Origin of the sequence: Neobacillus sp. (assembly GCF_031988165.1) — a bacterium.
Taxonomy (GTDB): Bacteria; Bacillota; Bacilli; order Bacillales; family Cytobacillaceae; genus Neobacillus; species Neobacillus rhizosphaerae.
In genome coordinates this window covers 1-57,671 of sequence record NZ_DALZYO010000007.1, presented here as the reverse complement: position 1 = coordinate 57,671, position 57,671 = coordinate 1, and the positions used below count along the sequence as shown (strand labels likewise).

Here is a 57,671-nt window from a genome sequence, read left to right as displayed (position 1 = left end):
CAGAAGGGGACATTTCAGCACAGCCGCCAAAATTCTGGTTTACCCCTACATTCGAGCATTTCCAAAATGTTCTTTATGCAGCGGGGTATGATTTTCCAAAATTTTTTCTAAATAGTATTACTCTTGCATTATCGACTAGTTTGTTGGTGATTGCGATTTCGTTACCATCCGCCTATGCCATTGTCCGGCTCGGCTTTGGAAAGAAACAGTTAATGCCGTTTGCTACCGGTTTGCGGTTGTTTCCACCGATTATTTTTGCCATTCCGTATTACATGATGTTCCAATATTTAGGGCTTCTTGATACGGTTGCAGGCCTTGTGCTTATAAATATATTTTTAAATATCCCGCTTGGTCTTCTTCTCATGATTGGTTTTTTACGTGATTTACCCAAAGATATTGAGGAGTCCGCAGTGATTGACGGCTGTAATGTGTTTCAGGTTTTATTTAAAATTATACTACCGTTGATGGGACCGGGGATTGCTTCAGTTGGCATTTTAACGTTTATTTTTTCATGGAACGATTATTTATTTGCTGTCATCGTTGCTTTGAAAAATGCTACGCCTGTTACGCTTGGGGCAACAATGTTTATTACAAGCTGGGGGATTAAATGGGGAGACATTTCTGCCGCAACTCTATTATCCATCCTGCCGCCGCTATTATTTACATTCTTTGCGCAGCGCTACTTAGTCAAAGGCTTATCGGCCGGGTCAGTTAAAGGGTGAGAAAGGATGAAAATTATGACAAATCAACAGACAACCACCAATTTGTTTTCACATATACGGAGTGTGTACCCTTCTTTAACGAAAACGGAAAAAAAAGTTGCCGATATTGTGCTCGATGAACCTGCTGTCGTGATGTATGCGAGCATAACGGATTTAGCGGAAAAAGCTGCGATTGGAGAATCGAGTGTTCTTCGCTTTTGCAGAAGTGTAGGGTACAAAGGGTTCCAAGATTTTAAAATTGCTCTTGCACAGTCCGTCACAACCGAACTTGAAAATACTTCTCCGTCTATGGACAGCAGAATTGAAGAACTAACGGAAAAAAATAAGCGGCTGCTTCAGGATACTGCAGGTTTATTATCTGAAACTGAAATCGACCGTTCCGCAAAGCTGTTGCTGAATTCAAAGCGAATTCTATTCTTTGGTGTGGGTTCTTCCGGGACTACAGCGCAAAATGCCCATTTTCGCTTCCTTCGCTTAGGGCTGCCAGTGGAGGTAGTAACGGATGCCCATTTAGGATCTGTTAAGGCGTCCTTACTTTCGAGCGAGGATGTCATTGTGGTTTTCAGCGTTTCAGGAAGTACCGTGGATTCCGTTGATGTGGCACAGATAGCACACGAAAAAGGTACTAAAGTGATTGTCACGACAAGTCATGTAAAATCACCTGCAACGAAATATGCAGATGTTGTGCTTCTTAGTGCATCGAGAGAAAAACCAACGGAGGGGAGCGCATTTTCTTCGATTATTGCCCAGCTTCATATCATGGAAATTTTATTTGATTCTATTTTTTCCATGATGGGCAAAAGAGCACAGGAATCTATGGAGCTCACCGCAAAAGCAAGCAGCCGTAAACTATATTAAATGGGGTGAGAGAATGAACATAGAACAATTACAAAATCAAATGGTAGTCTCCTGCCAAGCTCAAAACGATCATCCGTTAAATCATCCAGATATATTAGCAAGATTAGCTTTATGTGCAGAAAAAGCAGGTGCAGTAGCGATTCGGGCTGACCACCCTGTAAATATTAAAGAAATTAAAAAGGTCAGTTCACTCCCAGTCATTGGAATTTATAAAGTTCCAACGAAGATAGAAGGACGCTACTTTATTACTCCTACTTTTGAACATGCCGAAAAGATTGTTGAAGCTGGAGCGGATATTGTGGCCATTGAAGCGACATTTGAATATCAACCAGATGACGAGGCGTTTAAAAGGTTGCTGACAAGAATCCAAACGGAGTTGAAGGTTCCTGTCATGGCAGATGTATCAACCTTGAAAGAAGGGGAGCGGGCATGGAAATTTGGGGCTGAACTTGTGGCAACCACACTTTCTGGATACACAAAAGATAGCAAAAATCAGCCGCGGCCAGATTTTCCGTTACTTGAATCTTTAGCTTTGAAAGGGATTCGTACGGTATGTGAAGGGCATATTCGAACCCCTTCTGAGGCCAAGAAAGCATTGGAACATGGTGCCTATTTTGTCGTTGTGGGGACGGCCATTACAGATCCTGTATCGATAACTAGTTGGTTTGTGGAAGCTTGCCAATAGGGAGGTTTGCGATGTGATTTATGTAGTGGTTGATGGTGGGCAAACGAAAACGGAAGTAACAGTGAAAGACAAGAATAATGAGGTACGATCTTGGCTGGAAAGCCCCATTTTACATCCTGCTTCAACGGCAGGCATGAATCGCTTGACGGAGATTGTTGTGAGCGTATTAACTAAGCTTTCTTCTATTTGCGATGAAGAAAATTCTTTGAAGCTTGCTTTCAGTTTGAGTGGGTTTCATGGTGAAGAATTCATTGAAGCCCATATCAAACAACTGGTCGATGCCTTTTCATTACGGGTTACGAACACGTTGGTGATTCCCGATTATGTTGGAAACTGGTTGTCTGTTACGGACGGCTCACCTGGTATTGTCATCCTGAGTGGAGGTGGCACCATAGCCTATGGTGAAAATGAGCGGGGAGAAAAGTGTCGTCTTGGGGGATGGGGCCACTTACTGGGGGATGAAGGGAGCGGGTACTGGTTTGGCTTGCAAACCATTAAGGCCGCCCTTCGCTCCATGAACGGACTTTCTAATTACACTCTTCTTCAAGAAGTAGTGAAGAAATATTTTCAAGTAAATGGGGAGTTTGAACTCACACATGTCCTAAATTCGGGTCGTATTTCAGACCAAGAAATTGCTTTGTTATTGCCGGAATTGGATAGGGTTGCGATGAGTGGCGACTTGGTGGCTGAAGAAATTGTCCGAAGCGGTGTAACACTTTTAGTAGAGTTAGGAGTAAAGATGACAGAAAAGCTCGGGAATGTCCCCATCTATACTTCAGGTGGAGTATTTAGGGCTACCTCCATCAAGCAAGAATTTCTATCTCAATTTCAGGAAAAGAACCTATCTATCCAAAACGATGTAATTGTCAAGCCAGGAGATGGGGTTTTGCGGTATATGGGGGGATGAAGTGGAGAAAGGTGCCTGCTCGCCTCGAATGCTGTCGAATATTGCTCGTTTTTTAAGTACGTCATCATTAAAATTTTGCAATTTGAAATTGGGATTAGCCGCTCACTCAGCTCGTTTATTTAAAACGAATGAGATCCAAAACAAGTAGTGGGATCTCATTCGTTAGCAAATAATAATAGAACTGCCCTAAGCCAAAAAGACTTACTTTAAGTCGGAAAAATTGTAACTTTTTGTTTCACTAATGATGGAAAAGTCCCTCTTTGATAAAGAAGGGAATCGTTTCAGATCAATTTCCCTTACATATGCAGAAAGGGCCTTATTTGTGCAAGTAGGTTCATTTATATCAAGTCCCCGAAAATCCTTTTAATAGGACAACTCCTTTATCTCAATAGAGAATTTTTTTATTCGCGAAAAATTAAAGACGCTTTCTTTTGACATACCAATGGTTGGATATTACTAGGAAAGGCAGAGGGGACATTTTTTAGATTTTTCGCAACCAATGGAACAAAGTTGCCAGGTAAATCAGATATATTAGGAGAAAATGGAATCTCCTCTAGACTTCTTCCTGTCAAAACACTGATTAATAAAGGACTAATATTTAATCGAACCATTTCTATAATCTCCCTTATTTTGGTTTATTGTTTATGAAATCTCGGTTTAGAATGGTAAAACTCTATTATTCTTTTTCCTATATTAGTGTAGTCTTTGAACTTTTTACTAACTGATAGCGTAAAAAGTAGGAGTGCAGGCACTTGGAACCCTGCTGCCTCTATAACCTATTCAAAAGGTCTTTCTTTAAAAAGGAAGTTCATCATCCGTGATGAATTGTGCTGATTTCTTTCCTTCCACAGTCTCTTCGCTATCAATAAGTTCATCACATTTTTCGCAGCTTATATACGTATCATTTAAATGATAACCTATATATCCATGGGTACATTCCTGTATGTCCCATATCGTTTCCCAATCAACTTCAAACGTGTTATCACACTTTGCACAATAAAATTCTGCACTTCCAAAATCTTCTTTTTGGATCCGTTTGGATTTCTTCTTCTTTTTCCCCATTGGTTTTCTCCTTCAAATAATAGATCTAATTCTATCCCAAAAGGTTTTCTATCATATTGCTTCTAAAGCCTAATATTTTCGGTCTAATAAAAATATAACTGGTTAAGAAAAATGAATCAAATGATCAGAAAGGATGGAATAATACCCCAATTCAATTTACTTATATTATAATTATAGTAAATTATAGGGTTTTTCTGAAAGAGGATGTGAGAAGATTGGAAGAGGCATTATTACATGGGGATGTAGTGAATATTGAAGCAAGGAGAATGGAGCTTGAGGAGCAAAATCTTAGTAGGAGTGAGATTAGAAGACAGCTCACCTCTCAATATCGGGCTTTCTCGAAGAAAAAAGCGTTCACATGTCCATGCTGTGATGAACCAGTGAATATGAACCTAACAGTGGACGATGGCAGACCGTTTTACTTCAAGCACTTAGATGGAAAGAAATGTACCTGCAACAGTGAGTGATATGTCCAGCGAACAGAAGAAAGCTGGATTACATATGAAGGCGTTATCACTAATCACTATTGCAAAGTTAAAAAATACTTGGGATTTCGACACTTTCCGACATACTTGGAGTGGTGACAGTGAATTTTGAAGGTCTGTTCTAAAATGAAACTTTTTTCCATTTTTTACGTAGAAGATACAAATATAAATTTGGGGGAATACTTATGTTTTCAGAAATAAATGCAAAGCTTGTTGCCATACAAGGGGAATTGCAAAAGAGAGATAAATATAAAGCACAGCTAAAGGATTATCAGAAAGAATTAGAAACAATCGAGGATACGCTTTCTCAGCTGCGCACTCAGATTGAATCAGAGAAGGAAGAAGTTGAAAAGCTAGAGCATTTCAGTCTAACAAACTTATTTGCAACATTATCTGGTACAAAGGATGAAAAACTAACAAAAGAAAAGCAAGAAATGATTGCGGCACAGCACAAGCTGGACAAAGCGAAAAAAACGAAAATGGAAATTGACGAAGCGATTCTTGGGCTCAACAATAAACTATTAACTCTAAAAAATGCTGAATATGAGTATCAACAAGTTCTTATACAGAAAGAAAATATGATTAAATCAAGTACATCTCCTTTTGCAGCAAAAGTGTTTGAATTGAGTGAGCAAGAAGGTGCTCTTAAAGCACACATTACCCAACTATTAGAAGCGAATGACGCAGGAAAACGTGTTGAGCGTGCGCTTTCTGATGCAATAAGATCACTAGAGAAAGCAGAAAATTGGGGAACATGGGATATACTTGGTGGTGGAACCATTTCAAGTATCGTCAAACATCAACATATTGATCAGGCTGAATCCGATCTCCATCGAGCCCAAACGAGCATGCGCGAATTCCAAAAAGAATTATTGGATGTTCAAGAAACAGCATTTCCTGAAGTCAATATCTCAGGGATGTTAAAGTTTGCTGACTTCTTTTTTGATGGGTTCATCGCCGATTTTATGGTTCAAGGAAAAATCAAGGGATCATTGGATCAAACAAGAAGCCACCGCGCTAAAACTAAGGATATTTTATTGAAGTTAGAAGCACAATCTGTGGAAAATAAGAAAGAGTTAGAGAAAATTCAAAATGAAAAACAAAGTATTGTTGAAAAAGACGATTTTTGATCATGATCTAATTTAATTTCGATAGTATGGATTATCGCTTCTGTCAGTTTCATGGCACTGAACAATAAAAAATGAATATTTGAATTGCAAATGGTAACAAAATTAAGCCCTTCTCACTGAGAGGGGCTTTAATTTTGCTTATTGTACTTTTATCCAGGTACCATTATTCCAAGATTGGAACAAGAACGTAAGAAGGGTAAATAATAAAATCAAAAGACAAGGAAAAAGGAAAAGCAGCCAGCATTTGATCAAAGGAAATTATTAATGGTTGTTAACCATAAAATTGCTAAGTGCGGGCTACATATCCGTATGGTAGGATGGGAGAAAATGACAATCATTAGGGGGAATTGGGTTGACTATTCCAGATAAAAGGAAACTGATGGAAAGGTTAAGTAAGAAGTTGGGTTGTACATTAATACCCATTAAGAGAAAACAAATAATGTATGAAGGGTTGAGAAATGGAGAGAGAGTAGTAGTTTGCACGCCTTCTTCTAAAATCCATGTTAATGGAAATGGATGGTTTGATTTGACTACCATTCAAGTTGCAATACTAGATGATGCAAACACTGCGCTACTAGCTGTTCGCCTTGAGGGAAATAGAGTTTATATAATTAACTTTAAAAAATTGAGAAAGTTAATGACATCCAACATCACGCTTAACAATTATGCTGTAGGTGATCATTGGAAACTTTTCGTTTGGGAGAACCATATTCAAGTTCAAGGTAATGATCAAAAATATCAAGTTAGCCCCCAAATTATTAAGGCTTCTTAATATAGAGAAATAGGTAAGTAGAAGAGGAGGACCATCATGATCTATGAAGTGATATCAAAATATCACGAGCTTTCAAGAATAGATAAACATCATCGATTTAAATCTTGGGAGCATTGCTACCATTTTTTTAGCACAAACTATAAATCCTTAAATGATGAAAAAACCTTTGACCATGGCTGTCTGCACTTGGCTTTCTACCTTGCAAGCTGGGGGATGCTGAGAGGGGGAGCATTTTTACTTCAAAAGGATTATCGAATACATGAATTCTTTATAAATGATGTTGTGAAAAAAACTTATTATCATCACTTCTATGACCATGAGCTACAACAAAGTATGAATAAGTTAAGTGTAGAAGGTATTGATAAGTTGATAAAAGAAACGACTGAATCGTACATAAATAACATTCCACAGATTAATGGAGAGGACAAATTGATAAGTGTGACGGATACGTTGGCCTCAAAAATATTACTCGGTGTATATGGAAATGTACCAGCATATGATCGATATTTAAAAGGCGCCTTAAAGCTGCATGGAATTAACCAACAATTTAATGAAGCTTCATTACTAGAATTAGTCGACTTTTACAATGTTTATCGAGATGAATTTGAAAAATGCCACCAATTATTTAGTAAAGATGGGACTTACTATACTCCAATGAAGCTAATTGATATGTATTTTTGGCAGGTGGGTTTCTTAATGGTTACTGTGGATGAAAACAATAGTGAACTAGTAAACATTAAGGAATTTGCTTCTACATTTTCTAACTATAGATGTAGGCAATTCAATAATTTAGCATTAATTATGCCAAAGTCTATTAAAAATCCCGGATTAACGGATAAAATACGAGAGTATATTATTAGCAGATTAAAACAAGCCAAAGAAGAGGGAATCACTTCAATTGATCTAAAGTCGGGTGATATCCATAAAAGTCTTATGTTAGAAAACCGAATGCCACCTGTATGTAATGCGATGGGTTCACTTGGAGTTTACCGGATTGAAATTATTCATGATACGCCGAGTGGGGCTAGTTCGACTAAGATAGTGAGGTATTATTTATAGTTGATAGAGAGTATTACATAATGTAAGAGCGATGTTTGCATAGGATTTCTTTCGGTTAGCTCATCTGCTAACTTGCAATTAAACGGTCAATTGATAGGAGTTGTACATACACAAGGTCTGAAGTTCACTAATCTATCAGATTTCGACAAACTTCGGGGCACGGGAACTTATTTGATTTGATTGAACAAATTTAGCATTTAAAGTAATCCTTTAAATTTCGGATTAATCGCGGTGAACCGTATCATAAGTAAATGAGGTGGTGAAAAGTGGCTTAAAAAGGAATACCTTTGAAGTAATTCAAAGATGAAATACGGCTTTTAGATTTAAGAAAAATGAGGCAGCAAACTAAAGCTATCCCTCTTGTCGTAAACAACACTTGACAACAAGTATTGTTTACGACAAGAGGGATATAAATTTATTTAAGTTTACAAATCTGAAATATTTAATAATGTAAAATAATGTTTTTCTAACTCGTTAAAATCCATTAATCTCAATTGAGACTGATACGTATTGTTATTAATAAAGGTAATTCGCCTGATGAATTCACTTCTTGTAAATCTACAGTAGGGTATGACTGAGTTACTTTGTTTATTTCTATTAATAGAAATGCTATATAATACTTTTTTTGATTCTCTATTTGTGACCAGTTTACTTATAGAATAAATTTTATTATGTATGTAAATATCAATCTCTCTAGATAAATTTTCAAATTCCCGTTTATCTATATATTTATAGCTATAAAAAAAGCCAGAGTAAATTTTCTTTATTTTATAATACTCAACTAAGGTCTTTTTATTTATAAAATTATCTTTTTTTATAAGAAATTGGATATTAGTAAGGAAATTTAACCTTTCAATTAGAAGGTTAACATTTTCAATATTGTTGCATCTTTTTTCTTTAATAAATTCATTAAAACACTTATTAATTTTGCCTAAATAGGTATCAAGCTTTTTTTGTGTAATTGAAGTAATGAGCTTATTCTTAGTTTTACTGAATTTGTAGCCAAGGTATTCAAACTCAATGTAGTTAGACTGGCTGATAGGTGTTTCTGCTAATTTTTCTTTATTTATTGTTAAGTCATATGATTCAATTATTGATACAATTTTCTTTTTTAATTCATCTTTTTCTCTTTGGTAAAATTGGCCGTTAAATACTATAAGAATATCGTCAACGTATCTGCAATAAAAATTTACTCTTTGGTCTACTCGTTTAATTTCAAAGTCTAACTCTTCAAGGAAAATCTCAGATAATGGGTTGCTGATCGATACTCCTTGAGGAACTCCCATATCTACTACTTTTATAAATTCTTTTATAAGATAATAATCAGTTGAAGAGATGATAGAACTCCGTTTTAATTTATACAATAATTTGTTTTGAGATATAGAAGGAAAAAATTTTTTTATATCGATCCTAATAATATAGAAATCCATTTGATATGACAATTTATTTTTTATACTCTTAATAATTGAATTTCGGTCTTTATATTTTATTCTATATTTAGTATTTAATTTATCTTTAAGATAATCTAACACTAACCTATCTCTAATAGTTGGTATATATACAATTCTATTATTTTTAAGTTTTATAGATTTTAATTTAGTAAATTTATATTTCTTTTTAGTAACTTTCCTTCTTATAATCTCATACTCGTTATCTCGAATAGTTTCAAAGTGAGGTCGAGTAATTTTGTCCATACCGGTATTGAGATGGTGATAAGATTTTTTGAAGTAAAATTCTAATAGTTCTTTAGATAGTTGCTGTTCAAACATAATTTCACCTCATAAAGGCTAGATCACATAATAAATGTTGTGTTTTTCCAACTTTCCAGAGGTACACTTCAAGAATGCCCTCCTAGGCATAGTTAGTTTAAAGTAATCAATGAAGACTTACTAAGCACAATTAGTAAACCATATTGCGCTATTTATAGATACTTCTTGTGCTGCGTCTAGCCTTTATACTATAATTGTAACATAATTTTCCTAAATTTCTACAAAATGCGAGGGAATGTTTTTGGCCAAAAAAACTTCTATTTTTCTATTGTTAGATGTTTTACCATTCGAACTACCAATTATTTATTCTAATGAAAAATTAAAAGAATTTATTGATCAAAGTAGTGAATGGGGTAAAATCTATATCAGTGATATTAAGTTTGAGGAAACACAACCAGTTAATTTTAGCATCTTTAAAAAAGACTATTCAAAAAGAATAATTAGTCTTATTCATCCAATAGCCCAACTAAATATGCTTAAATTTGTAGAGTTTTATGATGAAGAAATAATAAATTTTTTTATTACAAATTCAATATTCTCAATTAGGTATCCAAATGAGATTAATTCAGTTGATAGAAAATATATTGAAAAAATAAATTATGATTTGCAGTTTCTGTTTAATGAACAAGAAGAGATTAATAACAATGAATATTTGAAATATATGGATAGTTATTTTTCAAAAAAACATTTCATAAAAATCACTGATTTTTACAAGTCAAATGCATTTAAATTATTAGAAACGAAATATGCTCATTTGTACAAAATGGATATCTCAAACTGTTTTTACAATATATATACTCATAGTATTGATTGGGCTTATTTAGGTAGTAAGGAATATGCAAAATTAAATAGAAAAGGTAGAAGATTTTCTACAGTTCTAGATGAAATAATGAGTGCAAGTAACCATGGAGAGACTAATGGAATCGTTGTAGGTCCAGAGTTTTCAAGAATAGTTGCTGAAATTATTCTTACAAGAATTGATAATTTGGTATATAAAAAGCTACAACTTAGAAGAATAGTTTATAAACGTGATTATGAAGTAGTGCGATATATTGATGATATTTTTATTTTTTCTAATGATAATTTTATATTACAGGTAATTAGAGAGGTTTATCAAGAAGAGTTAATTAAATATAAATTGTCAATTAACGAAAAAAAGGTTTATTTTGAAAATAGTCCATTTTTAAAAGGACATAACTGGGTAATAAAAATTAAAAGTATTCTAAAGCGCTATTTCGATATTTACGAGGACCCAAGTGGTTTAAATAGAGTAAATATTAAAAGGATAACAAATAGTTTTTTAGAGGAAGTTCGTGCATTAATAATTGAATTTGAAAATGAAAAACAAAGTATTGTTTCTTTTGTTTTATCTGCTTTTGAGAAAATGTGGCATAAATTAATATCAAAGTCTGTAGTTGAAATAGCAGAAAAAGAAATTAAGACATATTTGTTATGTAAACTAATTGATCAATTACACTATATATTAGTTTTTTCATTAACTGCTCAAAATGTCGTGAAATATACAAAATTAACAATTTTAATTAATGTTCAATCACGGGTTATAAATGATCCTGGCATCTCTGAATTAATATATAAGAAGGCATACGAACTATTAAAATACCATAATAAAAGAAGTACAGAAATATTAAATATTATTATTTCTTTGAAGCATAATCCTAAAGATTTACCAGAAAGCCTATTATTAGATATTCTCCAAGATGAAAACTATCTTTCTCTTTCAACAGTTGCATATTATATAGATAATGGAAAAAGGAGTTTTCGATGTAAAAAAATCAAAGAATATATTAATAAAACAATTGATAGGATTATTAATGAATTAGAAGAAAAATTCATATTGCCAAGTACAGATAAGCAAAAGATAAAGAAACTGTTATTACACCAAGACTTTTACATAATTCACGATTTCTACTCAAGTAAAATAATAACAAAAACGAATAAAAAGCAAATAAAAAAGATAATTGATAAAATCATATGTCAAAATTGGAATGATAAAAAAGATGGTATTTTAAATATTTTTGTAGACTATGTTAAAGATCTTGATAAACCTTTTATGAGATGGGATGCTAGTGAGTATGATCTAATTAAAACTATTGCTGAAAGGACTAATAAATCAGATACAACAGTATCTGTTTGAGTGGAATTTAAGAAGTTAATCATGATAACTTTAATAAAATAATGATAAATAATTATGATATTGAGAGTGTATACAAATGAATAGCTTAAATAGTAACGTTTCAAAGCTTTTTACAGGGTTAATAATGTTTCCGTTAGTTTTTTTCGTCATATACGCGTTAACGCTAGTATTGGCAGAAAAAATAATGATTATATCTGGGTACGGAATATCATCATTAAATAGATTGATAATAGCGATTATATTAGCATCTGGCATATCTCTATTCCTAACATGCATGTTGTACTTTATTTTTATAAATATTTTTAAAGTTAATAAGAAATCTTTTTTGAGGAAATATCATTATACTCATTTAGTCTTTTTTTACATATCAGGTTTAATTACTGTTTTGATAACAATAGAACCTATTTTGTTAGCAGACAAACTTATTATGAGTTCTTTTAATGGAAATTGGAAGTTTAGCACAGTAATCTTGTTTTTGATTGTTTCAAATTATACTATTTTTAACTCGGTTATAATAAATGACGATTTTAGTTTATTAAAAAGGGATGAATCTGACTAAAACCTCATTTAGGTACAATACGGTGAACCGTCTCATAAGTACACAACTATACTTTTTAAGAAACAATATCCTCGATAAGATTGGATCCTCTATGCATCATAAATAGAGGATCTTTTTATTTCTGTCCAAATATAGTACAATTTTACATATCCAATAAATAACAGTTTGATAGAAAAGTTTTAGTTAGGGGCAAAAAATAATGGAAGCGGTCGAAAAGAAACTAATAGTTAATTCCGACAAGGGGAATCTATTAAGAGAATTAGTAAAATCGATGAGCGAGTGTGAGCGGTTTTACTTTAGTGTGGCTTTCATTAATTTCAGTGGGCTGCAACTTCTCCTTGATCCTTTAAAGGAAGCAGAGAATAAGGAAATCAAAGGGAAGATTATTACTTCAACTTATCTAAATTTCACAGATGCAAAGGCGTTAGAAAAAATTAGAGAGTTTAATAATGTCGAATTAAAGGTTTTTGTTACGGATAAAGAGATTGGTTTCCATACGAAGGCGTACATATTTGAGTACAAAGATACCTATAAGGTGATTATCGGCTCTTCCAATATCACGCAAAGCGCTCTGAAAAGTAATATTGAGTGGAATGTTGAAATTATAGCGAAAGAGAATGGCCGGTTTATTCAAGATGTTTTAAAGGAATATGAATATCTTTGGAATATGAGTGAAGAGGCGGATCAAGACTTTATTAGTAGATATGAAGATTTTTTAAAGAGCGTCAAAAGTGCACAAATAACCCATCAAATGATCTATGAAAATAAACAATATATTGTCCCTAATAGAATGCAAAAGCGAGCAACCGAGAATTTAGCAAGACTGAGAAGCTTTGGGGAGAAAAAGGCTTTAGTCATTGCCGCAACCGGTACAGGTAAAACCTATATGTCAGCTTTCGATGTGAAAAGTTTAAAACCGAAGAAACTCCTTTTCATAGTACATAGGGAAGAAATATTGAAAAAAGCAAAAGATACCTTTGAAATGCTCTTACCGAATGGGGGTCTATCTTTTGGCTTGCTCACAGGTAATCATAAGCAGAAACATGTCGATTATGTGTTTGCCACCATCCAAACCATTTCGAAATGCTATCATGAATTTGAAAAAGACGAATTCGATTATCTAATCATTGATGAAGCTCATCATGCGACAAGCCCTACTTACCAAACTGTACTAAATTATTTCGATCCGAAGTTTACTTTAGGTATGACAGCAACGCCAGAACGAAGCGACGGCTATAATGTATTTGATCTGTTTGATAATAATGTGGCACTCGAAGTCCGTTTGCATGAGGCTTTAGAGGACGAGCTGGTTATTCCTTTTCATTACTTTGGGATTACTGATATCGAAGGTGTTGATCTAAGTGATGTTAATATTGACGATATTGCCGAAATCACAAAGAGGTTAAAGGTTAATGAACGCGTCGATTTTATTATTGAAAAAATGGATTTCTATGGTCATGATGGCGAGAAAAGAAAAGGACTTGGTTTTTGCGTCAGTATTGAACATGCTCAGTATATGGCAAGTGAATTTAATAAAAGAGTCTATAAAAGTGTTTGTTTAACTGGTGATGATTCAACTCAAAAAAGAGAGTTCTATATAAATCAATTAGAAAGTGACCATGATGATTTAGAATTTATTTTTACAGTTGATATCTTTAATGAAGGGGTCGACATTCCTTCAATTAATACTGTACTTATGTTGAGACCAACAAACTCGCCAATCGTGTTTATTCAGCAACTTGGAAGAGGATTGCGGAAGCACACGGATAAAAGCTTTTTAACGGTCCTTGATTTTATTGGTAACCATAATAAAACGTTCCTCATTGCATTAGCTTTAAACGGAAGTCGATATTATGATAAGGAAAGCTTGAAGGTTGCAATTGCTACAGGCTTTGCTAATATTCCTGGCTGTACCCATATTCAGATGGATAAGATTTCACAAGAAAGAATTTTGGCTCAGATTGATAACGAAAACTTCAATTCCATGAAGTATCTGAAGGAAGAGTACTTCGAATTTAAAAAGCTCAATCAGGGGAGAATTCCATATTTATTGTTAGATTATCTGAAATATGACGGCGCACCTGACCCTGTCAAATTTATCGATAAAGAAAAAACGTATATAACTTTCGTGGCCAAAGTAGAGAAGGATGACTATTTAAAGGACCTTTTACAAAATGAGGCTTTTGAGGAGACTTTGAAGGAACTATCTAGTAAGCTTCCACTTAAGAGAATCTATGAGTTTGTCATCATTCGCTATTTGTTAGATCATGAAGAAATTAATCTAGAAATCGCTACTCGTCAAATCGTAAAGATGATATCTAATGTTGATGATGATAGCGTTCAACATGCCTTTGAATCTTTGAATCAAAACTACTATGATAGTATGCAGTTAAAGAATAAGCCTAAATTAGTTCAATATAGCAATGGCACACTGGTTAAGTCTGCAATGTTTACGGAGCTATTAGAAAATGAGGATTACCGGAAGTTTGTTGAAGATATAATTAATTACGGGATTTTCCGTTACGAAAAGGAATTCAAAGCAGACTACTACGGTGTTCCGCATTTTAAACTTTATGAGCAATACCAAATGGTAGACGCAGCTTTGCTGTCTAACTATCGAAAAATCCATAGTTCTTTTAGAGGTTCAGGCTTGCTAGCAAATGGAAATGAGTATTTTCTCTTTATTGATTTGCATAAAGAAGAGGACGTAAAGGAAAGTATCAACTACAAGGATAAATTTATTAGTACACACGAATTCCAATGGCAATCTGTAAATAATACTACTCAACAGTCCGAAAGAGGGAAAAATATTATATTTAATAAACAGCGGGGAGTCAATCTTCATTTGTTTATTCGAAAATACAAAGAAATTGATGGTAAGACGGAACCCTATATTTATATTGGAAAAGGGAATTCTATTCATTTCGAAGGGGACAAGCCGATTACGGTAAGAATGGAATTAGAGAATGAAGTACCAGCAAATCTGTATACGGAATTCACGAAAAAAGTGTAGTCTTCTCATTTTGAGAAGACTATTTTTCTTGGATTAACTGGTCAACAGCTGGTATATCTGCTGGAGCCCATTTGAGTGACTCTAGATTCTCCCTTTTTAGCCAAATTAGCTTGGAGTGTTCACTTTTTGTAGGAGAGCCTTCGACAACTCTACATTTGATCGAGATTAAATTTATAATAAATGTTTCGTACTCATGGGTATTGTCATCAAATACTTCTTTAAATGTCTCGATCCTACAATCTAATTCTTCTGCAATTTCTCTTTCTAACGCTGAATAGATGTCTTCATTTGCTTCCACTTTTCCACCTGGAAACTCCCACCTATTAGGGATAGACATTTCTGGGGACCTAAGAGCACAAAGGATTTCATTCTGATCATTTTCAATAATCGCTGCGACAACTTTTACGAGTTTTTTCATGCTAGCCTCCTACAAGGTTGATTTCTAGACATAATGTTATCATTTTTTTAGAGAAGATTCTTTAAAATGCACTTTTTGTAGTAGCTAACCTTAGCTGTTGATTAACTTGATTAGCAAAAAAATCTAGGAGGTTCCGCTTGTTTCTCATCTACAAAGCTTAGTATTATTAAAAATCCACTTTTCCTATTGTTTTTATTGGAAAATAAATCCTTATGTTCTATCATTAAGATGCGACAATTTTGAAGGTTAATCAGGAGTGATATTTTGGTAACGACGGACGCAATAGAACAAATAAAAGAAAAATTTTTAGAAAGTGGTCATTCAGCAGAAATTCCATTATATAAAGGACAAAAAACATTTCAAGCAATTTTAACTGAAAATGCATTAATGTTAGTAATTTAGCCAGTCAATCTTTTTTACCTTGGGAAGTTTTCGAAGAGACGATTGCGTTGTTAAAGGAGAAAAATGGCTGGGCACTTAAAGGGGACGCAATGAATTACAAATTAGGTGAGTCTGGCTTGCCGATTGATTCTATCGAAGGGCGAATTGCTTTTAAGGTGTATGGTAAACAACTAGGTAAGAATGTCTTTCGTAGAATTACGCCAATTGCTTGCATATTAGTATGGGCGGATTTATGTGTAAACCAAAGGGGAAAATTGGTCCTTCTAAATGAAAAATAAATGGAGTAAAGAGATTGAAGAAGTAAATTAGAAGTCACGAGCAGGGAGATACCAAAATGAATGCACTAAAGGCTTTTCAAATGCCAAAACAAGTAAATATTTCAGCAAGAAGCTCAAGTATCACAAACTCCTTTGTTAATGGGATTATTCCGTATATTTATCCGACCGAAATGGAGGTGAAAGAAGCGCTTGGAATATTAGAACTAGATGCAGATGACCTCCGCTGTGCCTACTGTGGTGATAAATCAACTGAATGGGATCATCTACGTTCAATAGTAAAAAATAAAAAGCCGACAGGATATATTTCAGATATATATAATTTAGTTCCAGCATGTGGGAAATGTAATCAATCTAAAGGAAATAAGCTTTGGAATGAGTGGATTGTAAGTGAGGCTGTTCTTTCTCCGAAAATAAGAATGGTGGACGATTTAGAGGGCCGGATTAAGTGTCTTACAAAGTATGAGAAATGGGGAAATGTAAAACCGATAGATTTTGAAAGTATCGTTGATGCAGACATATGGAAAGAACATTGGAATAACTGTGAGAAACTTCATGAAGATATGAGAAAAGCACAAGAATTAGCTTTTGCTATTAAACAGAAAATTAAGAAAAACCTGGAGTACTAACAAGAAAAGAGATAAAAATCCTTTTCAAAACTTAAGGTATTAACTTTAAAGGGGATTCAAACAAAGAGCCAAGGTTAAAATCTAGGTTCTTTAAATCGCACTGGATCATTGGTAATATCAGAGGAGGTGCTCCTATGAAATTTGGATTTAGAAAGCCAAGCGTGAAAGGAAGAATTTCAGCTAGAACCAGCATCAAAAGACAGATTGTCCACAGAGCAGGATTGAAAATGCCAAGGGGTTTTGGCTGGGTTAGAGACCCTAAGAAATATGCTTATAACAAAGTTTACAATCGAACAAGCTTTGACATTTTTAAACTGATCAAAAAGCTCTTTAAATAAGTAGGATGTTGCAGATCCTAGTAATGATTATGTTTTTTAATGGAGGTAAAACCGTGGCAGAAATCAAATTCGAAATAAAAGAAACCGTCGGGGCCATTTCACAATCCCCAAAAGGCTGGAACAAAGAACTCAATCTTATTAGCTGGAACGGAAAAGAACCAAAGTATGATTTGCGTGATTGGGCCCCTGAGCATGAAAAGATGGGCAAGGGTGTAACGCTGAACGTTGAAGAGTTAAAGGTTTTGAGGGATTTGTTAAATGGGTTGGAGTTGTAAACAGAATGGTTTGAGGGCTAACTGGGATTTAAGCGGTTGGCTCTTTTTTTGTCAGTTGAAAGAAGAAACAATTTGGTTGAGAGAAAGAGGTCTAAATCTCAGAATTATTTTTAGACGAAAAAAACCCCTAGACTAATAAGGTTTAAGGAAATGTGTTAGTTAAATTGGTCTTATTTGATAAATAAAAAGTTGAATCATTAATGAATTAATAAATTTCTCTAATACCAGATAAACGGATGGAGAAAACCCTTTGTTTTTCATCTATTAATGAAAGTAATTGTTCTCTTAAATTAAGGCAATATACACGCCCTTTAATCGTTTGTAAGATTCCATTTGTAAAATAATCAATTGTAATCATTCTATTTTCAGTTAGCTTTTTCAAATACATATATATCCTCCTTTCATTATTAATGAAGTACACAATATCATTATATAATTGGTATTTTAAGATAGGATGAAGAAGATGTTAAAGAACTATTAAGCTGCCATGCAGTATCGGCTCCACCTTCGCCCAATACTATGATAGCCACGCATGCTATCCCCTCTACTATGTACTATAACGCCTTATTATTAATAAAATATGTCCTAGATGTTAATCATTAGTAAATTTTAATAGTGAAGTGGCGGGTCTGTTAGAACCGTTTACATTACTTGATTCAGAAGGTGTCTCTCTTGTATTTGGCCAGTATGTTCATGAACAAGAGGCTCGCCCCAATGACCAATGAGAGTTTGTTTTCCAGTGTGATTGCTGAAACTTTTCCTGATTCATTCAGTCTGATGTAGTAAAGGGGTGTTTGAAAAATTGAAGAAATTAATAGCTCCAATTATACTTGTGAGTTTCTTTTTATTGGTGACGGGTTGTGGAACGGGAAATAAGCCAGGAAGTTTGGAAATCTCTAGCGATGTAGACTTTAGCAAGGACGATTATAAAAAAGTCATTCCCTTCAACAATAAATTGGGATTGGAATTGTTGTCGGAAGTAGAGGCGGATGGAAATGGCAATACCTTCATTTCTCCGATGAGTTTATTCATGGCGTTGTCCATGATATATAATGGAGCCGATGGGGTGACGAAAACAGAAATAGCAAAGGTTTTGCAGAATGAAGGAATGGATGTAACCGAGCTGAATAAAGCGAATGCATCAATGATGTCAAAGCTTCATAGTAACTCAAAGCAAATTCAGCTGAATGTCGCTAACTCGATTTGGTTAAATGAAAATTTTCATTTTCAGACCGATTTTGCTCAAAATAACAGAGATTATTTTAATGCTAAAATACAAGAAATTGATATAGCCGATAGTCAGTCTCCAAAAAAGATCAATGATTGGGTTAAAAAATCGACGAATGATAAAATAGAAAAAATTGTTGATGCACCTTTAGATCCTGATTTAGTGGCCATCCTCATTAATGCGATTTATTTTAAAGGAGATTGGAAGTATGAATTTGAAAAAAAACAAACAAAGCAACGTACTTTTTATTTAAAAGACGGAACCACAAAAGATGTGCCACTAATGACTCTTAATGAAAAATTGGCTTATATGGAAAATGAAGACTTCCAGGCTGTTTCTCTCCCTTACGGCGATGGTAAAATGAGCATGAAAGTATTTCTCCCGAAAGAAAATTCCAGTTTAGAAAAATTCAAAAAAATGCTCACGAATGAGAACTGGAAGAAATGGAACTCAGAATTCAATGAAAAAGAAGGAACAATCTTGCTGCCGAAATTTCACCTGAAATACGAAGTATTGATGAATGAACCATTAAAGAGACTTGGTATGACGACAGCATTTGCTGAAGATGCAAATTTTACGAAAATGATTAAAGAGTCTGATCCGCTATGGATTAGTAAAGTAAAACAAAAAACTTTTATTGATGTGAATGAAGAAGGTACAGAAGCGGCTGGTGCAACGTCGGTAGGGATGGCTACAACGTCGGCTCCCGAGGATGGACCATTCCAGATGGAAGTGAATCGACCATTTTTCTTTGCCATTACAGATGATGAAACGGGCATGGTATTATTCATGGGTTCGATTTCCAATCCACAGGAAAAAAAGTAGTCATTTACCTGAGAGAACTAACTAAATTTTTTATAAAGCTTCCTGTTGTGGAAGCTTTATGGTTAATTTTTTCGTGGAAGCATTTTTGAGGGTAATTAAATTTCAATAATGATCGGGAGAATCATTGGCTTTCTCTTCGTTTTGGCGAATAAATATTGGCCTACTGATTTTTTAATATTTTGTTTGATGACATTCCACTGCCGAATATTCTCTGTTTGTAAGTCATTAACCGTTTTTTTAACGAGGCGGTTAATCTCTCTTATGAGATCTTCAGAATCTTTTACGAATACGAAACCACGAGTAATCGTGTCAGGTCCTTGAATAATTTTTCTGTCTGTTTTACTTAATGTTAAAACAATAACGAGCATTCCATCCTCAGAAAGTTGTTTTCGGTCTCGTAACACGATTTCCCCTACATCGCCGACGCCCATTCCGTCAACATACGTATCCCCTGATGGGATCTTCCGAGTCTGACGGGCAATAGAGTTTTCGATATCAACAACATCACCATTTTTCATAATAAAAGTGTTACCTTTCTCAACTCCAACCGATTCAGCGAGCAAACGATGATGGTGCAGCATTCTAAATTCACCATGCACAGGAATAAAATAGGTTGGCTTCATTAAGGTAAGCATGAGCTTTAAGTCTTCCTGGTATCCGTGTCCAGAAACATGCATGCCTGTTGTGCTTCCTGATCCATAAATCACTTTCGCTCCCAGTTGAAATAAGTTGTCGATAATACGTGAAACATCTTTTTCATTCCCGGGGATTGGGGATGCTGCTAAAATAACGGTGTCTCCGGGATAAATGGAAATATCCCGAAAATTTCCGCTAGAGAGGCGGGCAAGAGCAGCCATTGGCTCTCCTTGACTCCCCGTACATAGAATGGCAACCTTTTCAGCTGCTAGTTGATCAGCTTCTTTTGATTCTATCAGCATCCCATCCGGAATGGTTAAATATCCACGTTCGATCGCTACTGAGACGACATTGACCATACTTCGGCCAAGCAAAGCAAGCTTTCGATTCGTCTTCCTGCAAGATTCGACCACTTGCTGAACACGATTCACATTCGAAGCGAAGGTCGAAATAAAAATTTTTCCATCAGCTTTCATGAAAGCCTCGTCCATATGGCTGCCTACCATTCGCTCTGATGGTGTCAGGCCTGTTCGTTCTGCATTCGTACTTTCAGAGATTAAAACTAAGACTCCTTGCTGACCAATAGCAGCCATTTTATGAATATCTGTATATTGGTTATTCGCAGGGGTTAAATCGAATTTGAAGTCTCCGGTATGAACAACATTCCCTTCAGGGGTATGAAAGACAATCCCTAAACAATCAGGAATACTATGGCTTACCTTGAAAAAGGATACATTCACCTCTCCCAACTCAAGCTTAGAATCTGAATTAATTGGAATGAGTTTTGTATCCCTTGTTAGCCGATGTTCATCTAGTTTTAATTCAATTAAACCAAGTGTAAAACGTGTGGCATAAATGGGGACATTTAATTTTCGTAACAGGTAAGGAATTCCCCCAATATGATCTTCGTGCCCATGTGTTACGATTAAAGCACGGATTTTTTCCTTATTCTCTTCTAAGTAAGTAACATCTGGAATAATTAAATCAATTCCTAATAAACTCTCATCTGGAAATTTACCACCACAGTCGATAATGATGATATCATCTGCATATTGGACCACATACATGTTTTTTCCGATTTCATTGATACCGCCTAAAGCAAAAATAGATAATGTATTTTCAGTGGTTTTCATTTTTATACCTCCCCATTCTAATTAGATAATGTTAGTATTCCATTTTTAAAATTCTTTATTTAGTTTAGTCATGAGGGAATTCAAATACAGTTAGGTTTTCTGCTTGGAGAGGTTTAATGGCAAACAGTGACTGGAACTGTTTGCCATTTGAATTGGTGTGAGTATTTTTAAGTCCAAGGTTAAATTAATTTTCATTACCAATTTGTGTTAAAATTAGGGTGTGTTATGGGAGGGATGACAATGCGGGAAGTTCAATTGGAGGCAATTGAAACGGAGAAAAGAAATTCATTTCTAGACTATCTCCTTCTAGCAGATGAAAGCGAAGAAATCGTCAGAGAGTACATAAATGATGGAGAGATGTTCGCGATTTGCTGTGAAGGAAAAACTGCGGGAGTAGTTTTATTTACTTTCCATCCGAATGGAATTGTCGAGCTTAAAAATATCGCTTTAACCGAAGATTACCGAGGGAATGGCTTAGGAAAATTAGTAGTTAAAGAAGCTTTCCATTTATATAAAATTAAGGGACTAGATAAAATGATTGTGGGTACGGCTAATTCAAGTATAGATAACTTAGCATTTTATCAAAAGCTTGGGTTTAGGATGGTTGAAATTAAGAGAGATTTCTTCAAAAATTATCTAGAACCTATTTTTGAGAATGGAATTAGGGCATTGGATATGGTTATGTTTGAGAAGGATTTATAAAAAAAAGGGCCATTTCCTCGATTGGATTGAACCTGTTTAAGCGATAGAATGTCTATTTCACGAACACTTAAGCTGTGCAGTTAACGAGACACTTAAGCAAACCTAGAAATACTGTTTTTGTGGTTTATTAAGGACAAAGAAGTGTGCAAAAAGGAATCAAAATAACCAGTCGAATTATCAATTCCATCATCATGGCAACTCCTTTAGAATTTTTTTTTTACAAACTCAGTATATAAGAAATTTGTTAACTCTTTATATGTTAATTGTAAATTTATTGTCAAATTTCAAGGAGATTTGAAATAGGCACTGGTTGCTAGTTTCAGATATCCACCATCTATATTGACTGGGAATCCATTTGATATTGGACTCTAACATAGGCGAGCAGTGATGGGTACTGGTCGCCTTTGTCATATTTTTAAAAATAGAAAAGGTAGGAAATAGTTGCAAGGAAACAGGCTGATAGGAAGGACGGACCATGAGGTTCTATTTTTAATGAGATTTTTTTTTAAAAAAAAGTTATCCTAAACGGTGCAGGATAACCTTTATCTTTTTTATTTAAGCAGTTTCACAGCTTTAATTCCTTACACTATCTCTTTTATAGGACTATAGATGGATGATGAAATAATCATATTTGTCATATTTGGGCAAATTATGAAGAATTTTGTTGAAAATTGGTATTTTCCGATATAGTATAAAAGTATCAATTGAAAAAGGCAAACCTATCGAAAGGTGGGGACGCAAAGCTACGGGTCTAAGGCGAAAGTGCTAGGATAGCCGGGTTGCCAAAAAGAATCGGATATACAATTAAAGGTTTGTTATTGCCAAACATTTTTTGTCCATCATTCTTTTTTGGGGTGGACTTTTTCTTTTATAAAAAGAAAGGAGTAGAAAATAGGAAAGCGGTTTCAGCGGTTTATCGTCTTGTTAGTATTAGGAATTGCAATTATTTTAATTATTTTCGGGGAAGGGTGGAGATCATAGTGACTGTTTTATTTGGTTCTGTCGAGTACTTTGAAAAAGAAATTCTAAGAGTTGCAGCACAAAACCCTTTAAATAGGCTGACTCATGATCATATTTCGATGATCTGCTCTAGGTTAAAGAGTGAATTGCTTAATGATTTTGTCTGTGAAGAAAGAATACGAGTGGAATGCCTTGAAAACCTTACACAGGCATCTTATAAACTATTCAAATTAGAAATGCGGGTGACAGCCGAATGAGATATCACATTGTAGGAGTTATATATAAGAGACAAAAAGTGACAGTCAAATGTTTGGATACGCAAGAAGATGCCTGGTTAAAGGTCTCCTTGAATCCTGATACTCTCGAGTGTAATGACAAGCTTATCCCTGACAGCTTGCAAAACTTTGTTCAATCAAAACAAGAAAACATACGTATGTATTTAATTAATCTCAATGACATAGCGAATGAAAAAAAAGTCTGCATTGTGTAAAATGCAGATTTTTCATTTACAAAAAATAAGCTTCCCTAATAACCTATATTTCAAATGAAATAATTGGTAATCGATTGGAAGGCCAATGGAAGAAAACCATTTCCTCCATTGGCTTGAACCTAACCAAGCAATAGTTTATTCACGAACATCAAAGCTGTGCTGTAAAAGAGGAACTTAAGCTAATCTAAAAACCGCTTGCTCCTTACTTCTTGTTATGTATCGGCTCCACCTACGCCAAATACCATGATAGCCACGCATGCTATCCCCTCTATTAACTACTATAATGTAACAATATTACTAAACTATGTCTTAGTTGTTATAGAGCTATTAACCTTACATTAAGTAATGATGAAGAATGCGTAATTAGACTTACAAAAAATATCCGCCGTGTATGAAAGGTTCTGATAGGAGTTATAAAACTTCTCTTTACTACCAAAAACGGAAGATAGCCATTATTTCGGACAAAAAACGCAACGAAATCACAGCCACTTTATCATTATTTTTGTAAGCTTATTCCCTCTTAAATTCCTATAGCATTCAATGATTGGCGAAGACCTTCAAGAGCAAATATTCCTAGATATCTTAAAGCAAATAATGCGATGATGGGTGAAAAATCAATTGGACCAAGAGGGGGGATAAACCTCCTGAAAAGGTTTAAATAAGGGTCGACTAGTTTGTAGATCCATTCCCCAACCTTTGTTGATTGAAATTTAGGAAACCAAGAACCTAGAATAGCGATTAAGATTAGCCAATAATAACCCTCAAATAAATAATATCCAAGTTGTAAAATGTTTGAGCCCAATTTAAATCTCCTGCCTATACTATTTTTTCTATCGTACAATCCTTTGTACGGGTATATACCATATACGTTTAAGGTCTCTGAAAGGTTTCATATTATTCATGTTAATTGTTTCCTCATGCTTCATCCTGGAAATTTTTTAACACAAGGAAATTAACTTATTGAATTGAAATGGTTGATTTTTATATTGGACCCTAACGAGTAAAGTGAAGGGTCTGATTCTTTCTTGCCAGTCCGCCGGTCAAGCCGGAAATGATCCTGAAGATTTGAACGTTGAGGTAAAAATCCATACCATTATTTAGGGAATGGCACTACAGATTAAGGAAGAATTATATCCATATTATTCATATTGTTAGGGTTACCATAATCACCAGCAAGGGATGAGTACACGGATGTTCAGAGCTATTTTGTATCCGCTGTTAATGATGATTCAGCAGGTTTCTCCCCTTTCTGTAATTTAGCAATGGTCAATCCAAAATTCATTTGTAAATGGGGATAATCTTTAAATTTAGCCCAATCACCACCCCATTCAAACCCTAAAGCTTTTGCCATTTCAACAACCTCGGTCCAATCTGCTTTCCCATTTTTATTTCCATCATACTGCCTATCCCAAATCACATTCCCTGAAGGGGTTTTTAACGCAAAATCAATGGCAAGCCCATAATTGTGATAGGACTCTCCCCCTTTTGCAAATGTTACAATATTTCCCTCTGCCGTACGGCCTTTATCATAAAGTCGATCCTGTTCTTCCGCACTTCGAAAACCATCAGTAACCACTATCACAATGCCTTTTTTTGCAGAATGTTGGATTAATTGATTGCTCCGTTCTTTCACAACCGGATGGAGTTCAGTTGGTAAAGAAACAGATTGATTTGTTTTCGAATCCGTAAGAGGATCGGATTTCTTAGTAAACTGAATAAAGAATAGGATCATGGTAAGCAGGAGAAAAAATATAATAAATGACTTTCCTATCCGTGTTAGCTTCAAAACTACATATTCCTTTCGTATCTAAAGTTTTTTCACTATCTATGACGTAAAACAGAGCCTCATAGTTTCATATTATTATATACCTGGTAAACAATAACAGACATTGTTCACCAATATAGTAGGAATTCATCACTGCAACTATCCCTCTGCCATTAGCCATATTCTAAACTAACCAATTGCTGAGATGATATTTTATGTAAACTATGGTAAATATTTTTAAAATATGGTAAATTAGTTTTAATCTGTTTGAAAGAAAGGATCATGTGACCTGTATGCCAACATTTACTCTGTAATGGAAAACAATTGGATCGCTTCTCATGTTAAAAAACTGACCAGTTTTTGACCACGGGAGAAGTCTGTCTACAACCCATTACAGAAGGAATACAGCGAACTGCAGCCTGTTAGTTATTTAACAATGCGTTCAAAGGTTCTCCTGACATAGGGGAACTTTTTTTGTTTTGTGCGCCCTGCAAGATTTTCAAATAGATGTTGTATTCCTCGAATAATCATTTCGAGGTGGAAAACAATGCAAAAGCAAACATTTTCATTGGTTTTACGACAAAAACGTGAAGCTGATACGGTAAAAAAGCAATGTAAGATGTGTGGGAAGGTAACCATTTTTACAGACACTACCATTAGGAGACATAATGCGAACGGAAAAAACATTTATCAGTTTGCCATTTATAAATGTCCAAAAAACCATTCTTGGAATAAAAAACTGGACATCTATAAGTCATTTTCTGAACATGTTGATCCAGAAACACTTATTCAAACTGAATTTGAAACCATAAATGAGAATGAGAAAATCATTTTACAGGAAATAACTGAACAACAAGTCATTGAAATTAAGGTACCTGTTGTTGAGGGTAGCTTTCGTCTGGATCAAACCCTTGCAAGTCATATAGAGGGCTTAAGCCGGAGTGAAATCGTTCACAAAATAAAAAAAGGGTTGATTTTATTAAACGGGTGTTTAACGAAACCAAGCCAAAAGGTGTCTCTTCATGACACAATTTCGATATATGTATAAGAAATTGGCGGTAATTTTGATTTGGCTCAAGTAGATAGACTTGCACAAGCAGCTATAACAATGGATAGCTTACTTTAATGAAATGTTGCCATTTAAAAAGATCCTAGATAAGAAATATTGTTGATATTTTAGCTTTTTTAGAGGGTGAACAAAGGATAACAGCTTTTGGCCACCCTTTATTTGTTATTTATCATCAAACTTGAAAATTTTAAAAGAAAAAATGGATTGGGTTAATGAAGACACCGCCGTTGTTACTTATCAGGCGAGCAGAGGGAGTTCTTTACAAGAATGTATTAAGCAGCGATCTCGTTCGTTTTCAAAATGTAGCCATCAGCTTGACGGTAAATGGCTTGAAAAAGATAACCCTAAGAACCCCCTTCTGTACAATAAGGATAAAATCGTTTACGCAAGGGATGGACAGATTTACAATGAGATTGAAGACAATATAATGAATTTGAAGGTGAAAGTAAATGTATTGGCTGAGTATAATCCCCAGTTTAATATCTACTATATTTTTTTTAATACCATTATTTATGATCAATCAAATCAGAAAAGATTTAAAAACCCTTGATGAAGATCAAGTTATCCCAGATGAATACATAGAAAAATGGAAAAAGCTGTTATCTCGAATGATTGTGTTTTGGGTAATAGGTACGATTATCCGTCTAGCAGAAATCATGTTCCGATGAAAGACGCCATACTTCTAGTTTCTTGGAGGATCAACATAATTGGGTAAAGGACAATTGTCACAAACTCTTAAAATAGATTGGTGGCATTTACTTTTTGTGAGGTGAATAGCAATGAGAAGTGAAAAAGAAATGTTTGATTTAATAATAGGAGTAGCCCGAAAAGACAAACGGATTCGGGCCGTCTATATGAACGGTTCAAGAACGAATCCACATGCTCCAAAAGATATTTTTCAGGATTACGATATTGTTTATGTCGTGACAGAAACCGCCTCTTTTATTAAAGATGAGAATTGGATTGATGTTTTTGGCGATTTACTGATGATCCAAGAGCCAGATAAAAATGACAAACTTCTTGGGATGGAGATGAATTTTGATCGGTCTTACGGATATCTAATGCTATTTACAGATGGAAATCGGATTGATCTTCATATTGAAACAAGAGAATCGATGATGGAAGGTTATGTAAGTGACAAACTTACCATTCCGTTATTAGATAAGGACAATTGTCTCCCCCTCATTCCCGCTCCCACAAATAGTGACTACTACGTAAAAAAGCCAACAGAACCACAATTTACGAGTTGCTGCAGTGAATTTTGGTGGTGTTTGCAAAACGTTGCCAAAGGAATTTGGCGAGATGAATTGCCATATGCCAAATTAATGTTTGAAAATACCACAAGGACTTCGTTGGATGAGATGGTTTCATGGTGGATTGGAACAAAACATGATTTCCAAGTTTCAACGGGAAAAATGGGAAAGTATTATAAAAAATTTCTTCCAGAATCTTATTGGGCGATGTACGAAGAAACCTATTCTGCTGGTAACTATGATAATCTATGGGATTCAATCTTTATCACCTGTGAATTGTTTCGGATCTTGGCTAAAGATGTAGCTGAATATTTTCTGTTTACCTATCCAGTTGATGACGATACAAACATGACGGAATATCTTAAACATGTAAGAAAGTTACCTTTTGATGCAAAGGAAATATTATAAATACCGATACTTATGTGGATTGTGAGTTTTTTCCAATGCGAACAGTGACAGGCACTGTTCGCATTGGAAGTGTGGAGGACTTACTATATTAATCATTGGTTTGAAGAAGGGTGAAAAATGGTGAAGACTTGCTGTTCAAAAAATCTTAAGAGTTAAATCAACATGGCCTGCTATTGTAACTTTTGCTTCAACACTTCTTTAAATTTTTCAGATTCATCTACTCGAATCGCTACTTGTTCATATTCTCTCTTTATACCCATTAGAAGTGTTACTTCAACTGGGCATTTTAATTTTAAGATTACATTTGGATATACTTTCTCAAAATCGCGTGCAACAAAATCAATCGTCTTTTTCGAAAGCTTTTGTTCTAATATTTTGGGATCCTCAATTACTTCCTCAATATCCTCCCATCGTATTTCCATACGCTTCATCAATCCAAGAGAAACATACATACGATCATCCTCTACCTGTAGAGGGTTAAAACGCACTGCTTGAATATCGGCTAAAAACAAAATGACGGAATAAATATTTGTCACTAGCAAAATAAGCGATAAAATAAATGATTTATCATGCAACCACCAATGAATACCAAGTGTTTCAATCACAATCGCATGAATCATCATCAATTGAAAAGGGATTAAGCTCGATTTTTTGTACAGTGTAAACGTATTTGCTTTATGTTGCGGTTTCTTTTTCAATATGCCAAAAGCATAATAAAACATGAGCATTTCTGAACAAATCACTTGGATAACAAGATGTTTCCTTACTTTCTCGTCTACTGCATGAGAAAAGGAAAATAAAAGGGGGAGAGGACTTTTTTGCACAGATCGAATGATTTCGGGTAAATATTTAAAGAGTGTCACTAACAATAATATTTCGAGTAAAACGAATGCAGCTTCTATGACAAAACCTACCCATGTGAGTACCTTAAATGGAGCCAAATACTCCATCGGAATCATAAAGCGTGCGACAATGAGTCCTCCAGCCATCAACACAATGAGATTCTTCCAGCTCAGTTTACGTCGCCAAGCTAAAAATAAAACTGGCGCTAGAATGGTTAAATCGAGAATCGAACCTATTACGACACCATTCATATTTACAGGCATCATGTTAACCCCAAGGGAAGAATGATATAAAGAAAAATTTGAAGCTAACACAAGCAATAATAAGAAAAGCCATACAATAGGTATTGATTCATTTTTGAATACCATGCTATCCACCTCAGTCGTTTTGAGTCAATTTCCTTTTTTACTTTTGGAAAATGCGCTGTAACTCTAGAATATCCTTCATTCCTAACTTTGCATAATATTTTTCATTAATCGATTGCTCAATTTGATGTGGAAAGGTGTTAATTCCAATTAATGAAACCTATGATTCATTAAGAACGTATCAATATTAGAGCTTCGTTTGTTCAACTGACAGTTTAGTTTAAGTGAAAAAATAAAGGGTCAAAAGAAATATGATGTTTGTATATTTATCGTAGGTGGTGGGAGAAATGGGATATATTCAGATGACAAAAAATACTATTGAAACTGAACACATATGCTGTGCATTAGGTGCAAAACAATATGAGAATGCAGTAAACGAAAAGAAGAAATGGCTGACAGAGCGAATGGATGAAGGATTAGTTTTTTATCGGTTAGATGAACGTGCAAAAGTTTTTATTGAATATTTACCTGCTGAGATGGCGTGGGTTCCTATTCAAGCACCCAATTATATGTATATCAATTGTTTATGGGTTTCTGGTAGATATAAAAATAATGGATATGCCAAGCAATTGTTAGATTACTGCAAAGAAGATGCAATCAATCGTGGTATGGATGGGATTGTACATATAGTAGGAAAGAAAAATTACCCGTATTTAAGTGATAAACGTTTCTTTGAACATATGGGGTTTGAGTTAATAGACCAAGCAGAACCATATTTTCAATTAGTGGCTTTGAAGTGGAATGAACAAGCTGTTGTACCTTCATTTAAAAAACAGCTAAAGACTTCTTCCATAGATGAAGGGGTATCTATTTATTACACAGCTCAGTGTCCCTTTGCTGTTGGTATATTGGAAGAACTAAGAAAAGTAGCAGAAGATAAAAGAGTCCCCTTTCATGCTTATAGGATAACAACAAAAGAAGAAGCACAAAACTCACCGATAATATGGACAACTTTTGGTTTGTTTTATAATGGGGAATTCATCACACACGAAATGTTGAGTCCAAACAAATTTGACAAATTACTTACAAAACTATTATTAGAAGAATGATACTCTTTGTTCTCATTTTGATATATTACAAGGGATAGTAGAGTAATGACCTATATTCCTTATTGCTAGAAATACTATCGGCTAAAAAGAAGGCGCGGAACTAAAAAAGCACGGGTTGCCATTCCCCATCATGTTTGGGGATCGCTTTAAAAGTGGCTTATTTATGTTAGATTTCTGACGTTTGAGTTTTTTGCTTTGGTTCTACTAAAAAGGGGAAAGAAAAAAGAGAGATTTGTATCTCCCCTTTTAACAGAACCCTGACAAGTGCTCAAGTTGCTCTCGAGCAGTGCTCTATTCTTGTCAGGTAAAAGCTAGTATAAGTATGGACCATCTAAAGAGAAAAGCGAAACAATTCGTTCACACATAATATTTTATTCTCCCTAATAAACCTCACTTTTTAATTTAAACCCCAATCACAAAACAAACAGTGGTTGTTGTGCTTCCTCCTATATTTAAAGTAGCAACATTTTTGACACCTTCTACCTGGTAACTCCCTGCTGTTCCAGTAATTTGTTTGTATGCATCAAGGACCATTCGTATACCTGTCGCACCGACTGGGTGACCTAATCCGATTAATCCTCCGCTTGGATTGACCGGGATTCGACCATTGAAGGCAATATCACCTGCTTCTATCGCTCTCCAGCTTTCTCCGGGGGCAGAAATACCGAAATGGTCGATTGCCATATATTCTGTTATGGAAAAACAATCATGTGTTTCAATTACATCGACATCGCTAACCCCAGAAAGTCCTGCCCGATCAAACATTTCTTCAATTGCCTGTCGTACATGGGGAAAAACATAGCGTTGATGTTCACTTTCCTTTATTTTTTCTTCAAGCAGCATCGGTGCTGTTTTATGCCCCCACCCTTTGATTACAGGGATGTTTTCTAGCGGTATCCCATGACGTTTGGCATAATTTTTTGCGTATTTTTCGGATGCAAGAAAGATCGTTGCTCCTCCGTCTGTTACTTGTCCACAATCTTGGCGACGAACACGCCCTTCAATAACATGGTTATGCTCATCATTTTCTACAAAGCTATAATCATTGAATTGCCAATTTCTCGTTTGAGCATTAGGATTGAGCTTCGAATTTTCAAAATTAATTTTCGCAATTTCAGCCAAATGCTCATAGCGAATTCCGTATCGTTCATCATAAACATCAATTAAACGATTAAATAAATAAGGCCAGGGGTATGTAGCATCCTGTGCTTCTCTCCCTGTCCAACAGGCGACACCAAGGTTATTTGCCGCTTGTTCTCCAGGTACATTGCGCAGCAATTCTACCCCAGTTACACAAGCTAAATGGTAACGGTCTGCTTCAATTTCAGCAGCCGCTGCAAGAATGGCAATGCTGCCTGATGCACAAGCTGCTTCATGGCGACTTGCTGGAACTCCAGAGAAAGCGGGATGAATCGAAGCAAATAATCCTCCAAGCTGTCCTTGCTTGCTCCCTAGCTCTCCAATAAAATTTCCGATATGGCAAACATCAACTTCACTCGGTTCAATTTTTGCTGCCTGAAGTGCACCTTCAACACTACATTTCAAAATATCAAATATGTCTTTCCCTTCCCGTGCCCAATTTTTAGAAAAATCTGTTTGGTACCCGCCGAGCACATAAACTTTTGACATTCCCAATCTTTATTACCTCCTTATAAAAATGATTTAAGTGATGATCAATGAAAATGAACGAAAATCTTTGAGTTCACTCCCTATTTATTTTTTAAATGCAATATTTATGCCAGAAATTATTGAAAGCGTTTCAATTTCTTGACGAGTGCGGATTGACTTATACCGAGTGCATCTGCAGTTTTACGAGTTGTCTTAAATTCCTTTAATTTTTCTTTGATTATTTTTTTCTCCAAGTCTTGGAGAATTTTTTTCAAGGGCTGTTGATTTGGGTTTCCTGTAGAAGGATGAATGAAAGGGAGATCTGTCCATTGAATTTCATCGTGATCAATTGTAACAGCTAACCGCTCAATTAAATTTTCTATCTCACGAATATTTCCAGGCCAATCGTATTCTTCAAATAAATGGATCGTATCATTAGCGAATCTCTTCTTTAATCCATATTTTTTATTTGTTTTCTGAAGGAAATGGTAGGCAAGTGGTGCAATATCTTCAATTCTTTCTCGTAATGGTGGGATTTTAATCGGAATGATATTCAAACGATAAAATAGGTCTTGTCTGAAGATCCCATCGTTCACGAGCTGCTCTAAGTTTTTATTCGTTGCTGAGACAACACGTACATTAATTTTGATGCTTTTTCTTCCCCCGATTCTGGTGATTTCAAATTCTTGAAGTACCCGTAGAAATTTTGATTGCAAATCTAGAGGCATATCTCCAATTTCATCTAAAAAAATGGTTCCCCCGTTTGCTTGTTCAAATAATCCAGGTTTACCTCGGCTGTCGGCACCTGTAAAAGCTCCTTTCTCATATCCAAAGAGCTCTGATTCTAGTAGATGCTGAGGGATTGCGGCACAATTCACTTTTATTAATGGTTGATTTACCCGTTTACTCAGCTTATGGATGAAATTTAATACTACTTCTTTCCCTGTGCCAGATTCTCCATTAATGAGAATAGTCGAATCTACTTGAGCAATTTTTGCACATATCGTGAGTACCTTTCGAAATGATGGGCTTTTGGCAACAATCCCCTCAAAATCTGGGAGTTCATCGTAAATATTCATCTCACTAATATGATGATGCTTCCTTTTGAGTGCAATCGTTAACAATTGATCGATTTTGATGTTGTTTAATTCGCCGATATCACGGATATTTAAAACAATATGGGAAATTTGATTTTTTTTATTTTTTATGGGGCTCCCAGTTATTAACACATCAATTCCTTTAATATTGATGACTTGTGTAATAGGCCGTTTGTACTTCAAAACTTTTAAGGAAATTGAATCGCTAATAGTCCCATTTTTTAAGGCATCTCTTACATTTGTCCCAATAAATTCTGATTCCAAATACGAACAAATCCTACATGCAGCCTTATTGATCGCTACGCCATATCCGTCAGCATCTACAATACATAGACCATCATAGCTGGAATCAAATACTTGCTGGAATAATTCGAGCAATTAGATTCTCTCCTTTCGTCAAAAACCCTGTATAAATTTATTCAACAACTGATTCTTATTTTCATCAACTGATTCTATTATTCATCATTTCCAAAGTGAATCCCTTTATTTTTTGATTATTTTTACTATTTTACTATTGGCATAGTAATTGCATTGTTATTTAATAAATGGCTCAGTTTTAACAACACCATTCGCTAACATAGCTACCAAATCATTATTCGAAAGAAGAGGAGTGACCACTATGAGTAAAAGGCTCCCTAAATGGTTGACTGAAAACACTACTTTGCCCATTATTGCTGCACCGATGTTTTTAGTATCAGGACCAGAGCTTGTCTCAAGCTGTTGTAAAAATGGGGTAATTAGTTCTTTCCCTGCACCAAATGCACGTTCAATCGATATTCTTGAGGAATGGATGAACCGTTTGACCATTGAGTTAAAGGAATATAAAGAAAAACATCCAGAGAAAAAAGTAGCTCCGTGGGCAGCAAATATTGTCGCACATCGAAGCTACAGTCGTCTGCAGGAGGAACTCGCTCTACTTAAAAAATATAAGCCACCCATTGTGATTACTGCATTAGGAAGCCCGATCCCAGTGATTGAAACTGTTCATTCATATGGAGGACTTGTGTTTGCGGATGTGAATTCTGTTAAATATGCCAAAAAAGCAGCGCAGGCTGGTGTAGATGGTTTAGTTTTAGTTAGCTCAGGGGCAGGGGGACACACTGGATCAGTTACTGGCTTTGCTTTTGTAGATGCAGTTCGAGAATTTTGGGATGGAATAATTGTGTTGGCAGGAGGAATTTCTACTGGGAAAAGCATTTTGGCTGCACAAATATTAGGAGCAGACCTCGTGTATATGGGGACGAAGTTCATTGCCGCTAGTGAGAGTATGGCACAGGACCTTTACAAGCAAATGCTAATTGAAGCAACTCATGAGGATATTATCCAAACAAACGCGTTTACTGGTGTTCATGCCAATATGCTGCGGCAAAGTATTGAAAGAGCAGGCTACGATGTTACTAATCTAACCTCTAAAAAGAAAGTAAACTTTGATAATCCACTAGGTGAAACAAAAGCATGGAGAGACGTATGGTCAGCTGGACAAGGAGTTGATACCATTACAAAACTCCAATCGGCACAAGAAATCATTCAAGAGCTTAAACAGCAATACAGTAAGGCTTATTCAAATTCGCTTCAACCAAATAAATGGATTCAATCAAATATGAAAAGTGAGGAGGAAGCTATTTTATGATTGAAACAAAAAACCTTCAAAATCCCTATTTTTATGAAAAGCTATACAGTCCGATTGAAAAAGAAATTTATGTTGATGAGTTAACAGTAATTGAGGGGAAGGTTCCAAACGATATTTATGGTGCATACGTTCGAAATGGTCCTAATCCTAAACATGAACCAAACGGGCGCTACCATTGGTTTGATGGAGACGGAATGCTTCATGCTGTTTATTTTGAAAATGGGAAAGGTAGCTATCGAAATCGATATGTTCACACAAAGGCATTCCAGCATGAAGCAATAGAAGGAAAAACTTTATGGGCAGGATTAATGGAAAATCAAAAACACAATCCATTTTTTGAAAAAGAAAAGAATACATCGAATACTGACGTCATTTTCCACAATAATAACTTGCTTACGCTTTGGTATAGATCTGGCCAGCCATATAAAGTCGATGCGAAAACATTGGAAACAATAGGAGTAGAGGATTTTGGCGGGCAGCTTACTTGCAACGTCTCAGCTCATTCAAAAGTGGATGAAGCAACAGGTGAGTTTATCTTCTTCGATTATGGAAATGTGTATCCGTATATGATGTATGGCGTAGCCTCTGCAACAGGAGAGCTCACCCACTGTGCTCCAATTGAGCTTCCGGGACCACGCTTGCCGCATGATATGGCGATTACGAAAAATTATTCGATCTTGATGGATTTGCCGTTATTCAATGATCCTGAATCAGTGAAAAAAGGAAGATATAGTGTTAAGTTTTTCCGCGATTTGCCAAGCCGTTTCGGCATTATCCCACGGTATGGTGGAGCAGATACCATTCGTTGGTTTGAAGCAAGTCCTTGCTATATTTACCATGCTATTAATGCTTGGGAAGAAGATGATGAGATTGTATTAACGGCTTGTCGGGTAAAAGATCCTTGTCCTTCAAGTTCAAAAGAAGACGGGCCAATCGAAAGAATGCTAGCCTTTCTGCGTCTAGACGCACAGCTCCATTACTGGCGCTTTAATTTGAAAACAGGTGCAGTTAAAGAAGGTGAGCTATGTGATATGAACACCGAGTTTCCAATTATCAATCTTGATTATATTGGGCAGAAATCACGTTATTCCTACAATGTTCATATCGATTCTCGTGAAACGCTTAAGTTTGATGGTCTGGTCAAATACGATACTTGGACGGGGCAATCCAAGAAATATATGTTTGGAGAAGGTCGTTACGGGACGGAGGCCGCCTATGCACCGAAACCAAATGCTAAAAACGAGGATGATGGCTATGTTGTGACATATGTCTATGATCAGCGAGAAGATAAATCTGAACTCATCATTTTAGATGCTGCACAATTTGAGCTTGGACCAATTGCAAGACTCCATATACCGCAAAGAATTCCAATGGGGTTCCACGCTACATGGATTAATGGAGAAAAGTTATTTACTTAATAAGGTGCCATTTTAAGATGCTCACTTTACCTTGTGAAAAAGAGAGAAGTGAGCCTTTCTTTACAAGCAAATTATTGATAAGGAGGATTGCAAAAATATGATTCTATCATCAGTTGAGCGAATTAGAGAGTATATGGAAAAAGGGTGGTGGGGAACGGTTACCATCGAGGATTATTTTCTTCAGCTTGTTGAAAAATGGCCAGGCAAGGAAGCTATTGTTGATCCGATTAACCGTGGTTCATTATGTGGAGGACCTATGCTTAGATTAACCTATAAAGAATTGGATAATAGAGTTAATGCTTTAGCAGAAATCCTAATTGCTCATGGCATTGGGAAGGATGATATTGTTGCGATTCAATTACCCAATGTAGTGGAAATTGTTGTCACTTATTTAGCCGTTTTACGAATTGGGGCAATATCAAGTCCGTTTCCTGTTCAATATCGTGAATTTGAATGTTTGCAGCTACTGAAAACTTTAGGTGCAAAAGCGGTTATTACGATGGAGAAAATCAATAACCGCGAATATGCATCGATGTATACAAAAATAAAAGAGCAAGCCCCATCTGTTCAACATCTTTTTGTATTTGGGGACCATGTTCCTGAAGGTGCAATTTCGATTCATACAGAAAAAACAAGTTCAACGTTTGAAAGAGTGAAAGCCTATCGTAAAACAATTGAAATGACAGCAAACGATATTTTCACGATTTGCTGGACATCTGGAACGGAGGGGAAACCAAAGGGTGTACCGAGAAGTCATAATGAATGGTTTATCAGTGCTTATGCAACGGTTGATGCCGCTCAATTAAAAGAAGATGACCACATTTTACTCACATTTCCGATGGTTAATATGGCTGGAATCGGTGGAATGCTTGTTCCTTGGCTATTATCAGGAGGAAAACTCGTTTTGCATCATCCCTTCGATTTAACTACATTTCTTCAACAAGTTGAACAGGAGAAAATAACATACACCTTAATTCCACCAGCATTATTAAATATGATGTTAAAAAATCAAGCCTTTTTGAGCGATAAGGACATTCGTTCATTAAGGGTTGTTGGAACAGGCTCCGCTCCTTTGTCTGCCTGGATGATCGCTGGCTGGAAAGAAAAGTACGGGGTAGAGATTATCAATTACTTTGGATCCAATGAAGGTGCTGCATTTTTGAGCAGTCCGAACGATATTCCTAATCCAGAAATGCGTTCCAAATATTTTCCTAGATTCGGTGTTAAGGGAATTAGCTGGAACAATCGAATATCTGAAAGAATTGAAAGCAAAATTGTCGATTTGGAGACAGGAGAGGAAATTACAGAACCTTATCACCCTGGAGAGCTATGTCTTAGAGGGGCTAGTGTATTTGCAGGCTATTGGAAAGCAGAAGAAACCAATCAAGCCTCGTTTGATCAAGATGGATTTTTTTGTACAGGGGATTTATTTGAGATAGCAGGGGATCAAGATCAATTTCAATATTATCGGGTAGTTGGAAGGGTGAAGGATGTGATCAACCGTGGAGGACTAAAAATATCACCTGAGGAGTTGGAAGGATTGATCCAAGGTCATCCAAAGGTTGAAGAGGTTGCAGTTGTTTCTTATCCAGATCCCATTATGGGCGAGAATATTTGTGCCTGTATTGTTTCAAGAGAGTCTATAGAAATCAAGCTCGAGGAAATCGTGGAATTTTTAAAAGAGAAAAAAATTGCTTCTTACAAATTACCTGAGCGATTAGTCCTTTTAAAGCAGCTGCCTCGAAATCCTGTGGGAAAAATCATGAAGAATCATCTGCGTGAGACGGTAAAGATTGAACTAGTTAATTAGGATGTTTTTCATTTAGATGTTTAGGAAGGTGAGATAAGAGATGGAGGCATTTATTTTTGATACGGTGCGGACACCACGTGGGGCAGCGAAGAAATCTGGTTCATTACTTGAGGTGAATCCAATCAATTACGTTTCACAACTGTTTCATGCACTTGAAACAAGGAATGAATTGAGCTTGGCGGAAGTGAAGGATATTATCTTAGGCTGTGTCACTCAAGTTCGAGAACAAGGAGCCAATATTGCAAAGGTGGCGGCATTATATACGGGACTTCCGAGTACCATTCCCGGTATAACGGTCAATCGCTATTGTGCTTCAGGCTTAGACGCTGTTCTAATTGCTGCTGCAAAAGTGAAAGCTGGCATGGATGATCTTGTCATTGCAGGTGGTGTTGAATCCTCCTCAAGGGTTCCGATGTTTTCAGATGATGGATCTTGGTTTTCCGATCCTGAAGTCAGGGAAAAAACGAATTTTCTTCATATGGGCGTATCTGCCGATATTATGGCATCATTATCAGGAATGAATCGTGAGGAGCTTGACCAATATGCTTATGAATCACATGAACGTGCACAAAATGCTTATAAGCAAGGCTTTTTCAATTGTTCATTAATCACTGTCTTGGATCAAAATCATCAGCCGCTCCTTGAAAAGGATGAACTCGTTCGACCAGATATTTCGATGAGCAAACTAGCAACTATACAGCCTTCGTTTTCTGAAAAACATGTTAGAGAATTGAAAGAGGCGATCAAACAACACTTTCCTCAATTAGGTGATATTAATCATGTTCATCATGCTGGGAATTCCCCTTCATTAGCGGACGGGGCATCTTTAGCCATAATCGGTTCTAGAGAAAAAGGAGAAGAGCTAGGTTTAACACCGAGAGCGAGAATCGTGGCTTCTGCAAACGAAGCGGATCACCCCTTTTTGTTAGGGGGAGGGCAAAAAGCAGCAGAAGTTGTTCTGAAAAAATCAGGATTAAATATAGAGGATATTGATTTGTTTGAGTTTAATGAAGCTTTTGCGGCCACGGTGTTAAAGTTCCAACGAGATTTTGAAATTGGTCGAAATAAGCTTAATCCAAATGGTGGTGTGATTGCTATGGGGCATGCGCTCGGTGCAACTGGTGGAATGCTTATCTGTACGTTGTTGGACGAGTTGGAAAGGCGTAATAAGAAACGTGGACTTGTTGCCATTAGTGGGGGAGCAGGTATCGGTACTGCCCTTATTATAGAAAGAGTTTAGTAGGGATCATTGCACCAATGGTGCTGAAAAAATGTGAATAGAATACAAAACTCCGAAACAAGTAGTGTTTGTCGATCAGCTTCCACGTAATGGGGTGGGAAAAATTTTGAAGCGGAAATTAACGGAACTCTATAAAAATGCAGAAGTGAAGTAAGGGGGATTTCATCATTTTATTTTTAATAAAAGCTTCAGTTACTCAAAAGGATCTTTCCTTAGATGAGTTATGGGAAAAATGGGAGGCAGAAGCAAAAATATGCCTTAAAGCGATCGAGCGAAAGAAAATCGTTGGTGCCTATAAGATTTCCGGACAAAGAAAGGTCGTTTTAATTTACGATGCTTCATCTCATGCTGACCTGGATCAAACCTTCATGTCCGGTTTACCATTGTCAGAGTATGTCGAGATAGAGGAAATGCTCCCTATTCGTCCATATCAGGATTTTGCGATAGATGTCCAGAATCGTTGGAAATAGGATCAATTTCTACAAATACATCAGGTTAATTGAGAGGAGCTAATGATTATGGTAAGACAAAATATTGCTTTTCAAAGTGAAGGATTTTTATGCAAAGGCTGGCTTTATTTACCTGAACATGCTTCTAAATTATATCAAGTACCTGCCGTCGTTATGGCTCACGGATTTAGTTTAGTAAAAGAAGCCTATTTAAACCGTTATGCGGAAGTATTTTGCGAAGAAGGACTAGCTGTTTTAGTGTTTGATTACCGTAATTTTGGGGAAAGTGAGGGTGACAATCGGCAGCATCTGGATCCGCTTGAACAAATTAAGGATTACAGAAATGCGATTAGCTGGATGTCTGCTTTGCCACAAATCGATAAAGAGAAAATTGGAATTTGGGGAACTTCATATAGTGGAGGGCATGTACTTCACATTGCCGCCATCGATAAAAGGGTGAAAGCCGTCGTATCACAAGTTCCAACAATTAATGGCTGGCGAGGTGCTAAGCGGAAAAATGGTCCTGAAAAGATGAAGGCTCTCATTCAACAATTAATCGATGATCGCGAATCTCGCTATCATAATGGTGTACAACAATATATCAATGTTGTCGCGAATGATGGAACGCAAGCAGCACAGCCACATCCTGAATGCTACAAATGGTTTACGAATACGAAAGAAGCGGTAGCTCCAAATTGGGAGAACAAAATTACATTTCAATCAATGGAAAACTATTTAGAGTACAATCCTGCTGGCTTAATCGATTTGATTTCCCCGACGCCATTGCTTATGATCGTAGCGATGGATGACAAAATAACCCCGCCAGATATGGCAATTGAAGCATTTGAAACGAGGGCGAAAGAACCGAAAGAAATCTTAAAGCTTCATGGAGGGCATTTTGATGTCTATAATGGGGAGACGTTTTCAGAAGCCAGCAAGGCAGCTGCTCATTGGTTTACAATGCATTTAAAAGAATCAAAGATTACGATTTAATATAAGGCGTTTGCACTTTTCAGAATATAAGAGGATATAAAATTTGACTTCGAGAATTGTCTAGCACAAGCGCCCCAGCGCTTTTCTTAGAGGAGGGTTCGTATGGCTAGAGCCACCTATATTGAGCCAAGCTTAGATGAGTGGTTAAATCGATTCCATTTTACAACAGAAATCAAAGTTCGTTTAAGTGAGACGGATATGTCAGGTCATGTTAATAATACGAGTTACTTCGTGTATTTTGAACAGGCGAGAACAGAATACTTAAATAGTCTAGGCTTTTATCAAGGGGATGTAAGGGCGGTTACTGCCGACTTATTGTGCCACTTCCACGGGGAGGCCTTCTTTCCAAGTACTCTTGTAGTCGGAGTACGAGCAGCAAAGCTTGGTAATAAATCCATTGACTTGGAATATTACATCAAATCCTCAGTTGATCAAAAACTAGTTGCTACAGGACGTGGAGCATTAGTGATCATGGATAAAAAAACGAAACAAAGTACTCTCATTCCAGAATATATTCGCAAAGAGATCGGAATGAGAGAAAAATTCGATCTAGTTTAAAAGGTCGATATACACATTCACCGAATCCTTTTGTCTTTTAAGATAATGATCATTAAGAAAAAGCTTCCATGTACTGAATTCAGTATGTGGAAGCTTTTTTTAACAAGTTATCTAAGTTTAAAGAAATAAATTCTGTTTTCTCGTTCAAATGTATTGGTTTATAGATTCATAGAATTGCCATTGATAATTTTTATAAAAAGTTCAGGATATTGTTTTTCTTACTGCTTTCACAACTTTTACATATTTCCTCGTCCGTCCAACTAAGAAAATCACCGCCGCAGGTTTCACATTTGCAATGAACAATAGAGAAGGTTTCTATCTTAGATGTTTGGACATTCGACTCCACCTTTATCGCATCATTTCGGCAAACATCAAAACAGAGTAAACAGTCTAAGCATTTCTCACTATCGATGTTAAGGTTATTTCCTTTGATTGAAAATACTTGCCCGGGGCATAACCGAAAACAGGCTTCACAAAGTGTACAAGCCTCAATATTTAGAAGAATCGAGAAAAATGACCAGCCTTCAAACATGTTTGAGCGTCTGAATTTATCTTGATTAAAATGCCATTTAGCCGGTGCAACGGTGGTTAGTGCAAGCTTTTTGCTTTCAAATGTGAGTTTACTAAACAAATCCCGTCTTGTAAGTGTTGGAGTATCACGAATAGCAGGATCTGGTGTTGGAACTAATACGAATGGCTCCATGTTCATCTTACCTAAGAGAGTGTTTGTTTTATCAATGATCTCTGTCACTTTAGTGTCAGGCATGGTAACAGAGATCTTTCGGATTCCACATTTATATAAGTGGAGTAGCTCCGTTTCTGTCGGAAGCGGTCCAATATCTAGAATTAATACATCATTTATGGTATTCCTTACCGGTGATTGCCCTTGTAGCGCCTGAACAGGGCAAATGGTAATACAGCATCCGCAACCATTACAAACTTTGTGGTCGATGATCGGACTTCCTTTAGTATATGTTATTGCCTGTGCCTCACAGCTTTCTTGGCAAATAGTACAAGTACTGAACGGACTAATTTTTCGAAGGCAATTTTCCGCAGCACTCAGTTCATAGGTAAGACTTTCAAGCCAGTATGTCAATAACGACATCTCGTCACCCTCTTACATTTCTATTTATAAAGATAAAAAGCCAACGTCACCGATTATGGACATAGGCTTAAGTTCGGGCACTTCCACGTATTTCTAATTTTAACTCTAAAACCCTATTAATTCTCTGAAGTTACCAGCTTGTCCAAATAAGTGTAACAAATTGTCCATATTTTACAGTGGAGGAAAATGAGAAAGAGGTTAGCAATCGTGCTGTATTATTGAGGTTTTTAGTGAATTTGTCACTGAGTGAAAGATTTTCTCGAAACAAATAATAGGTGAAATCCCTCATAAGAATGGAAACAAAATCCACAGATTGTATATTGTTTCACAAAGTTATCTTTCCTATAGTAAAAATAGAATCACTGGTTCAAAAAGGGGTGGAATTTTGGGCACAATACTAGATCAAAAGCAGTCAGCTTCTAGGATTTTTTCTATACTTGCTGACCTCTACAAGTTTCCGGAATCCGACATCTGGGAAGATTTCTCTTGCCATCAACTTTTAGATGAGCTTAGGGGGGATGCATCTGAATGGTATGAATCTAACAGTTTAGTAGAAATAACAGATATCCCTACTGGATTAAAACAAATGCAACAAATATACGCGGAAAGCCTTGGTGGACCTGCACTACCTGTCGAGTCAATTTATAAGGAATGGACTGCAGATCGTACGTGCAACCTGCCATTTGCAAGGAGTAAAGGATATCTTGTTGGAGATTCTGCCCTCCATATTCGTTTTATCTTAGAAGAATTTGAAATCGAAATTCCTGAAAATTATAGGAATATGCCCGATCATCTTGCGATACTGCTCGAATTATTAGCATTTTTTCTTTTAAATGCGAAAGCAGAATTGATTAAACAGTTTCTGGCTGATCATTTTGACTGGCTGGACGAATTTGCTCTTAGACTTGAGGAATTGGAGGGAAATCATTTTTACCTTCAGGTAACTCGATTTCTTCAGCAAATGTTAAATAAGCTTACTTCCATATACAGATATTGAAAACAATATTTTTACGATTAGGAATCCGGTCAAGAATTAAAGCTTGAGCTTTTTCTAAACAGATTTATTAAAACATTAAGGAGGATATGGCGAATATGCTTGATTCAAAATTATCAAGGCGGGGCTTTATTAAGGCATCTGCTGCAACAACTGTATTAGTATCAGCCGGAACAGCAAGCTTTCAAAATTGGTCAAGTAAGTATGTGAAAGCAAGTGGAAAAACAGAAATTAAAGAAATAGCCAGTACTTGCAATGGCTGTTCAAGTAAATGCGGGATCATTGGTCACATAAAAAATGGCCGTCTCTGGAAATTAACAGGACACCCCGACCATCCTTCTTCAAAAGGAAAATTATGTGCTAGAGGCCATGGTTATGCAACTCTTGTTTATTCAAAGGAGCGTTTGACACAACCACTTAAGAGAGTCGGTGAAGGAAAATTCGAACCAATTTCCTGGGATCAGGCATATAAGGAAATTGCAGATAAACTAAATACAATCATTAAGGAAAATGGACCTGGAGTTGTATCATTAACAGAGGATCCAAGGGCCACAGGAAAGTTTTACTCACCAAGATTTATTCAAGCTCTTGGCTCACCCAACTACTATACCCACCATGTAATTTGTTCCAATTCTCGTGATTCAGGCTTCCTGCACACTTTAGGTGTTACGGCAACAAGCGCAGATATCGGCTCTGCAAAATATATAATGTTTATTGGAAGAAGCTACGGAGACGCAATCCGGCCAAGCTCAGTACAGTCACTTGCTGATGCAAAAGAAAAGGGAGCAAAAATTGTCATTGTAGACCCACGACTAAACAACACCGGGAACTTGGCAAATGAATGGCTAGCGATACGCCCTGGTACTGACCTTGCGCTTGTTCTGGCTATGTCACATTTATTAATCAAACAAAATCTTTACGATACTGAATTTATTAATAATTATTCCATTGGCTTTGAAGAATACGCAAAGGAACTTGAAAATTATACCCCAGAATGGGCTGAAAAATTAACTGGCATTAGCGCTGATACGATTACTAGAATAGCTACTGATATGGGGAAAGCAAAGCCAAAAGCATTAATTGAACAGTCTTGGCGGGGCGCTTTTGGCTGTAACTATGAAAATAGTACAGAAACTGGGCGTGCGGTTGCCTTATTTAATGCGATGCTTGGAAACATACAACAACAGGGAGGCAGTATTATTGGAACAAAACCACATTTAGGTGCGCTTGATCCTGCTAAATATCCTAGCCCTAAAAAACCTGAACTCAAAAAAGCGGGACAGGAGGAGTTTCCACTTGCCGTTGAAGAACAAGGTGTAGCAACGATTGTGGCCAAAAATGCTATGGAAGGCAAGATGAAAGCTGCTATTTTTCACCATGCCAATCCAGCGCTAGGTTATGGAAATCCAAAATACATGAAAAAGGCTTTTTCCAAGATGGACCTTATTGTCACAATCGATGTTCAGATGTCTGAAACGGCATTACTTTCAGATTATATCCTTCCTGATGTGACATATATTGAACGTGATGAAGCGATTGAGAGTTTATCTGGTAAGATACCAGGAATAGCCTTAAGACAGCAGATGGTTGAAAAAGTCCATCCAGAAACTAAACCAATCCACCAGATCTATTCAGAGCTTGCAAAAGCTTGTGGATTTAGTCAATTTTTCAACTTTAGCCTTGATGAATTGAATGAAGCAATGCTTGCTCCAACTGGAATTACCTATCAGCAATTGAGACAAAAAGGAACGATAATGTTTCCAGATATGACGGTTGAGCTTGGGAAAATGCCTGAGTTAAAAACACCATCTAAAAAAGTGGAATTCTATAGTGAAAAATTTAAAGAGGCAGGCTTCTCACCAATTGTAAAATGGGGTGAACCGAAGGTCAGCCCGAAAGAGGATTCATTCCGTTTGATCACAGGAAAACAGGCGATTCATAGCCATACACAAACAGCGAATACGCCTATTTTGATGCAAATAACAAAGGATTATGATCTTGAAAGAATTTGGATGAATCCAGTTCGTGCAAAAGATCTTGGAATCAAGGATGGAGATCTGGTTGAGGTAAAGTCAAGCGAGGCTGTTAGTAAAATCAGAGTAAAAGTGACAGAAAGGATCCATCCTGAAGCCATTTTTGTGCCAAGTCATTATGGGATTACATCCCCATATCAGAAGACGGCAGTAGGAGTTGGCTTTGGTTATATGGAACATGTGCCATTTGATTTCGAGGCAAGGAGCGGTGCAGGAAATATGCAAGAAGTAATCGTTAAAGTTAGGAAGGTGAAGGGCTGATGGCACGATATGGAATGATGATTGATACTAGAAAATGCGTCGGCTGTTATGCCTGCCGTGTTTGCTGTCAGATGCAAAATGAACTTCCAGTGGAGGTCAGTTTCATTAAATTTCATGAAATAGAAACAGGGGTATTTCCAAATGTAAAAAATGAAATCATCCCAGTGCAGTGTCAGCACTGTGAAGATGCTCCTTGTGAAAGTGTATGCCCTACAAAAGCGACCTACACAACCGAAGAGGGGATTGTCCTGGTTGATCCAGAAAAATGTATTGGTTGTAAATACTGTATGGTTGCTTGTCCATATCAAGCTAGAACACAAGACCATTTGACCGGTGTTGTGGAAAAATGCCGTTTCTGTGTTGACCTAGTAGCAGAAGGTAAACAGCCAGCATGTGTCAGTACTTGTATTAGTACTGCAAGAATATTTGGTGATCTGGATGATCCTAATAGTGAAATATCAAAAGCAATTATTAAGTACAACGCGAAGCCATTAAGGCAAGATTTAGGTAAAACAAAAATATATTATGTGAGGTGAGGAGAATGGTTTGGGGAACAACTATAGCAGCCTATTTATTTTTGGCGGGTTTAAGTGCGGGTGCATTTTTAACCTCTTCTTATATATCCCGTAAATACCCGAAAGCTGTTACTGTTAGAATGACAGGAAGATTCATTAGTCCAGTATTAATGGGAATAGGCCTGCTTTTATTAATTGTCGATGCGGAAGCAGGTCTTAAGAACCCACTTAGGTTCATATACTTATTCACCAATTTTAGTTCAGTTATGACAATCGGAACCTACTTTATTTCTTTCTTTATGCTCGCAGGCTTTTATGTTGCCTTGATGGAGTTGCTAAAAAAAGATGTGAATAAATGGGTCGAGTTCATCGGAGTTGTATTTGCAATTGGAACAGCTATGTACACTGGATTTTTAATAGGAGTAATAGCAACAGTTCCACTATGGAACACGGGCATCCTTCCGATTCTCTTTGTAGTCTCTGCCTTATCGACAGGTATTGCAGGTACATTGCTTGTTTCAGGCATCGTGAATAAACAGGTCGTACATCAGGTTACATCGGTGAAAAAAATTCACTTGTCATTGCTGGCAGTTGAAGTGTTTCTCATCTTCACAATGTTTCTAATTACTTCAACATCCAATGAAGCTGCGGCTGAATCTGTTGCATCTTTAGTATATGGTGAGTATAGCATGATATTCTGGATTGCTCTTGTTGCGGTGGGTCTATTGTTGCCAATCATAGTCGAATCATTAGAACTTATAAATGCAAGGAAGATGTCCCAAACAAATGAAGGACTCCAAGTAGCCGCCGCTGGTTCACATAGTATTGCCGGGACACTTGTAACAGAAACGTCAGTACTTATTGGAGGCTTTACTCTCCGCTTTCTGATTCTTGCAGCAGCTGTACCTATAGCATTTTTATAGAATCAGATTTTATATTAATCGACCTTGAGAATTGTCCCGTTCCACAAGGAAGGCTTCGTCAGCATTAGCATATTACAAAGGGAAATCAATAGTTTTTTTGAGGAGGCGCCATCGGCACCTAGATCACAAGCCAATCGGTCTTGTTCTGGGTGCCGAAGTTGGGCGCCTTTTGCTTTTATAATAAATAGTTCATCTATATTTCATTTCTTTCGAAAAAAGACAAAAAAAAAAACGCTACAATAGAAGTAACACATGAGAAAGAGGACGCAAAATGAAATTCCCTGAACATTTCTTTGAAGAAATTATCAACTATGCACCTAATGGGATTATTATTATGGACAAAGATAGAACCATCTATTACATGAATGAGTCTGCAAAAATGATATGCGGATGGAAGATAGGTGATTCAGTTCCTTACTGTTCTTATTGCCAGCAAAGGGAAATTGAGGAAGGAGAGAATCGCTGTATTCTTGCCGTCGAAGATCCAGTACCCTTTTTCCATTCTCATATGGCCGTTTATTCCGGAATAGAAGAAGAGTTTGAAATGTCACTAAAAAAGATGAACAGTAATAATGAAGATTACTATATTCTTATATTACGGAGCCCAGTGGAAAATGAGATTAGCAAAAAAGCAAAATTTAATGAACTGCTTGTTCAGGAGACCATGCTTGCTCAGGAGGCTGAGAGAAGAAAGATTGCCCGAGAGTTACATGACCACATTGGGCAGAGTGTCTATAGTATATTTCTTGGCCTCGAAGGCATTAAACCATATGTCAACAATAAAACATACGAAAGTCATCTCTCTAAAATGATTACTGGTATGGAAAAAACGTTGAATGATATTAAATGCTTATCCAAAATTCTCAGATCAGAAACCGTAGATCATCTTGGTTTAAAGGATGCACTATATGAAGCAGTCCAAGATTGGGAAGAGCTTTATAAAATAGACATTCAGTTTATTATGGACACAAAAATTAATGATTGCTTTGAAAGAGAGAAGGAGTTACATTTTTTTCGAATCATTCAAGAAGGTGTTAACAATGCTGTTCGCCACGGGAATGCTACTTCTATCTCGATCCATATTAAATCATCCAATCAATATATTTACTTCCACATCCATGATAATGGGGTTGGCTTTGATGTGAAAACAAAGAAAAGTAATGGGCTTGGATTAAAGCATATGTATGAGAGAAGCAAAATGTTGGGGGGAGCCATAAAATGGATCAGCAAAAAAGGTGGTCCAACTAAAGTCGAGGGGTTTGTTTCAATTAATAAAAATGAAGGAGACAGTGAATATGAATCTGCTGATTGTTGATGACCACGAGATTGTCCGGGATGGTCTCGCGATGATTTTGCAGCATGCATATTGTATAGATAGAGTAGAATTTGCATCTGACGGTTATGAAGCTATCAAACTAGTAGAATCCTTTCCCGCAGATCTAATTCTTCTTGATTTATCCATGCCTGGAGGCTTAGATGGATTTGCGACACTGGAAAAACTGCGCAAGCAGCTGCCGGAAGCAAAAATCGTCATCTTTTCAATGTTCGACGATATTGGATTTCAGAAAAAAGCATATAAAATTGGAGCAGATGGTTATTTAATCAAACAATTGAATAGAGGGGACATCATAAGCTCCCTCGATCATATTCTCGCCAGCAATAAGTTGTTTAATAGCATTGGAATCGGAGATAACTGTGAACCTGAATCATTGGCTAAGCTGGATCTTCCTATCACTAAGCGCGAAAAAGAGGTATTTTTCCTTTCTGTTAGGGGTTATTCACTCAAGGATATCGCGAAAAAACTTAAGATTTCTGTAAGAACAGTTGAAAATCACCGCCAAAAAATTGGCGAAAAACTAGAAACATCCAAGCGCCATGAGTGGGTAGAAATTGCTAGAGAATATCATGTTTTTTAAAAGAACTTGATGGCGAGCAGCTCGCCATCAATAAGGATCACTTACATCAACTTCTCCTTTCTTCCAAAGTATTCCGCCTACTATTCAACTATTTGTTAGTGCAGTGAACCGTATCACAAATAGTGGCGGTTTCTATTTAAATTTTGGAGTTTTGTCTTTAAGAAGCAGTCTTAAGGAACTTTTCCAGAATAGAAGGAGAGTTTTGTCCTTTTTTCCTAGTAGATAATCTATGGACATATTGAAGTAATCAGTCAGGACATCAAGTTTAAATGTTTTCCTACTTTCAGAACCATTCTTAATTTACCTACCATTTTCTTGCTTATAAAAATTCACTAAAGCCTTTGCCATATCATAAATATTTTGCTTTAATGTGTAGGGATGAATGATTCTTATCTGATCTCCAAAACCTAGAATATATTCTTTCGCCTCTTGTTCAGTATCAAAGCACAGATTTGCAGGGATCCATCCATTGTCTAAGGGGGAATCCATTTTTATTAATTGTACAAAGCGTCCAGTAAACTTTATTCTCTGAACGATAGACGGAGATATTTCAACTTCTACCTCATATCTTGGCAGGCTTTTAATAAACTTTTCAGTTGAGTCCCTCCAATATTGGACCAAATTAAAGCCCTTAGGTCGTGAAAAGCTTTCGTTCGTCAATGTTGCCGACTGCACTCTTGAAGCTCTGTAATTTCGAAAATCCTCGTTGGAGGAAGCTATTAAATACCATCTACTACCCTTAGCCACTAATCCTAACGGGTCAACAATTCGTTCAACACATTCCCCATCTGCCCGTTCATATTTTATTTGTAGTTTTTTTTCATCCCAAATCGCTTGTTGTAAAATTTTAAATGACTCAATTTTTTCAGTAGACTGTCTCCATGCATTTGTATCAACATGGATGCGACTCCAAACATCATCTGCGTTTTTATGTAAGGAGCTTGGAATCGAAGCTAGAAGTTTTTGACGCGCTTCTTGCCAATCCTTTGTTAAACCTAAATCGGTAAGCAACTGAAATGATGGTGAAATAAACAGAGATTTAATTTCATTGGCTTTTAATCCGGTTAAATTTGTCCGATATTGTTCAAGTAATCGCCATCCCCCTGATTTTCCCCGGTCTGCTACAACAGGAATACCCGCTACACTTAATGCTTCCATATCTCGATGAATGGTCCGTTCAGTCACTTCTAATTCTTTGGCCAATGTTTTAGTTGTCAATTTTCCTTTGTTTTGGAGCAATAATAAAATGGAAATCAGTCTGTCCGCGCGCATTTCTTCCCACCTAAATAAAATAATTAAAAAAGATATTCAATATAAGACAAAAGGTGTCATCATTAAATATTATACTAAATTTATCTTAAAATTGGAGGATGATGTAAATGAAACGTTTAGAAGGAAAAGTAGCCGTAGTTGCCGGAGCAACCAGAGGGGCTGGGCGTGGAATTGCGATGATGCTTGGAGAAGCAGGTGCAACGGTTTATGTTACCGGAAGAAGTACTAAAGGAAACTTATCCTCAATGGGAAGAACGGAAACGATAGAAGAAACAGCAGAGCTTGTTACTAGTAAAGGCGGGAAGGGAATAGCTGTCAGAGTAGATCATACGGTTGAAGAAGATGTAAAGGCACTGTTTAAAAAAATTGCGGAGGAACAAAACGGTCAGCTGGATATTCTAGTTAATGATGTATGGGGCGGAGACCCACTTACTGAATGGAACACCCTTTTCTGGGAACATGACCTGGATAATGGGCTACTTATGCAGAGAAGAGCTATCCATTCTCACATCATCACGAGTCATTATGGAATTCCTCTAATGGTGAGAAATCGGAAGGGTCTCGTTATTGAAATTACAGATGGCGTGGATTATCAGTATCGTGGGAATTTATTTTATAGCCTAGCGAAAATTTCGGCCATACATTTAGCTCAAGCTATGTCTCATGATTTAGCAGATCGTAATATAACAGCAGTTGCGGTTAGTCCGGGATTTTTACGCTCAGAAGCAATGTTAGATTTATTTGGTGTAACTGAAGAAAATTGGCAAGAAGGTGCGAAAAAAGATCCCCATTTCATTGCTTCGGAAACACCATTCTTTATCGGAAGAGCCATTGTAGAATTAGCAAGTGATCCAAAAGTACATGAAAAGACGGGTAAAGCACTTAGTTCATGGGAATTATCAAGAGAATACGGATTTAAAGATATTGACGGGAGACAACCTGATTGGGGCAAATATTTCGAAGAGAATGTTTTAAATAAATAACGAAACAAATGCTACGGTTATAAGAAGCAGTAGTCAGAGAAAAGAATTTAAAATTTAATTGGCTTTGGATTAAGCTGTTAATAGCGAACAGTGACAGGCACTGTTCGCCATGATTTAATTATTAAAAAGGTGTCCATCCCCATACCATTGACGGATATGGATGGCACTTTAAACATTAAAAATTGTCAATTGCAAAAGCATGACTACGCCCCAGCTATCTCTACATAGTTTTTACCTGGCACTCCAATAGGTATCAACTAAACCCAAAAGGTAACATCAAGGGAACATCGAGGATTCCTGATTATCACTTTTCCACCATCGACATCAATACTTTTTCAAGTTCTTCTTTTGGTAATGTACTATGTGGAATAAACATCCGATAGGAACTTTGACCATTTTTCGCTGGAACAATAACTCTCATTCCCTTAATATTGTTTCCGTATTTATACTCACCTAAGGTTACGCTACACCCGTCAAGGCTGTAATTTGTACGTGTATCATATGATGCACCTTCAAATGAATCGATATTATTTTCAAATGAAACAAGTTTTTCTTCGACATTTTCAGATAAATGGATAGTAAATGTCCAATAAGCCATAGCTTGGGATTCATCCGCATTACTTTTTTTATAAGTAATATTTATTGTCGGTTTAGGCTTTCCACTTGTAATTTCAGTTCTTACCTCTTCTGTGTCGATTTGATAGTTTTCAGGTATATAGGTTGGGTACTTAACTGGAAAGTTCATTAACTTTTTCGCTTCATCCACTGTGAACGTGAATTTACTATGAATCCTATTTAAATAAGGTTCTAACTTAAAATAAGCTTTATCATATTTTTTCAATTCTTCTGGACTAAGTCGATATGAAGCTCGACTCGTTCTCTTTCCATCAACTACAATCGTTTTTTTGTTTATCGTCATATATTCTTTCCATGCCGTAGTGAATTTTTCAAACTCTTCCTTCGTAAAAATTTGATTGGCTACTTCAAACAGTTCATTATAGTCTTGGTACTCTGATTCCACAGTACCAAATTGTTCCTTGGCTTCGCTTGGGGTTCCAAGTATTTTATCTACCAATGTTGGTCCTGCAAATACCCCTGTTGGCACTAAGACTGCCACTGCAACTAAACCAGCGATTAGACGCTTTTTCATTGGACCGCCCCTTTTCATTTTATCTTGTCGATATGTCCTAAAAGATGTTGCTACTTTCATTTGTAGCTGTTCCGATGGCAGCATCTTTTCTGCAGCATGCTGCAATTCGTCACGCAACTGATTTTCAAAATCCATTTATTTTTCCCGCCCTTCCAATCGGTATGTTTTCCATGTCTTTTTTTAAATGCTTCAGAGCAGTATGTAGACGAGACTTTACTGTACCAATAGGTATCTCAAGTAAAAGCGACATTTCATCTAGGCGATAATCATGAAAATAACGCAAAATCACCACTTCACGATGCTTGTAAGACAATGCTTTCACTCTTTCTGTCAACTCACTCTGTAACTCAATCTGCAAGGTCTCTCCATCCACAACATAATCCTGCTTTTGTAGAAAGGTTTTATTTTTTTCCATAATGCGAAATCTGCGCCAAGCTTTTCGTCGCCCTTCCTTAACTTGTCTTACTATTAAACCATGCAACCAAAAGCGGAATGAGCGGTTTTTATCATAAGTGTGCAGCGATTTCCACATTTGAATATAAACTTCATTAACAAGTTCATCGATATCCTGCCTATTACTAACAAAAAATGCTACAGATCGATACACATCTTTGCAGGTAATTTCATAAATGTGTTCAAAAGCTTCTTGGTCACCTGCAACCATTTGCTCCAACCATTTTTGTAAATCATCTTCCTTCACTCTGGGTCCCCCTTTTTACCGGTAGAAAGCTTTCACCTATATATTCGCTTTATAAGAGAAAAAAGTTCATTTTTATGTAAATTTGTGCAAAAATTTTAAATTCATTAGAATGATTGTATCACTTTAATATTTAGCTTAATGTGCAGGATAGTACAAATCGAAGTTTGTTGCTTTCAAAGATAATAATAGAAAAAGGGGCGGGAACATGTATATACCTAAACATTTCAAAATGGATGATGACGAAACGATCTATGGCTTTATTGAAAAAAATAGCTTTGCTACGTTGATTTCTCAGCATAATGGAGAACCTTACGCCACTCATCTACCTTTAACTTTAGATAAAGAGAAGGGGATTTTATATGGCCATTTTGCCCGTCCGAACGGACAGTGGAAGGATATAGAAAATCAGCAGATTCTTGTAATCTTTCAAGGTCCCCATTGCTATATTTCTCCATCATGGTACGAAACAAATAAAGCTGTACCAACGTGGAATTATGTTGCGATTCACGTATATGGTCAAATGGAGATGGTTATGGAGGGACAGGAACTATTTGATTCGTTAGTAGAGATGGTAAATAAATATGAAAAGCCCGATAGCTCCTATCAATTAAAAGATGTAGATTCCAGCTTCATTGAGGGGATGAGCAGGGGAATCGTAGGCTTTAAGATCAAAATTGAAAGAATAGAAGGAAAAACAAAATTAAGTCAAAATCATCTGGTTGATCGACAAGAATTAATTATTAAACAGCTAGAAAACACTTCAGATCAACAAAATAAACAAATAGCTAATCTGATGAAGAGAAACCTTCCACTGAAGTGATAAAACGCTAGAATTATATATTTTTTATAGTGGGGTTAGGTGAACAAACTTTTATAAGTGGAGCAAAAGGATCTTCGTTGCGTTTGCTCAGGTGTTTATGAAGAAACATACATGTATGATAATTAAGGACAAAAAAACGAATGGAGAAGATAGATAAAATGATCAAAAGAGAAATTATTTATTTAAGCAAAGGTTTGCCTAAGAATCTGGTTCATAATGGAAAAGATTTTCGATCTGGTATCTGGAAAGAACAAGTGGATGAACTTTTTGTTGGTTATAACCAAATTGAAGGCGATGAGGTAGCAAATCCGGATTATCATGGTGGACAAGATCGAGTTGTTTGCTTATATCCATATGAACATTATGCTCATTGGGAAAGTATATTTGGAAAAGCATTAGCGAAGACAGCATTTGGAGAAAACCTAACAGTATCAAATATGAAAGAAGATCAAGTTTGTATAGGGGATGTCTTTCAAATAGGTGAAGCAGTATTACAAGTCTCTCAAGGTAGATATCCATGTGCTACTATAAATAAACGAAATAATAATAACCTACTATTAAAAAGCGTTATTGATATGGGGTTTACTGGCTATTTTTTTCGCGTCCTTAAAGAAGGAAAAATATCTTCCCATTCCCAAATAAAGAAGTTGGTTTCTCATCCTAAGCAAGTAACAGTTTCATCTGTTCATCACTTATTCTTCCATGAGCAATCACCAACAGATGAAGCTATTCAGAAAATATTAAATGTAGAGGAACTGGCAGCACAGTGGCGCAGAATTCTCCTTAATTTAAAGGAGAAGCATCAAAAAAGATAACTTTTCAAGCGGCGGTGGACTGACCCCACTGTTTTGGTGAGTGCATAGGTACATCATAGACGCGATTTAAAAATGTTGAACCGTCATGACATGGCTGTCTCGGTAGATCGCGCAACCAATGTTAGGAGAATGAAAGATGAATGCCCAAGTAGATAAAGCAGTTTTAAATAACATAGCTTGGTGTGGAATCATATGCGATACCCACGGAATAGCCCAAACTCCACAAGGACATTTATGGGGATTGCTTTCGAAGGCACCAACTTTTTATCCCGAAATAATTACGGCAAATAGGAATGCGACGATTGAAGAAGTAAAGTATTTTATTGAAAATGGAGAAGTTTCTAGTATTAAAGATAGCTATGCAAATCTTGACCTGTCACCTTTTGATTTTAAAATACTATTTGAGGCAGAATGGATATATCACGCATCAATTTCAGATTTAGAGCCCATTCAAACAAGATGGCGCGTGATAACAACAGAAAAAGAGTTAGCGCAATGGACGATCACAAGTGACTTGGAAAATATTATAAAACCAGATTTATTAAAACGAGAAGACGTGAAAATGTTTATTCACGAGAAAGCCGATGAAATATCAGGATTTATAGCTAATTTGAGTGACAATGTTGTGGGAATATCCAATGTCTTTTCAGTAGGTTATGAAAATAAAAGTTTGTGGCGAGATATTGCTAAAATAGTATCAACTGAATTTCCAGGTCTATATATGGTAGGGTATGAACACAATGGCAATTTAACCGCAGCCCATTTATCTGGGTGGAAGTCGATAGGACCACTCCGTGTATGGATTAAATAGAATAGTTGAATCCATGGAGTCACCTTCTTAAAAGAATATATAGGGAAATTGAAAGAACTATATACAATCGGTAGGTTGCAGAAAAATAGAGCTTAAGAATAATAATTTTGCACCTGTACTTATTAATAATTAAAGAGGCGATGAACTAACCCACGCCTCTGTAGAAGGGATTGAATAACCAATGTCCAAAGCTATCAATATGCTTTCAATACTATGGTTGCTCAAGACAGGAAAGCGAATGACGGCAAAGCAACTTGCGGAAGAATTGGAGATCAATATTCGAACGGTATATCGTTATATTGATGCCTTATGTGCAAGCGGAGTTCCAATCATTTCAGATGCAGGTCATAATGGGGGTTATAGTTTGCTCCATGACTTTACAAAGGCACCACTGTTTTTTGACGTAGATGAGCAAAAAGCGCTGATCCATGCGGCAAGTTTTGCCTCAGAGGCAGGTTATCCCTTTAGCGAGGTTTTGAATGGGGCGGTCACAAAGCTGAAAAAGTATACGAACCCAGAACAATTGGAATATATCAATCGTCATTTGACAGGATTTGATGTAATCCAACCTCCGGCAAATTCTGCTTTGGAATCACTTCTCCAAGAAATAGAAGTTTCAGTGGCAGAAGGTTTTACACTATTAATGGAGTACCAAAAAGGAAATGAAAGTACCCCCTCATCACGCAGTATTGATCCTTATGGCCTTGTTTATTGGAAGGGAAATTGGTATGTCATCGCATATTGTCACTTGCGCCTTGAAATACGTAGCTTTCGTGTGAATCGGATTGTGAGTATAACTCGAACAGGTGATGAATTTGCTCGTCCAGCCAATTTTTCAGCACGTACTTTTTTGATAAATGGACTATTGCCAGACTCAGACCAGCCTGAAAAACTGATTTCCATTCATATTGAAGGCCAAGCACAGGCCCTAGATGACTTATGTCAGCATTGGTTATTTGGTCACGCACTTACCCACCGTTCGAAAAATCATGCTCATTTTAAGGTAGATAAGCAATCGATAAATACGTATGTACCCTACTTTTTTCTTCCATATGGAAAAGCGATAACTATCTTAGAACCATTATTTTTAAAAGAGAGAATGGTAACTGTCGCTTCAGAATTAGTGAATCATTATCAAGACTCTTAACTTCACTGACCGTATATGTCAGTGAAGTTTGTTTATGATGTAAAGGAAGAATCAATATTAGGAGGAAATAGATGATGAAGGATCTGAAGTATGTATTTTATATTGGAGGGACTCCAGAGGAAGTATGGCAGGCATTAATTTCACCGGAAGGAACAAAGCAGATATTTTATGGTAGCGTTATCCGATCAACTTTTCGAGTGGGAGATCTATTGGAATACGCTGGGCCAGGGGCTGATGGTGATGAGACGGTTCATGTTTATGGGAATGTATTAGAGTATGTACCAAATCAAGTACTGCGTTTTACCCACTTTGCTGGAAAGTCGTACACGAAAGATGACAACCAGGAATATGAGTCTAGAATTTCCTATTTGCTTGAGCCTGTTGGTGCTTGTACAAAGTTAACCTTTATTCATGACCAATGGCAGGAAGGTGATCCTCATTACGAGAACAGCGATGCGGCATGGTGGATGATACTTAGTAATACAAAAACATTAGTAGAAACAGGCAAAACGCTGGATCTAGGTTAAAGTGGTGTTCCAGCAATTAGCTAATAATTGTCGTGAGTGGGCTCCCTTAAAAAGTAAATGAGTGTTCGTTTTTAATAATCTAAGGGGTTGTTTTGGCAATCCCTTTTCTTATTGTACTGATTCTACTTTTCTTCAGGAAAGATTTATACTGAGTGAGAAGATGGTAGAAGAAGTTCTAAATGTTAATGTATGGGCGGGGTTAATGGTTAATTTCATCATAGTCGATTGGATAAACCTTAATTCAAAACTAAAAGTCAATAGGGGACAAAAATCAAAGTCACCTGGCAAAAATGTCTATAAGCGCGCTTCTAAAGGACAAAATCCACTGGTAGATGACCAAAAATGTTTATTAGACTGCTTCTAATGGACAAGAAACGAAAAGTGGTAACCAATGAAGATCACATTGGTTACCGAAATCGAGGGGGAAACGAAAAAGTGGTCACCAATAAGGACTATTGGTGACCGAAATCGAGAGGGAAACGAAAAAGTGGAAACCAATGAAGGTTATTGGTGACCGGAATCGAGGAAAAAACGAAAAAGTGGAAACCAATGAAGGCTATTGGTGACCGGAATCAAGGAAAAAACGAAAAAGTGGAAACCAATGAAGGCTATTGGTGACCGGAATCGAGGAAAAAACGAAAAAGTGGAAACCAATGA

General features: G+C 36.4%; 57 protein-coding genes and 1 riboswitch (1 of these 58 running past the window's edge). Of the genes, 42 read left to right on the top strand and 15 right to left on the bottom strand.

Features of this window, described 5'->3' with window-relative positions; translation table 11 throughout:
- The 4 genes in view from RTR43_RS05745 to RTR43_RS05730 are tightly spaced (at most 13 nt apart) and all read left to right on the top strand, a layout consistent with a single transcriptional unit that may run on beyond the window.
- Window positions 1-722 carry the 3' portion of a carbohydrate ABC transporter permease gene (locus tag RTR43_RS05745; protein ID WP_312470336.1) on the top strand. Its footprint begins 103 nt before the window's first position, so only the last 722 of its 825 coding nucleotides appear in the window; its start codon lies off the left edge, out of view; its stop codon occupies window positions 720-722.
- A 6-nt stretch (window positions 723-728) separates the two neighbouring features.
- A complete protein-coding gene (locus RTR43_RS05740; protein WP_312470334.1) occupies window positions 729-1,580 on the top strand; it encodes a MurR/RpiR family transcriptional regulator in 852 nt (283 codons plus the stop codon).
- Window positions 1,581-1,593: 13 nt separating this feature from the next.
- Window positions 1,594-2,265: an N-acetylmannosamine-6-phosphate 2-epimerase gene (locus RTR43_RS05735; RefSeq protein WP_312470332.1), complete on the top strand. Its 672-nt coding sequence runs from the start codon at window positions 1,594-1,596 to the stop codon at window positions 2,263-2,265.
- A 13-nt stretch (window positions 2,266-2,278) separates the two neighbouring features.
- Window positions 2,279-3,172 (top strand): BadF/BadG/BcrA/BcrD ATPase family protein, encoded by an 894-nt coding sequence (locus RTR43_RS05730; RefSeq protein ID WP_312470331.1) that lies wholly within the window; start codon window positions 2,279-2,281, stop codon window positions 3,170-3,172.
- 401 nt (window positions 3,173-3,573) lie between these two features.
- Here the strand turns inward: RTR43_RS05730 and RTR43_RS05725 are convergent, their stop codons facing one another.
- The gene (locus RTR43_RS05725; RefSeq protein WP_312470329.1) at window positions 3,574-3,783 is read right to left on the bottom strand and encodes a hypothetical protein; all 210 of its coding nucleotides are present in this window, start codon (window positions 3,781-3,783) and stop codon (window positions 3,574-3,576) included.
- Window positions 3,784-3,967: 184 nt separating this feature from the next.
- On the bottom strand, window positions 3,968-4,234 hold the full coding sequence (locus tag RTR43_RS05720; RefSeq protein WP_312470327.1) for a hypothetical protein: 267 nt from the start codon (window positions 4,232-4,234) through the stop codon (window positions 3,968-3,970).
- Window positions 4,235-4,449: 215 nt separating this feature from the next.
- On the opposite strand from RTR43_RS05720, the gene RTR43_RS05715 reads away from it, so the two are divergent.
- The 4 genes from RTR43_RS05715 to RTR43_RS05700 all read left to right on the top strand — a co-directional run bounded on the left by RTR43_RS05715 (window position 4,450) and on the right by RTR43_RS05700 (window position 7,680).
- Window positions 4,450-4,701: a DUF7830 domain-containing protein gene (locus RTR43_RS05715; RefSeq protein WP_312470325.1), complete on the top strand. Its 252-nt coding sequence runs from the start codon at window positions 4,450-4,452 to the stop codon at window positions 4,699-4,701.
- A 203-nt stretch (window positions 4,702-4,904) separates the two neighbouring features.
- Window positions 4,905-5,849 carry a coiled-coil domain-containing protein gene (locus tag RTR43_RS05710; protein WP_312470323.1) on the top strand — a complete coding sequence of 315 codons (945 nt, stop codon included), beginning with the start codon at window positions 4,905-4,907 and terminating at the stop codon, window positions 5,847-5,849.
- Window positions 5,850-6,201: 352 nt separating this feature from the next.
- Complete coding sequence (locus RTR43_RS05705; RefSeq protein WP_312470322.1) at window positions 6,202-6,621, top strand: hypothetical protein; 420 nt, start codon at window positions 6,202-6,204, stop codon at window positions 6,619-6,621.
- Window positions 6,622-6,657: 36 nt separating this feature from the next.
- Window positions 6,658-7,680, top strand: a complete 1,023-nt coding sequence (locus RTR43_RS05700; protein WP_312470321.1) for a hypothetical protein — start codon at window positions 6,658-6,660, stop codon at window positions 7,678-7,680.
- A gap of 425 nt (window positions 7,681-8,105) precedes the next feature.
- On the opposite strand, the gene RTR43_RS05695 is transcribed toward RTR43_RS05700, so the two are convergent.
- Window positions 8,106-9,449, bottom strand: coding sequence for a reverse transcriptase domain-containing protein (locus RTR43_RS05695; protein ID WP_312470320.1), 1,344 nt, complete (start codon window positions 9,447-9,449; stop codon window positions 8,106-8,108).
- 241 nt (window positions 9,450-9,690) lie between these two features.
- Here RTR43_RS05695 and RTR43_RS05690 point away from each other — a divergent pair, with 241 nt between their 5' ends.
- Both RTR43_RS05690 and RTR43_RS05685 read left to right on the top strand, forming a co-directional pair.
- Window positions 9,691-11,604, top strand: a complete 1,914-nt coding sequence (locus RTR43_RS05690) for an RNA-directed DNA polymerase (protein WP_312470318.1) — start codon at window positions 9,691-9,693, stop codon at window positions 11,602-11,604.
- Window positions 11,605-12,362: 758 nt separating this feature from the next.
- Window positions 12,363-15,176 (top strand): DEAD/DEAH box helicase, encoded by a 2,814-nt coding sequence (locus RTR43_RS05685; protein ID WP_312470316.1) that lies wholly within the window; start codon window positions 12,363-12,365, stop codon window positions 15,174-15,176.
- A 19-nt stretch (window positions 15,177-15,195) separates the two neighbouring features.
- Here the strand turns inward: RTR43_RS05685 and RTR43_RS05680 are convergent, their stop codons facing one another.
- Entirely contained in the window at window positions 15,196-15,594 is a 399-nt protein-coding gene (locus RTR43_RS05680; protein WP_312470315.1) for a (deoxy)nucleoside triphosphate pyrophosphohydrolase, read from the bottom strand.
- Window positions 15,595-15,858: 264 nt separating this feature from the next.
- Between RTR43_RS05680 and RTR43_RS05675 the strand changes: the two genes are divergently transcribed.
- From RTR43_RS05675 to RTR43_RS05655, 5 genes are all read left to right on the top strand, one after another.
- A complete protein-coding gene (locus RTR43_RS05675; protein WP_312470314.1) occupies window positions 15,859-15,996 on the top strand; it encodes a hypothetical protein in 138 nt (45 codons plus the stop codon).
- Between the two features lie 47 nt (window positions 15,997-16,043).
- Complete coding sequence (locus RTR43_RS05670) at window positions 16,044-16,274, top strand: hypothetical protein (RefSeq protein WP_312470313.1); 231 nt, start codon at window positions 16,044-16,046, stop codon at window positions 16,272-16,274.
- Between the two features lie 56 nt (window positions 16,275-16,330).
- Window positions 16,331-16,900 (top strand): HNH endonuclease, encoded by a 570-nt coding sequence (locus RTR43_RS05665; protein ID WP_312470312.1) that lies wholly within the window; start codon window positions 16,331-16,333, stop codon window positions 16,898-16,900.
- A gap of 134 nt (window positions 16,901-17,034) precedes the next feature.
- Window positions 17,035-17,238, top strand: a complete 204-nt coding sequence (locus RTR43_RS05660) for a hypothetical protein (protein ID WP_312470311.1) — start codon at window positions 17,035-17,037, stop codon at window positions 17,236-17,238.
- Window positions 17,239-17,291: 53 nt separating this feature from the next.
- Window positions 17,292-17,513 (top strand): YdbC family protein, encoded by a 222-nt coding sequence (locus tag RTR43_RS05655; protein WP_312470310.1) that lies wholly within the window; start codon window positions 17,292-17,294, stop codon window positions 17,511-17,513.
- A gap of 205 nt (window positions 17,514-17,718) precedes the next feature.
- Here RTR43_RS05655 and RTR43_RS05650 read toward each other — a convergent pair whose 3' ends face one another.
- Complete coding sequence (locus tag RTR43_RS05650) at window positions 17,719-17,901, bottom strand: hypothetical protein (protein ID WP_312470309.1); 183 nt, start codon at window positions 17,899-17,901, stop codon at window positions 17,719-17,721.
- A gap of 414 nt (window positions 17,902-18,315) precedes the next feature.
- On the opposite strand from RTR43_RS05650, the gene RTR43_RS05645 reads away from it, so the two are divergent.
- On the top strand, window positions 18,316-19,566 hold the full coding sequence (locus RTR43_RS05645) for a serpin family protein (RefSeq protein WP_312470308.1): 1,251 nt from the start codon (window positions 18,316-18,318) through the stop codon (window positions 19,564-19,566).
- A 95-nt stretch (window positions 19,567-19,661) separates the two neighbouring features.
- On the opposite strand, the gene RTR43_RS05640 is transcribed toward RTR43_RS05645, so the two are convergent.
- On the bottom strand, window positions 19,662-21,335 hold the full coding sequence (locus RTR43_RS05640) for a ribonuclease J (RefSeq protein WP_312470307.1): 1,674 nt from the start codon (window positions 21,333-21,335) through the stop codon (window positions 19,662-19,664).
- Between the two features lie 240 nt (window positions 21,336-21,575).
- On the opposite strand from RTR43_RS05640, the gene RTR43_RS05635 reads away from it, so the two are divergent.
- Together RTR43_RS05635 and RTR43_RS05630 are read left to right on the top strand one after the other, a co-directional pair.
- On the top strand, window positions 21,576-22,037 hold the full coding sequence (locus tag RTR43_RS05635) for a GNAT family N-acetyltransferase (RefSeq protein ID WP_312470306.1): 462 nt from the start codon (window positions 21,576-21,578) through the stop codon (window positions 22,035-22,037).
- 702 nt (window positions 22,038-22,739) lie between these two features.
- Window positions 22,740-22,824, top strand: a riboswitch (cyclic di-GMP riboswitch).
- A 193-nt stretch (window positions 22,825-23,017) separates the two neighbouring features.
- Window positions 23,018-23,254, top strand: coding sequence for a hypothetical protein (locus RTR43_RS05630; RefSeq protein ID WP_312470305.1), 237 nt, complete (start codon window positions 23,018-23,020; stop codon window positions 23,252-23,254).
- Window positions 23,255-24,007: 753 nt separating this feature from the next.
- Here RTR43_RS05630 and RTR43_RS05625 read toward each other — a convergent pair.
- Both RTR43_RS05625 and RTR43_RS05620 read right to left on the bottom strand, forming a co-directional pair.
- Complete coding sequence (locus RTR43_RS05625) at window positions 24,008-24,289, bottom strand: YggT family protein (RefSeq protein ID WP_312470303.1); 282 nt, start codon at window positions 24,287-24,289, stop codon at window positions 24,008-24,010.
- A gap of 399 nt (window positions 24,290-24,688) precedes the next feature.
- Window positions 24,689-25,273: a M15 family metallopeptidase gene (locus tag RTR43_RS05620; protein ID WP_312470301.1), complete on the bottom strand. Its 585-nt coding sequence runs from the start codon at window positions 25,271-25,273 to the stop codon at window positions 24,689-24,691.
- A 526-nt stretch (window positions 25,274-25,799) separates the two neighbouring features.
- Between RTR43_RS05620 and RTR43_RS05615 the strand changes: the two genes are divergently transcribed.
- The 3 genes from RTR43_RS05615 (at window position 25,800) to RTR43_RS05605 (ending at window position 27,982) form a co-directional block, all read left to right on the top strand.
- A complete protein-coding gene (locus tag RTR43_RS05615; RefSeq protein ID WP_312470300.1) occupies window positions 25,800-26,300 on the top strand; it encodes a DUF1062 domain-containing protein in 501 nt (166 codons plus the stop codon).
- A 220-nt stretch (window positions 26,301-26,520) separates the two neighbouring features.
- Window positions 26,521-26,871: a hypothetical protein gene (locus RTR43_RS05610; protein WP_312470299.1), complete on the top strand. Its 351-nt coding sequence runs from the start codon at window positions 26,521-26,523 to the stop codon at window positions 26,869-26,871.
- A gap of 229 nt (window positions 26,872-27,100) precedes the next feature.
- Window positions 27,101-27,982 (top strand): aminoglycoside 6-adenylyltransferase, encoded by an 882-nt coding sequence (locus RTR43_RS05605; protein WP_312470298.1) that lies wholly within the window; start codon window positions 27,101-27,103, stop codon window positions 27,980-27,982.
- Window positions 27,983-28,152: 170 nt separating this feature from the next.
- Here RTR43_RS05605 and RTR43_RS05600 read toward each other — a convergent pair whose 3' ends face one another.
- Entirely contained in the window at window positions 28,153-29,193 is a 1,041-nt protein-coding gene (locus tag RTR43_RS05600; RefSeq protein ID WP_312470296.1) for a beta-carotene 15,15'-monooxygenase, read from the bottom strand.
- Window positions 29,194-29,477: 284 nt separating this feature from the next.
- On the opposite strand from RTR43_RS05600, the gene RTR43_RS05595 reads away from it, so the two are divergent.
- Entirely contained in the window at window positions 29,478-30,239 is a 762-nt protein-coding gene (locus RTR43_RS05595) for a GNAT family N-acetyltransferase (protein ID WP_312470294.1), read from the top strand.
- A 402-nt stretch (window positions 30,240-30,641) separates the two neighbouring features.
- Here the strand turns inward: RTR43_RS05595 and RTR43_RS05590 are convergent, their stop codons facing one another.
- The gene (locus RTR43_RS05590; RefSeq protein ID WP_312470441.1) at window positions 30,642-31,868 is read right to left on the bottom strand and encodes an acetyl-CoA acetyltransferase; all 1,227 of its coding nucleotides are present in this window, start codon (window positions 31,866-31,868) and stop codon (window positions 30,642-30,644) included.
- A gap of 116 nt (window positions 31,869-31,984) precedes the next feature.
- A complete protein-coding gene (locus tag RTR43_RS05585) occupies window positions 31,985-33,322 on the bottom strand; it encodes a sigma-54 interaction domain-containing protein (protein WP_312470292.1) in 1,338 nt (445 codons plus the stop codon).
- Between the two features lie 241 nt (window positions 33,323-33,563).
- On the opposite strand from RTR43_RS05585, the gene RTR43_RS05580 reads away from it, so the two are divergent.
- The 7 genes from RTR43_RS05580 to RTR43_RS05555 all read left to right on the top strand — a co-directional run bounded on the left by RTR43_RS05580 (window position 33,564) and on the right by RTR43_RS05555 (window position 41,042).
- Window positions 33,564-34,574, top strand: a complete 1,011-nt coding sequence (locus RTR43_RS05580; protein ID WP_312470290.1) for an NAD(P)H-dependent flavin oxidoreductase — start codon at window positions 33,564-33,566, stop codon at window positions 34,572-34,574.
- Entirely contained in the window at window positions 34,571-35,992 is a 1,422-nt protein-coding gene (locus tag RTR43_RS05575) for a carotenoid oxygenase family protein (RefSeq protein ID WP_312470289.1), read from the top strand. The genes RTR43_RS05580 and RTR43_RS05575 overlap by 4 nt, the downstream gene beginning before the upstream one ends.
- 97 nt (window positions 35,993-36,089) lie before the next feature.
- Window positions 36,090-37,802, top strand: a complete 1,713-nt coding sequence (locus tag RTR43_RS05570; protein ID WP_312470287.1) for a class I adenylate-forming enzyme family protein — start codon at window positions 36,090-36,092, stop codon at window positions 37,800-37,802.
- 40 nt (window positions 37,803-37,842) lie between these two features.
- On the top strand, window positions 37,843-39,042 hold the full coding sequence (locus tag RTR43_RS05565; protein ID WP_312470286.1) for an acetyl-CoA C-acyltransferase: 1,200 nt from the start codon (window positions 37,843-37,845) through the stop codon (window positions 39,040-39,042).
- Between the two features lie 164 nt (window positions 39,043-39,206).
- Window positions 39,207-39,512, top strand: coding sequence for a muconolactone Delta-isomerase family protein (locus RTR43_RS25620; protein WP_396954540.1), 306 nt, complete (start codon window positions 39,207-39,209; stop codon window positions 39,510-39,512).
- 48 nt (window positions 39,513-39,560) lie between these two features.
- On the top strand, window positions 39,561-40,484 hold the full coding sequence (locus tag RTR43_RS05560; protein ID WP_312470285.1) for an alpha/beta hydrolase: 924 nt from the start codon (window positions 39,561-39,563) through the stop codon (window positions 40,482-40,484).
- Window positions 40,485-40,586: 102 nt separating this feature from the next.
- The gene (locus RTR43_RS05555) at window positions 40,587-41,042 is read left to right on the top strand and encodes an acyl-CoA thioesterase (protein ID WP_312470284.1); all 456 of its coding nucleotides are present in this window, start codon (window positions 40,587-40,589) and stop codon (window positions 41,040-41,042) included.
- A gap of 190 nt (window positions 41,043-41,232) precedes the next feature.
- Here the strand turns inward: RTR43_RS05555 and RTR43_RS05550 are convergent, their stop codons facing one another.
- Window positions 41,233-42,147, bottom strand: a complete 915-nt coding sequence (locus RTR43_RS05550) for a 4Fe-4S binding protein (protein ID WP_312470283.1) — start codon at window positions 42,145-42,147, stop codon at window positions 41,233-41,235.
- A gap of 385 nt (window positions 42,148-42,532) precedes the next feature.
- Here RTR43_RS05550 and RTR43_RS05545 point away from each other — a divergent pair, with 385 nt between their 5' ends.
- From RTR43_RS05545 to RTR43_RS05520, 6 genes are all read left to right on the top strand, one after another.
- A complete protein-coding gene (locus RTR43_RS05545) occupies window positions 42,533-43,144 on the top strand; it encodes a molecular chaperone TorD family protein (RefSeq protein WP_312470282.1) in 612 nt (203 codons plus the stop codon).
- A 95-nt stretch (window positions 43,145-43,239) separates the two neighbouring features.
- Window positions 43,240-45,435 (top strand): molybdopterin-containing oxidoreductase family protein, encoded by a 2,196-nt coding sequence (locus RTR43_RS05540; RefSeq protein WP_312470281.1) that lies wholly within the window; start codon window positions 43,240-43,242, stop codon window positions 45,433-45,435.
- Window positions 45,435-45,971, top strand: a complete 537-nt coding sequence (locus RTR43_RS05535) for a 4Fe-4S dicluster domain-containing protein (RefSeq protein ID WP_312470280.1) — start codon at window positions 45,435-45,437, stop codon at window positions 45,969-45,971. Before RTR43_RS05540 ends, RTR43_RS05535 begins: the two co-directional genes overlap by 1 nt.
- 5 nt (window positions 45,972-45,976) lie before the next feature.
- Window positions 45,977-46,873 (top strand): NrfD/PsrC family molybdoenzyme membrane anchor subunit, encoded by an 897-nt coding sequence (nrfD, locus tag RTR43_RS05530; RefSeq protein ID WP_312470279.1) that lies wholly within the window; start codon window positions 45,977-45,979, stop codon window positions 46,871-46,873.
- Between the two features lie 271 nt (window positions 46,874-47,144).
- Window positions 47,145-48,188: a sensor histidine kinase gene (locus RTR43_RS05525; protein ID WP_312470278.1), complete on the top strand. Its 1,044-nt coding sequence runs from the start codon at window positions 47,145-47,147 to the stop codon at window positions 48,186-48,188.
- The gene (locus RTR43_RS05520) at window positions 48,169-48,789 is read left to right on the top strand and encodes a response regulator transcription factor (protein ID WP_312470277.1); all 621 of its coding nucleotides are present in this window, start codon (window positions 48,169-48,171) and stop codon (window positions 48,787-48,789) included. The genes RTR43_RS05525 and RTR43_RS05520 overlap by 20 nt, the downstream gene beginning before the upstream one ends.
- A gap of 300 nt (window positions 48,790-49,089) precedes the next feature.
- Here the strand turns inward: RTR43_RS05520 and RTR43_RS05515 are convergent, their stop codons facing one another.
- Complete coding sequence (locus tag RTR43_RS05515; RefSeq protein WP_312470276.1) at window positions 49,090-50,061, bottom strand: helix-turn-helix transcriptional regulator; 972 nt, start codon at window positions 50,059-50,061, stop codon at window positions 49,090-49,092.
- Between the two features lie 107 nt (window positions 50,062-50,168).
- Here RTR43_RS05515 and RTR43_RS05510 point away from each other — a divergent pair, with 107 nt between their 5' ends.
- Complete coding sequence (locus tag RTR43_RS05510; protein WP_312470275.1) at window positions 50,169-51,044, top strand: SDR family oxidoreductase; 876 nt, start codon at window positions 50,169-50,171, stop codon at window positions 51,042-51,044.
- Window positions 51,045-51,348: 304 nt separating this feature from the next.
- Here the strand turns inward: RTR43_RS05510 and RTR43_RS05505 are convergent, their stop codons facing one another.
- Together RTR43_RS05505 and RTR43_RS05500 are read right to left on the bottom strand one after the other, a co-directional pair.
- Window positions 51,349-52,329: a hypothetical protein gene (locus RTR43_RS05505; RefSeq protein WP_312470274.1), complete on the bottom strand. Its 981-nt coding sequence runs from the start codon at window positions 52,327-52,329 to the stop codon at window positions 51,349-51,351.
- Window positions 52,319-52,894, bottom strand: a complete 576-nt coding sequence (locus tag RTR43_RS05500) for a sigma-70 family RNA polymerase sigma factor (RefSeq protein ID WP_312470272.1) — start codon at window positions 52,892-52,894, stop codon at window positions 52,319-52,321. Before RTR43_RS05500 ends, RTR43_RS05505 begins: the two co-directional genes overlap by 11 nt.
- Before the next feature lie 205 nt (window positions 52,895-53,099).
- On the opposite strand from RTR43_RS05500, the gene RTR43_RS05495 reads away from it, so the two are divergent.
- The 6 genes from RTR43_RS05495 to RTR43_RS05470 all read left to right on the top strand — a co-directional run bounded on the left by RTR43_RS05495 (window position 53,100) and on the right by RTR43_RS05470 (window position 57,528).
- Window positions 53,100-53,714, top strand: a complete 615-nt coding sequence (locus RTR43_RS05495) for an FMN-binding negative transcriptional regulator (protein ID WP_312470271.1) — start codon at window positions 53,100-53,102, stop codon at window positions 53,712-53,714.
- 140 nt (window positions 53,715-53,854) lie between these two features.
- Window positions 53,855-54,529 carry an MOSC domain-containing protein gene (locus RTR43_RS05490; RefSeq protein WP_312470269.1) on the top strand — a complete coding sequence of 225 codons (675 nt, stop codon included), beginning with the start codon at window positions 53,855-53,857 and terminating at the stop codon, window positions 54,527-54,529.
- Between the two features lie 136 nt (window positions 54,530-54,665).
- Window positions 54,666-55,340 carry a hypothetical protein gene (locus tag RTR43_RS05485; RefSeq protein ID WP_312470267.1) on the top strand — a complete coding sequence of 225 codons (675 nt, stop codon included), beginning with the start codon at window positions 54,666-54,668 and terminating at the stop codon, window positions 55,338-55,340.
- A gap of 181 nt (window positions 55,341-55,521) precedes the next feature.
- Complete coding sequence (locus RTR43_RS05480; RefSeq protein WP_312470266.1) at window positions 55,522-56,487, top strand: helix-turn-helix transcriptional regulator; 966 nt, start codon at window positions 55,522-55,524, stop codon at window positions 56,485-56,487.
- A gap of 74 nt (window positions 56,488-56,561) precedes the next feature.
- Window positions 56,562-57,014 carry an SRPBCC domain-containing protein gene (locus RTR43_RS05475; RefSeq protein WP_312470440.1) on the top strand — a complete coding sequence of 151 codons (453 nt, stop codon included), beginning with the start codon at window positions 56,562-56,564 and terminating at the stop codon, window positions 57,012-57,014.
- Window positions 57,015-57,405: 391 nt separating this feature from the next.
- Window positions 57,406-57,528: a hypothetical protein gene (locus RTR43_RS05470; protein WP_312470265.1), complete on the top strand. Its 123-nt coding sequence runs from the start codon at window positions 57,406-57,408 to the stop codon at window positions 57,526-57,528.
- Window positions 57,529-57,671: the final 143 nt, after the last annotated feature.

What these genes read in the sequence shown, in the direction of transcription:
- RTR43_RS05735 (WP_312470332.1), top strand. Translation starts at nt 1,594, where the DNA reads ATGAACATAGAACAATTACAAAATCAAATGGTAGTCTCCTGCCAAGCT.
- nrfD (WP_312470279.1), top strand. Translation starts at nt 45,977, where the DNA reads ATGGTTTGGGGAACAACTATAGCAGCCTATTTATTTTTGGCGGGTTTA.
- RTR43_RS05590 (WP_312470441.1), bottom strand. Translation starts at nt 31,868, where the DNA reads ATGTCAAAAGTTTATGTGCTCGGCGGGTACCAAACAGATTTTTCTAAA.
- RTR43_RS05510 (WP_312470275.1), top strand. Translation starts at nt 50,169, where the DNA reads ATGAAACGTTTAGAAGGAAAAGTAGCCGTAGTTGCCGGAGCAACCAGA.
- RTR43_RS05470 (WP_312470265.1), top strand. Translation starts at nt 57,406, where the DNA reads ATGAAGATCACATTGGTTACCGAAATCGAGGGGGAAACGAAAAAGTGG.
- RTR43_RS05580 (WP_312470290.1), top strand. Translation starts at nt 33,564, where the DNA reads ATGAGTAAAAGGCTCCCTAAATGGTTGACTGAAAACACTACTTTGCCC.
- RTR43_RS05640 (WP_312470307.1), bottom strand. Translation starts at nt 21,335, where the DNA reads ATGAAAACCACTGAAAATACATTATCTATTTTTGCTTTAGGCGGTATC.
- RTR43_RS05720 (WP_312470327.1), bottom strand. Translation starts at nt 4,234, where the DNA reads ATGGGGAAAAAGAAGAAGAAATCCAAACGGATCCAAAAAGAAGATTTT.
- RTR43_RS05560 (WP_312470285.1), top strand. Translation starts at nt 39,561, where the DNA reads ATGGTAAGACAAAATATTGCTTTTCAAAGTGAAGGATTTTTATGCAAA.
- RTR43_RS05475 (WP_312470440.1), top strand. Translation starts at nt 56,562, where the DNA reads ATGAAGGATCTGAAGTATGTATTTTATATTGGAGGGACTCCAGAGGAA.
- RTR43_RS05665 (WP_312470312.1), top strand. Translation starts at nt 16,331, where the DNA reads ATGAATGCACTAAAGGCTTTTCAAATGCCAAAACAAGTAAATATTTCA.
- RTR43_RS05685 (WP_312470316.1), top strand. Translation starts at nt 12,363, where the DNA reads ATGGAAGCGGTCGAAAAGAAACTAATAGTTAATTCCGACAAGGGGAAT.
- RTR43_RS05520 (WP_312470277.1), top strand. Translation starts at nt 48,169, where the DNA reads ATGAATCTGCTGATTGTTGATGACCACGAGATTGTCCGGGATGGTCTC.
- RTR43_RS05740 (WP_312470334.1), top strand. Translation starts at nt 729, where the DNA reads ATGAAAATTATGACAAATCAACAGACAACCACCAATTTGTTTTCACAT.
- RTR43_RS05550 (WP_312470283.1), bottom strand. Translation starts at nt 42,147, where the DNA reads ATGTCGTTATTGACATACTGGCTTGAAAGTCTTACCTATGAACTGAGT.
- RTR43_RS05695 (WP_312470320.1), bottom strand. Translation starts at nt 9,449, where the DNA reads ATGTTTGAACAGCAACTATCTAAAGAACTATTAGAATTTTACTTCAAA.
- RTR43_RS05615 (WP_312470300.1), top strand. Translation starts at nt 25,800, where the DNA reads ATGCAAAAGCAAACATTTTCATTGGTTTTACGACAAAAACGTGAAGCT.
- RTR43_RS05525 (WP_312470278.1), top strand. Translation starts at nt 47,145, where the DNA reads ATGAAATTCCCTGAACATTTCTTTGAAGAAATTATCAACTATGCACCT.
- RTR43_RS05535 (WP_312470280.1), top strand. Translation starts at nt 45,435, where the DNA reads ATGGCACGATATGGAATGATGATTGATACTAGAAAATGCGTCGGCTGT.
- RTR43_RS05600 (WP_312470296.1), bottom strand. Translation starts at nt 29,193, where the DNA reads ATGGTATTCAAAAATGAATCAATACCTATTGTATGGCTTTTCTTATTA.
- RTR43_RS05490 (WP_312470269.1), top strand. Translation starts at nt 53,855, where the DNA reads ATGGAGAAGATAGATAAAATGATCAAAAGAGAAATTATTTATTTAAGC.
- RTR43_RS05680 (WP_312470315.1), bottom strand. Translation starts at nt 15,594, where the DNA reads ATGAAAAAACTCGTAAAAGTTGTCGCAGCGATTATTGAAAATGATCAG.
- RTR43_RS05605 (WP_312470298.1), top strand. Translation starts at nt 27,101, where the DNA reads ATGAGAAGTGAAAAAGAAATGTTTGATTTAATAATAGGAGTAGCCCGA.
- RTR43_RS05515 (WP_312470276.1), bottom strand. Translation starts at nt 50,061, where the DNA reads ATGCGCGCGGACAGACTGATTTCCATTTTATTATTGCTCCAAAACAAA.
- RTR43_RS05635 (WP_312470306.1), top strand. Translation starts at nt 21,576, where the DNA reads ATGCGGGAAGTTCAATTGGAGGCAATTGAAACGGAGAAAAGAAATTCA.
- RTR43_RS05650 (WP_312470309.1), bottom strand. Translation starts at nt 17,901, where the DNA reads ATGTATTTGAAAAAGCTAACTGAAAATAGAATGATTACAATTGATTAT.
- RTR43_RS05540 (WP_312470281.1), top strand. Translation starts at nt 43,240, where the DNA reads ATGCTTGATTCAAAATTATCAAGGCGGGGCTTTATTAAGGCATCTGCT.
- RTR43_RS05610 (WP_312470299.1), top strand. Translation starts at nt 26,521, where the DNA reads ATGGATTGGGTTAATGAAGACACCGCCGTTGTTACTTATCAGGCGAGC.
- RTR43_RS05725 (WP_312470329.1), bottom strand. Translation starts at nt 3,783, where the DNA reads ATGGTTCGATTAAATATTAGTCCTTTATTAATCAGTGTTTTGACAGGA.
- RTR43_RS05555 (WP_312470284.1), top strand. Translation starts at nt 40,587, where the DNA reads ATGGCTAGAGCCACCTATATTGAGCCAAGCTTAGATGAGTGGTTAAAT.
- RTR43_RS05480 (WP_312470266.1), top strand. Translation starts at nt 55,522, where the DNA reads ATGTCCAAAGCTATCAATATGCTTTCAATACTATGGTTGCTCAAGACA.
- RTR43_RS05595 (WP_312470294.1), top strand. Translation starts at nt 29,478, where the DNA reads ATGGGATATATTCAGATGACAAAAAATACTATTGAAACTGAACACATA.
- RTR43_RS05565 (WP_312470286.1), top strand. Translation starts at nt 37,843, where the DNA reads ATGGAGGCATTTATTTTTGATACGGTGCGGACACCACGTGGGGCAGCG.
- RTR43_RS05505 (WP_312470274.1), bottom strand. Translation starts at nt 52,329, where the DNA reads ATGGATTTTGAAAATCAGTTGCGTGACGAATTGCAGCATGCTGCAGAA.
- RTR43_RS05700 (WP_312470321.1), top strand. Translation starts at nt 6,658, where the DNA reads ATGATCTATGAAGTGATATCAAAATATCACGAGCTTTCAAGAATAGAT.
- RTR43_RS05660 (WP_312470311.1), top strand. Translation starts at nt 17,035, where the DNA reads ATGAAATTTGGATTTAGAAAGCCAAGCGTGAAAGGAAGAATTTCAGCT.
- RTR43_RS05570 (WP_312470287.1), top strand. Translation starts at nt 36,090, where the DNA reads ATGATTCTATCATCAGTTGAGCGAATTAGAGAGTATATGGAAAAAGGG.
- RTR43_RS05495 (WP_312470271.1), top strand. Translation starts at nt 53,100, where the DNA reads ATGTATATACCTAAACATTTCAAAATGGATGATGACGAAACGATCTAT.
- RTR43_RS05710 (WP_312470323.1), top strand. Translation starts at nt 4,905, where the DNA reads ATGTTTTCAGAAATAAATGCAAAGCTTGTTGCCATACAAGGGGAATTG.
- RTR43_RS05575 (WP_312470289.1), top strand. Translation starts at nt 34,571, where the DNA reads ATGATTGAAACAAAAAACCTTCAAAATCCCTATTTTTATGAAAAGCTA.
- RTR43_RS05485 (WP_312470267.1), top strand. Translation starts at nt 54,666, where the DNA reads ATGAATGCCCAAGTAGATAAAGCAGTTTTAAATAACATAGCTTGGTGT.